The organism is Enterococcus sp. AZ101 (assembly GCF_050499005.1).
Taxonomy (GTDB): Bacteria; Bacillota; Bacilli; order Lactobacillales; family Enterococcaceae; genus Enterococcus_L; species Enterococcus_L ureilyticus.
Genome location: NZ_JBMHEZ010000001.1, coordinates 692,059 through 749,729, shown reverse-complemented (window position 1 = coordinate 749,729; position 57,671 = coordinate 692,059). Strand labels below are relative to the sequence as shown.

55 protein-coding genes, 2 tRNA genes and 2 rRNA genes (2 of these 59 only partly in view) are annotated in these 57,671 nt (G+C 35.4%); 14 read left to right on the top strand and 45 right to left on the bottom strand.

Annotated features, from left to right (window positions below; all coding sequences use genetic code 11):
* The 6 genes from IGJ50_RS03465 to IGJ50_RS03440 form a co-directional block, all read right to left on the bottom strand.
* Positions 1-1,143, bottom strand: a 23S ribosomal RNA gene (locus IGJ50_RS03465); it reaches 1,769 nt to the left of the window's first position.
* Positions 1,144-1,321: 178 nt separating this feature from the next.
* Positions 1,322-1,394: transfer RNA gene (locus IGJ50_RS03460), tRNA-Ala, on the bottom strand.
* Between the two features lie 83 nt (positions 1,395-1,477).
* Positions 1,478-3,038, bottom strand: a 16S ribosomal RNA gene (locus IGJ50_RS03455).
* The 16S and 23S rRNA genes sit together here with 1 tRNA gene alongside, the layout of an rRNA operon.
* Positions 3,039-3,716: 678 nt before the next feature.
* A complete protein-coding gene (locus IGJ50_RS03450; protein WP_069639107.1) occupies positions 3,717-4,223 on the bottom strand; it encodes a GNAT family N-acetyltransferase in 507 nt (168 codons plus the stop codon).
* A 133-nt stretch (positions 4,224-4,356) separates the two neighbouring features.
* Positions 4,357-4,728, bottom strand: a complete 372-nt coding sequence (locus IGJ50_RS03445) for a hypothetical protein (RefSeq protein ID WP_204638612.1) — start codon at positions 4,726-4,728, stop codon at positions 4,357-4,359.
* A gap of 64 nt (positions 4,729-4,792) precedes the next feature.
* Positions 4,793-5,161: a CvfD/Ygs/GSP13 family RNA-binding post-transcriptional regulator gene (locus IGJ50_RS03440; RefSeq protein ID WP_429948917.1), complete on the bottom strand. Its 369-nt coding sequence runs from the start codon at positions 5,159-5,161 to the stop codon at positions 4,793-4,795.
* A gap of 199 nt (positions 5,162-5,360) precedes the next feature.
* On the opposite strand from IGJ50_RS03440, the gene IGJ50_RS03435 reads away from it, so the two are divergent.
* Positions 5,361-6,527 carry a MalY/PatB family protein gene (locus IGJ50_RS03435; protein ID WP_069639104.1) on the top strand — a complete coding sequence of 389 codons (1,167 nt, stop codon included), beginning with the start codon at positions 5,361-5,363 and terminating at the stop codon, positions 6,525-6,527.
* 59 nt (positions 6,528-6,586) lie between these two features.
* On the opposite strand, the gene IGJ50_RS03430 is transcribed toward IGJ50_RS03435, so the two are convergent.
* The gene (locus IGJ50_RS03430; RefSeq protein WP_069639103.1) at positions 6,587-7,174 is read right to left on the bottom strand and encodes a peptidylprolyl isomerase; all 588 of its coding nucleotides are present in this window, start codon (positions 7,172-7,174) and stop codon (positions 6,587-6,589) included.
* Positions 7,175-7,400: 226 nt separating this feature from the next.
* Between IGJ50_RS03430 and IGJ50_RS03425 the strand changes: the two genes are divergently transcribed.
* The gene (locus IGJ50_RS03425; RefSeq protein WP_429948914.1) at positions 7,401-8,414 is read left to right on the top strand and encodes an NAD(P)/FAD-dependent oxidoreductase; all 1,014 of its coding nucleotides are present in this window, start codon (positions 7,401-7,403) and stop codon (positions 8,412-8,414) included.
* A gap of 124 nt (positions 8,415-8,538) precedes the next feature.
* Here IGJ50_RS03425 and IGJ50_RS03420 read toward each other — a convergent pair whose 3' ends face one another.
* Entirely contained in the window at positions 8,539-8,781 is a 243-nt protein-coding gene (locus tag IGJ50_RS03420; RefSeq protein ID WP_069639101.1) for a DUF1450 domain-containing protein, read from the bottom strand.
* Positions 8,782-8,866: 85 nt separating this feature from the next.
* On the opposite strand from IGJ50_RS03420, the gene IGJ50_RS03415 reads away from it, so the two are divergent.
* A complete protein-coding gene (locus IGJ50_RS03415) occupies positions 8,867-9,373 on the top strand; it encodes a phosphatidylglycerophosphatase A family protein (protein WP_069639100.1) in 507 nt (168 codons plus the stop codon).
* 791 nt (positions 9,374-10,164) lie between these two features.
* Here IGJ50_RS03415 and IGJ50_RS03410 read toward each other — a convergent pair.
* The 5 genes from IGJ50_RS03410 to IGJ50_RS03390 all read right to left on the bottom strand — a co-directional run bounded on the left by IGJ50_RS03410 (position 10,165) and on the right by IGJ50_RS03390 (position 14,344).
* Positions 10,165-11,037 carry a hypothetical protein gene (locus IGJ50_RS03410; RefSeq protein WP_429948912.1) on the bottom strand — a complete coding sequence of 291 codons (873 nt, stop codon included), beginning with the start codon at positions 11,035-11,037 and terminating at the stop codon, positions 10,165-10,167.
* A gap of 362 nt (positions 11,038-11,399) precedes the next feature.
* A tRNA-Lys gene (locus tag IGJ50_RS03405) sits at positions 11,400-11,472 on the bottom strand.
* A 111-nt stretch (positions 11,473-11,583) separates the two neighbouring features.
* Positions 11,584-11,715 carry a FeoB-associated Cys-rich membrane protein gene (locus IGJ50_RS03400; protein ID WP_207121169.1) on the bottom strand — a complete coding sequence of 44 codons (132 nt, stop codon included), beginning with the start codon at positions 11,713-11,715 and terminating at the stop codon, positions 11,584-11,586.
* Between the two features lie 4 nt (positions 11,716-11,719).
* Entirely contained in the window at positions 11,720-13,873 is a 2,154-nt protein-coding gene (feoB, locus tag IGJ50_RS03395; protein WP_207121170.1) for a ferrous iron transport protein B, read from the bottom strand.
* 3 nt (positions 13,874-13,876) lie between these two features.
* A complete protein-coding gene (locus tag IGJ50_RS03390; protein WP_069639097.1) occupies positions 13,877-14,344 on the bottom strand; it encodes a FeoA family protein in 468 nt (155 codons plus the stop codon).
* Positions 14,345-14,789: 445 nt separating this feature from the next.
* Between IGJ50_RS03390 and nrdH the strand changes: the two genes are divergently transcribed.
* The 4 genes from nrdH to nrdF all read left to right on the top strand — a co-directional run bounded on the left by nrdH (position 14,790) and on the right by nrdF (position 18,597).
* Positions 14,790-15,014: a glutaredoxin-like protein NrdH gene (gene nrdH, locus IGJ50_RS03385; protein WP_207121171.1), complete on the top strand. Its 225-nt coding sequence runs from the start codon at positions 14,790-14,792 to the stop codon at positions 15,012-15,014.
* A gap of 1 nt (position 15,015) precedes the next feature.
* Positions 15,016-15,393, top strand: a complete 378-nt coding sequence (nrdI, locus tag IGJ50_RS03380; RefSeq protein ID WP_069639095.1) for a class Ib ribonucleoside-diphosphate reductase assembly flavoprotein NrdI — start codon at positions 15,016-15,018, stop codon at positions 15,391-15,393.
* The gene (gene nrdE, locus IGJ50_RS03375; protein WP_429950019.1) at positions 15,374-17,533 is read left to right on the top strand and encodes a class 1b ribonucleoside-diphosphate reductase subunit alpha; all 2,160 of its coding nucleotides are present in this window, start codon (positions 15,374-15,376) and stop codon (positions 17,531-17,533) included. The genes nrdI and nrdE overlap by 20 nt, the downstream gene beginning before the upstream one ends.
* 101 nt (positions 17,534-17,634) lie before the next feature.
* Positions 17,635-18,597, top strand: a complete 963-nt coding sequence (gene nrdF, locus IGJ50_RS03370; RefSeq protein WP_069639094.1) for a class 1b ribonucleoside-diphosphate reductase subunit beta — start codon at positions 17,635-17,637, stop codon at positions 18,595-18,597.
* A gap of 133 nt (positions 18,598-18,730) precedes the next feature.
* Here the strand turns inward: nrdF and IGJ50_RS03365 are convergent, their stop codons facing one another.
* On the bottom strand, positions 18,731-19,849 hold the full coding sequence (locus tag IGJ50_RS03365) for an AI-2E family transporter (RefSeq protein ID WP_429948909.1): 1,119 nt from the start codon (positions 19,847-19,849) through the stop codon (positions 18,731-18,733).
* 172 nt (positions 19,850-20,021) lie between these two features.
* On the opposite strand from IGJ50_RS03365, the gene IGJ50_RS03360 reads away from it, so the two are divergent.
* Positions 20,022-20,846, top strand: a complete 825-nt coding sequence (locus IGJ50_RS03360) for a DUF92 domain-containing protein (protein WP_429948907.1) — start codon at positions 20,022-20,024, stop codon at positions 20,844-20,846.
* A gap of 82 nt (positions 20,847-20,928) precedes the next feature.
* Here IGJ50_RS03360 and IGJ50_RS03355 read toward each other — a convergent pair whose 3' ends face one another.
* The 17 genes from IGJ50_RS03355 to IGJ50_RS03275 all read right to left on the bottom strand — a co-directional run bounded on the left by IGJ50_RS03355 (position 20,929) and on the right by IGJ50_RS03275 (position 37,520).
* A complete protein-coding gene (locus tag IGJ50_RS03355) occupies positions 20,929-21,636 on the bottom strand; it encodes an MgtC/SapB family protein (protein WP_069639091.1) in 708 nt (235 codons plus the stop codon).
* 126 nt (positions 21,637-21,762) lie between these two features.
* Entirely contained in the window at positions 21,763-22,464 is a 702-nt protein-coding gene (gene nagB / locus IGJ50_RS03350; RefSeq protein ID WP_429948906.1) for a glucosamine-6-phosphate deaminase, read from the bottom strand.
* 128 nt (positions 22,465-22,592) lie between these two features.
* A complete protein-coding gene (locus IGJ50_RS03345) occupies positions 22,593-23,714 on the bottom strand; it encodes an LCP family protein (protein WP_429948905.1) in 1,122 nt (373 codons plus the stop codon).
* A 193-nt stretch (positions 23,715-23,907) separates the two neighbouring features.
* Positions 23,908-25,437 (bottom strand): lipopolysaccharide biosynthesis protein, encoded by a 1,530-nt coding sequence (locus IGJ50_RS03340; RefSeq protein WP_429948903.1) that lies wholly within the window; start codon positions 25,435-25,437, stop codon positions 23,908-23,910.
* Positions 25,438-25,451: 14 nt separating this feature from the next.
* On the bottom strand, positions 25,452-26,399 hold the full coding sequence (locus tag IGJ50_RS03335; RefSeq protein WP_429948901.1) for a glycosyltransferase: 948 nt from the start codon (positions 26,397-26,399) through the stop codon (positions 25,452-25,454).
* 4 nt (positions 26,400-26,403) lie between these two features.
* Positions 26,404-27,078, bottom strand: a complete 675-nt coding sequence (locus IGJ50_RS03330) for an acyltransferase (RefSeq protein ID WP_429948899.1) — start codon at positions 27,076-27,078, stop codon at positions 26,404-26,406.
* 47 nt (positions 27,079-27,125) lie between these two features.
* On the bottom strand, positions 27,126-28,277 hold the full coding sequence (locus IGJ50_RS03325; protein ID WP_069639085.1) for a hypothetical protein: 1,152 nt from the start codon (positions 28,275-28,277) through the stop codon (positions 27,126-27,128).
* Positions 28,270-29,391 carry a glycosyltransferase gene (locus IGJ50_RS03320; protein ID WP_429948898.1) on the bottom strand — a complete coding sequence of 374 codons (1,122 nt, stop codon included), beginning with the start codon at positions 29,389-29,391 and terminating at the stop codon, positions 28,270-28,272. The genes IGJ50_RS03325 and IGJ50_RS03320 overlap by 8 nt, the downstream gene beginning before the upstream one ends.
* A gap of 13 nt (positions 29,392-29,404) precedes the next feature.
* The gene (locus IGJ50_RS03315) at positions 29,405-30,328 is read right to left on the bottom strand and encodes a glycosyltransferase (protein ID WP_429948896.1); all 924 of its coding nucleotides are present in this window, start codon (positions 30,326-30,328) and stop codon (positions 29,405-29,407) included.
* Positions 30,329-30,400: 72 nt separating this feature from the next.
* Complete coding sequence (locus IGJ50_RS03310; protein ID WP_207121179.1) at positions 30,401-31,528, bottom strand: glycosyltransferase; 1,128 nt, start codon at positions 31,526-31,528, stop codon at positions 30,401-30,403.
* 37 nt (positions 31,529-31,565) lie between these two features.
* Positions 31,566-32,330, bottom strand: a complete 765-nt coding sequence (locus tag IGJ50_RS03305; RefSeq protein WP_083244291.1) for a sugar transferase — start codon at positions 32,328-32,330, stop codon at positions 31,566-31,568.
* Between the two features lie 66 nt (positions 32,331-32,396).
* Entirely contained in the window at positions 32,397-33,161 is a 765-nt protein-coding gene (locus IGJ50_RS03300) for a tyrosine-protein phosphatase (protein ID WP_207121180.1), read from the bottom strand.
* Positions 33,162-33,185: 24 nt separating this feature from the next.
* On the bottom strand, positions 33,186-33,890 hold the full coding sequence (locus IGJ50_RS03295) for a CpsD/CapB family tyrosine-protein kinase (RefSeq protein WP_069639080.1): 705 nt from the start codon (positions 33,888-33,890) through the stop codon (positions 33,186-33,188).
* Between the two features lie 11 nt (positions 33,891-33,901).
* Positions 33,902-34,741 carry a YveK family protein gene (locus IGJ50_RS03290; protein WP_207121181.1) on the bottom strand — a complete coding sequence of 280 codons (840 nt, stop codon included), beginning with the start codon at positions 34,739-34,741 and terminating at the stop codon, positions 33,902-33,904.
* Positions 34,742-34,882: 141 nt separating this feature from the next.
* On the bottom strand, positions 34,883-35,725 hold the full coding sequence (locus tag IGJ50_RS03285; protein WP_069639078.1) for a hypothetical protein: 843 nt from the start codon (positions 35,723-35,725) through the stop codon (positions 34,883-34,885).
* A gap of 84 nt (positions 35,726-35,809) precedes the next feature.
* Entirely contained in the window at positions 35,810-36,784 is a 975-nt protein-coding gene (gene dapF / locus IGJ50_RS03280) for a diaminopimelate epimerase (protein WP_429948893.1), read from the bottom strand.
* A gap of 127 nt (positions 36,785-36,911) precedes the next feature.
* Positions 36,912-37,520: a superoxide dismutase gene (locus tag IGJ50_RS03275; RefSeq protein ID WP_207121183.1), complete on the bottom strand. Its 609-nt coding sequence runs from the start codon at positions 37,518-37,520 to the stop codon at positions 36,912-36,914.
* Positions 37,521-37,687: 167 nt separating this feature from the next.
* Between IGJ50_RS03275 and IGJ50_RS03270 the strand changes: the two genes are divergently transcribed.
* From IGJ50_RS03270 to IGJ50_RS03260, 3 genes are all read left to right on the top strand, one after another.
* On the top strand, positions 37,688-38,500 hold the full coding sequence (locus IGJ50_RS03270) for a DUF1189 domain-containing protein (protein ID WP_429948891.1): 813 nt from the start codon (positions 37,688-37,690) through the stop codon (positions 38,498-38,500).
* Between the two features lie 140 nt (positions 38,501-38,640).
* Entirely contained in the window at positions 38,641-39,732 is a 1,092-nt protein-coding gene (gene ispG, locus IGJ50_RS03265; RefSeq protein WP_429948889.1) for a flavodoxin-dependent (E)-4-hydroxy-3-methylbut-2-enyl-diphosphate synthase, read from the top strand.
* Positions 39,733-39,831: 99 nt separating this feature from the next.
* Positions 39,832-40,794 (top strand): phosphoglycerate dehydrogenase, encoded by a 963-nt coding sequence (locus tag IGJ50_RS03260; RefSeq protein ID WP_429948887.1) that lies wholly within the window; start codon positions 39,832-39,834, stop codon positions 40,792-40,794.
* 52 nt (positions 40,795-40,846) lie between these two features.
* Here IGJ50_RS03260 and IGJ50_RS03255 read toward each other — a convergent pair whose 3' ends face one another.
* Complete coding sequence (locus IGJ50_RS03255; RefSeq protein ID WP_069639111.1) at positions 40,847-41,785, bottom strand: glycosyltransferase family 2 protein; 939 nt, start codon at positions 41,783-41,785, stop codon at positions 40,847-40,849.
* Positions 41,786-42,178: 393 nt separating this feature from the next.
* On the opposite strand from IGJ50_RS03255, the gene IGJ50_RS03250 reads away from it, so the two are divergent.
* On the top strand, positions 42,179-43,666 hold the full coding sequence (locus IGJ50_RS03250; RefSeq protein WP_429948886.1) for a helix-turn-helix domain-containing protein: 1,488 nt from the start codon (positions 42,179-42,181) through the stop codon (positions 43,664-43,666).
* A 99-nt stretch (positions 43,667-43,765) separates the two neighbouring features.
* Here IGJ50_RS03250 and IGJ50_RS03245 read toward each other — a convergent pair whose 3' ends face one another.
* The 10 genes from IGJ50_RS03245 to IGJ50_RS03200 all read right to left on the bottom strand — a co-directional run bounded on the left by IGJ50_RS03245 (position 43,766) and on the right by IGJ50_RS03200 (position 53,190).
* Positions 43,766-44,077 carry a HesB/YadR/YfhF family protein gene (locus tag IGJ50_RS03245; RefSeq protein WP_069639071.1) on the bottom strand — a complete coding sequence of 104 codons (312 nt, stop codon included), beginning with the start codon at positions 44,075-44,077 and terminating at the stop codon, positions 43,766-43,768.
* Between the two features lie 87 nt (positions 44,078-44,164).
* Positions 44,165-44,830, bottom strand: a complete 666-nt coding sequence (locus IGJ50_RS03240) for a potassium channel family protein (protein ID WP_069639070.1) — start codon at positions 44,828-44,830, stop codon at positions 44,165-44,167.
* A 182-nt stretch (positions 44,831-45,012) separates the two neighbouring features.
* Positions 45,013-45,645, bottom strand: a complete 633-nt coding sequence (locus IGJ50_RS03235) for a response regulator (protein ID WP_069639069.1) — start codon at positions 45,643-45,645, stop codon at positions 45,013-45,015.
* Positions 45,620-46,723 carry a sensor histidine kinase gene (locus IGJ50_RS03230; RefSeq protein WP_069639068.1) on the bottom strand — a complete coding sequence of 368 codons (1,104 nt, stop codon included), beginning with the start codon at positions 46,721-46,723 and terminating at the stop codon, positions 45,620-45,622. Before IGJ50_RS03230 ends, IGJ50_RS03235 begins: the two co-directional genes overlap by 26 nt.
* Positions 46,720-47,451, bottom strand: coding sequence for a cell wall-active antibiotics response protein LiaF (gene liaF, locus IGJ50_RS03225; RefSeq protein ID WP_069639067.1), 732 nt, complete (start codon positions 47,449-47,451; stop codon positions 46,720-46,722). Before liaF ends, IGJ50_RS03230 begins: the two co-directional genes overlap by 4 nt.
* A 197-nt stretch (positions 47,452-47,648) precedes the next feature.
* Positions 47,649-48,122, bottom strand: a complete 474-nt coding sequence (gene greA, locus IGJ50_RS03220; RefSeq protein WP_069639066.1) for a transcription elongation factor GreA — start codon at positions 48,120-48,122, stop codon at positions 47,649-47,651.
* A 261-nt stretch (positions 48,123-48,383) separates the two neighbouring features.
* Entirely contained in the window at positions 48,384-49,826 is a 1,443-nt protein-coding gene (gene mltG, locus IGJ50_RS03215) for an endolytic transglycosylase MltG (protein ID WP_069639065.1), read from the bottom strand.
* Positions 49,827-49,998: 172 nt separating this feature from the next.
* Positions 49,999-51,336 carry a H2O-forming NADH oxidase gene (nox, locus tag IGJ50_RS03210; protein WP_429948882.1) on the bottom strand — a complete coding sequence of 446 codons (1,338 nt, stop codon included), beginning with the start codon at positions 51,334-51,336 and terminating at the stop codon, positions 49,999-50,001.
* 309 nt (positions 51,337-51,645) lie between these two features.
* A complete protein-coding gene (locus tag IGJ50_RS03205) occupies positions 51,646-52,299 on the bottom strand; it encodes an HAD family hydrolase (protein WP_429948881.1) in 654 nt (217 codons plus the stop codon).
* Between the two features lie 21 nt (positions 52,300-52,320).
* A complete protein-coding gene (locus tag IGJ50_RS03200; protein ID WP_069639062.1) occupies positions 52,321-53,190 on the bottom strand; it encodes an SPFH domain-containing protein in 870 nt (289 codons plus the stop codon).
* 167 nt (positions 53,191-53,357) lie between these two features.
* On the opposite strand from IGJ50_RS03200, the gene IGJ50_RS03195 reads away from it, so the two are divergent.
* Both IGJ50_RS03195 and IGJ50_RS03190 read left to right on the top strand, forming a co-directional pair.
* Positions 53,358-54,329: a ring-cleaving dioxygenase gene (locus IGJ50_RS03195; protein ID WP_207121090.1), complete on the top strand. Its 972-nt coding sequence runs from the start codon at positions 53,358-53,360 to the stop codon at positions 54,327-54,329.
* 23 nt (positions 54,330-54,352) lie between these two features.
* Positions 54,353-54,973, top strand: a complete 621-nt coding sequence (locus IGJ50_RS03190) for a flavin reductase family protein (protein ID WP_069639060.1) — start codon at positions 54,353-54,355, stop codon at positions 54,971-54,973.
* Between the two features lie 97 nt (positions 54,974-55,070).
* Here IGJ50_RS03190 and IGJ50_RS03185 read toward each other — a convergent pair whose 3' ends face one another.
* The 3 genes from IGJ50_RS03185 to efrB form a co-directional block, all read right to left on the bottom strand.
* Positions 55,071-55,433 carry an iron-sulfur cluster biosynthesis family protein gene (locus IGJ50_RS03185; protein ID WP_069639059.1) on the bottom strand — a complete coding sequence of 121 codons (363 nt, stop codon included), beginning with the start codon at positions 55,431-55,433 and terminating at the stop codon, positions 55,071-55,073.
* Positions 55,434-55,586: 153 nt separating this feature from the next.
* Entirely contained in the window at positions 55,587-56,078 is a 492-nt protein-coding gene (locus IGJ50_RS03180) for a gamma carbonic anhydrase family protein (RefSeq protein WP_429948878.1), read from the bottom strand.
* Between the two features lie 127 nt (positions 56,079-56,205).
* On the bottom strand, positions 56,206-57,671 hold the 3' portion of the coding sequence (efrB, locus tag IGJ50_RS03175; protein ID WP_429948876.1) for a multidrug efflux ABC transporter subunit EfrB. The gene runs 301 nt beyond the window's last position; only the last 1,466 of its 1,767 coding nucleotides appear in the window; the start codon falls outside the window, past its right edge; it ends in the stop codon at positions 56,206-56,208.

The following is a 57,671-nucleotide window of genomic DNA, read 5'->3' as shown; positions in this document are numbered from 1 at the left end:
GTGAGCTATTACGCACTCTTTAAATGGTGGCTGCTTCTGAGCCAACATCCTAGTTGTCTGTGCAACCCCACATCCTTTTCCACTTAACATATATTTTGGGACCTTAGCTGGTGGTCTGGGCTGTTTCCCTTTCGACTACGGATCTTATCACTCGCAGTCTGACTGCCGAATATGAATGAATGGCATTCGGAGTTTATCTGAATTCGGTAACCCGAGATGGGCCCCTAGTCCAAACAGTGCTCTACCTCCATCATTCTTAACTTCGACGCTAGCCCTAAAGCTATTTCGGAGAGAACCAGCTATCTCCAAGTTCGTTTGGAATTTCTCCGCTACCCACAGCTCATCCCCGCACTTTTCAACGTACGTGGGTTCGGTCCTCCAGTGCGTTTTACCACACCTTCAACCTGGCCATGGGTAGATCACATGGTTTCGGGTCTACGACTACATACTCATTCGCCCTATTCAGACTCGCTTTCGCTGCGGCTCCGGCTCTTCACCTTAACCTCGCATGCAATCGTAACTCGCCGGTTCATTCTACAAAAGGCACGCCATTACCCATTAACGGGCTTTGACTTGTTGTAGGCACACGGTTTCAGGATCTATTTCACTCCCCTTCCGGGGTGCTTTTCACCTTTCCCTCACGGTACTGGTTCACTATCGGTCATTAGGGAGTATTTAGCCTTGCGGGATGGTCCCCGCGGATTCCGACGGAATTTCTCGTGTTCCGCCGTACTCAGGATCCTCCTAGGTGTTGCCAACATTTCGTCTACGGGGCTATTACCCACTTTGGCGAACCTTTCCAGGTTCTTCGACTATCTTGACAGACTACCACAACGGAGTCCTACAACCCCAACAAGCAAGCTTGTTGGTTTGGGCTCTTCCCGTTTCGCTCGCCGCTACTCAGGGAATCGAATTTTCTTTCTCTTCCTGCAGGTACTAAGATGTTTCAGTTCTCTGCGTCTACCTCTAACCAGCTATGTATTCACTGGAAAGTAACATCCTATAAAAGATGTTGGGTTTCCCCATTCGGAAATCTCTGGATCATAGCTCACTTACAGCTCCCCAAAGCATATCGGTGTTAGTCCCGTCCTTCATCGGCTCCTAATGCCAAGGCATCCACCGTGCGCCCTTATTCACTTAACCTTATGACCTTACGGTCAATTGTTTGGTTCGTTTCTCTAGCGATAGAGGCGTCACCAATAAAATAAGCTTCGAACAGTTAATTAACTCTTCAACGCGGTGTTCTCGGTTTGTTTTGATTACTTTTTTACTTCAATATCCAGTTTTCAATGAACAATAATTAGTAACCATTGGTTACTAATGGAGCCTAGCGGGATCGAACCGCTGACCTCCTGCGTGCAAAGCAGGCGCTCTCCCAGCTGAGCTAAGGCCCCGTGGTACTTATTAAAATGAGAGTAAACCTCTCAAAACTGAACAAAGTGTCGACGAATGTGTAAGTTTCCGTAATATTCCTTAGAAAGGAGGTGATCCAGCCGCACCTTCCGATACGGCTACCTTGTTACGACTTCACCCCAATCATCTATCCCACCTTAGGCGGCTGGCTCCACAAGGGTTACCTCACCGACTTCGGGTGTTACAAACTTTCGTGGTGTGACGGGCGGTGTGTACAAGGCCCGGGAACGTATTCACCGCGGCGTGCTGATCCGCGATTACTAGCGATTCCGGCTTCATGTAGGCGAGTTGCAGCCTACAATCCGAACTGAGAGAAGCTTTAAGAGATTTGCATGACCTCGCGGCCTAGCGACTCGTTGTACTTCCCATTGTAGCACGTGTGTAGCCCAGGTCATAAGGGGCATGATGATTTGACGTCATCCCCACCTTCCTCCGGTTTGTCACCGGCAGTCTCGCTAGAGTGCCCAACTGAATGATGGCAACTAACAATAAGGGTTGCGCTCGTTGCGGGACTTAACCCAACATCTCACGACACGAGCTGACGACAACCATGCACCACCTGTCACTTTGTCCCCGAAGGGAAAGCTCGATCTCTCGAGTGGTCAAAGGATGTCAAGACCTGGTAAGGTTCTTCGCGTTGCTTCGAATTAAACCACATGCTCCACCGCTTGTGCGGGCCCCCGTCAATTCCTTTGAGTTTCAACCTTGCGGTCGTACTCCCCAGGCGGAGTGCTTAATGCGTTAGCTGCAGCACTGAAGGGCGGAAACCCTCCAACACTTAGCACTCATCGTTTACGGCGTGGACTACCAGGGTATCTAATCCTGTTTGCTCCCCACGCTTTCGAGCCTCAGCGTCAGTTACAGACCAGAGAGTCGCCTTCGCCACTGGTGTTCCTCCATATATCTACGCATTTCACCGCTACACATGGAATTCCACTCTCCTCTTCTGCACTCAAGTCTCCCAGTTTCCAATGACCCTCCCCGGTTGAGCCGGGGGCTTTCACATCAGACTTAAGAAACCGCCTGCGCTCGCTTTACGCCCAATAAATCCGGACAACGCTTGCCACCTACGTATTACCGCGGCTGCTGGCACGTAGTTAGCCGTGGCTTTCTGGTTAGATACCGTCAAGGTAAGAGCAGTTACTCTCCTACTTGTTCTTCTCTAACAACAGAGTTTTACGATCCGAAAACCTTCTTCACTCACGCGGCGTTGCTCGGTCAGACTTTCGTCCATTGCCGAAGATTCCCTACTGCTGCCTCCCGTAGGAGTCTGGGCCGTGTCTCAGTCCCAGTGTGGCCGATCACCCTCTCAGGTCGGCTATGCATCATGGCCTTGGTGAGCCGTTACCTCACCAACTAGCTAATGCACCGCGGGTCCATCCATCAGTGACACCCGAAAGCGTCTTTCAAATCAACACCATGCGGTGTCGACTATTATGCGGTATTAGCACCTGTTTCCAAGTGTTATCCCCCTCTGATGGGTAGGTTACCCACGTGTTACTCACCCGTCCGCCACTCTTCTTTTCAAATGAGTGCAAGCACTCGGTAGAAAAGAAGCGTTCGACTTGCATGTATTAGGCACGCCGCCAGCGTTCGTCCTGAGCCAGGATCAAACTCTCATAATAAAAGTTGAACACGATCTTGCGATCGATAAGCTCATTTGGTTGCTAGCATATTGCTTGCTTGTTAAAAATTGTTGTTTGTTTTTACCGTTGTAAAAACAACCTACACATTTGGTTCGTCTTACTTTGTTCAGTTTTCAAAGGTCTACTGTGTTACCTCGCAGCAACTTTTATATCATATCAAATCTTTGATTTGATGTCAACACTTTTATTCAAAAGTTTCAAAGTTTTTTTCTGCTTGATGTTATCAAATGTTTCGCCGACAACTTCATTAGTTTATCAGGTTTGTTGTTATTTGTCAACAACTTTTCCTGATTTTCCAAGTTTTTTTAAAACCTGAATTGTTATTTTATTTCTTTTTCATTGCCGCTCGTTTCTGAGACAACTTCATTAGTTTATCAGGTCAGTTATCATTTGTCAACAATAATTTTTCTGATTCCTAAAGTTTTTTTCACCCGTTAGGATGTTATGTTATTTCTATCGTTCGGCGTGTTTCATTAGTGCCTTGCGACAAGATATAATATAACAAGTTTTTCTTTATTGGTCAACCATTATTTTGAAAAAAATCAAAAAGAATTTTTTGTATTTGTATAACTCTTCGATTCATTTTCGCCTTTACACTACAAATATAGTTTCATATTTCAATTTACACTTATTTACTGTTTTTTTTCCAGACTATTTTTATAATTTATATGAAAATAGTTCGAATTCATTTCCATATAAATCACTTGCACTTCCTATATTAACAAATTCATTTCCAAGATAGAACTGAATAAGCTTTTGATTACGTGCTAAACAATCTAAACGTAGTTCTGATACTTCTGTTTTAAATTTTAGTTTCAACTCAGTCAACAATTCTTTTCCATAACCACTACCTCTATAGTTTGGCCGAATGATTACGCGATGGAGATAGTAAGCAAATTGCTTAGGGTCATACTCTTGCCAAAGTAATTTGTCCCATGCAGTTGGATTTTTCCATGCGGCTACCATTCCTGCTAATTGGTTCTTATTATTATAGAAGAAAAAAACTTCTCCTCTTTCGACAGCTTCGGCTAAACCATGCTTATCTTCTCCCTGTAAAATATCAGACCACTGATCACTCCCTATTTCTTGTAACCATTCCGCACTTTCTTTTAATATAGATAGTGCTATTTTCGTTTCTGTCTTAGTGACTTTCTTTAGTTGCATTCTTTACTTCTTCCTATCTATATATACTTTTGTAAAAAAAAAGAACAAAACATGATTGCTTTGTCCTGTTTTTTAAACTCTGAAATAAAAGAGGTCACCACAGTGCCTTTTATTATTATGTAACTATTTAATGTTAAAACATTGGTACTCCTTGAATATCATAAGAAGCTAGTAAATTTTTTAATTCAGATGGTTTTTCCCACACGTAACTATCATTGTTCGTAGAATTCATATGTTCTTCGTTCATTTCAAATACAAATAAAGGCATATTTTCAGCATCTGTATGTGCATTTGTTAACTCGACTAAATTAATTGAAGTAACATCTAGTTGAATTTCTTCTTTAAAAAATTGTAACATACTCGCCAATCCGGTCATATCTTCAGAAACTTTTGTTGTCACAAACGCCATTGACTCACCATCAGGATGAACAAGAAACTTTTTTGAACCATCATTTAGATTCAGCATAATAGTACCAGCGACTTTTTTGTTAGACAAAACATCCACCTCAATTAATTTTTGTTTTCATAAACTACGAAAATTGTACCATATTTTCTGAAAAAAAACAGAATTATTTCTCAAGTAACTCGTTCATCGCTTCATTAGTCCAGATAGGAAGCTCTTTTTCTAATGTCTCAAACCCTATTTTTTTATTTTTATTGGTAAAGTATTTTTTACGGCGAAGATTTGGTTGCTGGATTTGTGTCTCTAAGGTTCTTAAAGATAAGCTGATTTTTTTTGAGTATTCATCAACATCAATAATCTGCACTTTAACCTCTTGTCCAACTGTCAATAAACTGTGAATATTTTTAGTATAGCCAGCTTGTACTTCTGAAACATGTATCAATCCTTGGATTGTATCACTTAATGAAACAAAAGCACCGTAGGGTTGTAACCCTGTGATCGTTCCGTTAAGAATCATCCCTATTTTGTATTCCATTTTCTTATCCTCTTTTCATAAATCCCATCAAAATGTTTTGCTTCTATAAAATGATATCACGTTCCATTAAAAAGTGCATGAATTTATTTCTACTACTTTATTTATTAATTCTTTTTATTCATATTTTATCGAAAGTCTATTATACTATAGTTAGAGTTTATTTAGTGAAAAATGTTTTAGAATAGAAAGGATGGATTGAATGGTCAATTTTGATAGAGTTTATGATCGCCGTAATACAAATTGTTCAAAATGGGATTCCATTAAAGATACTTATGGAGAAGATGGTCTTTTGCCTTTGTGGATAGCTGATATGGATTTCAAAGCAAATCTGCCAGTCCTTGAGGCCTTAAAAGAAACAGCAGAGCAAGGAATTTTAGGTTACTCGCCTGCTCCCGATTCATTATACGAAGCAATTCAAAGTTGGCAAAAGCGGCACCATGATTTTTCCGTTGGTAAAGAAGCTATTCTTTTCAATAGTGGTGTTGTACCAAGTCTTTCATTAGCTATTCAAGCATACACTGAACCTGGTGATGCTGTTTTGATCCACGATCCAGTTTATCCTCCATTTGCCAAAGTCGTTGAACAAAATAATCGTAAACTGATTCGAAGCCAGCTATTAATAGAACAAGAACACTTCGTTATGGACCTGGAAATGATGGCGAAACAAATCGTGGATGAGAATGTACGAGTTGTTATTCTTTGTAATCCTCACAACCCTGGCGGCCGTGTCTGGAGCAAAAGTGAATTGGAAGCTTTTGGCAAATTATGTGCAAAATATGATGTTCTTGTTATCAGTGATGAGATCCATCAGGATTTGATTTTTGCTCCTCACGTGTTTACAACATTCACGAATGTCCACCCGACATTTAAGGATTTTTCAATTACTTTAACCGCTGCTACTAAAACGTTCAATCTAGCAGGGATTAAAAACTCAATGATTTTTATTGAAAATCCTGATTTACGGAAAAAATTTGTCGCTGCACAAGAACAAAATTTTCAAAATGAGATCAACATCTTTGGTTATGTTGGAACGGAAGCTGCATATAAAAATGGTGATACTTGGTTAAAAGAATTATTGGTTTACTTAAAAGAAAACATCGATCTTGTGAGTGAATTCTTACAAACTGAACTACCTAAAGTCAAAATGATGCGCCCAGAAGGGACTTATTTAATTTGGTTAGATTTCTCTGCTTTGGATTTGTCTGATACACAAATCCAAAACCGGCTTGTTCATCAAGGAAAAGTCGTTTTAAATCCGGGAATTTCTTTTGGTCCTAATGGGACACAGCATATGCGCTTAAATATCGCATGTCCAAAAGAAACTCTTGTAGAAGGTTTGCACAGAATCAAACATTCTTTTGAATAGTAAAAAAAGCTCAAAACAAAGTCTATTTTGTTTTGAGCTTTTATTTTAAATAAATGAGCTTATTCGCTGATTTCTACTTTATCGATCACTACGTCAAATGTTGGACGATCTTGTGAGTCTCTTTGTACACCACCAATTTCATCAACAACATCCATACCTTCCACGACATGACCGAAAACGGTATGACGGAAGTCTAACCAAGGAGTACCGCCTTTTTTATACGCTTCGATCACTTCTGTAGGGAATCCTGCCCCTTCTAATTGACCAAACATATTTGCAGGGACATTTTGATTATTTACAATAAAGAATTGACTGCCGTTTGTATTAGGGCCCGCATTTGCCATTGATAAAGCTCCACGCAAGTTAAATACGTCTTTAGAGAACTCATCTTCAAATTTTTCACCATAAATACTTTCGCCGCCCATACCTGTTCCAGTGGGATCGCCACCTTGAATCATGAAATCTGGAATGACACGGTGAAATATCACACCATCATAATAGCCTTTTTTCGCTAATTGAACAAAATTTTCAACTGTTTTTGGTGCATGATCCGGGAAAAGTTGAACAGTAATATCCCCACGGTTGGTTTTAATCACGGCTTTTGGGCCTTTAACATTCGCTAAATCTAATTGTGGAAATTCTGACATAGTTGTTTCCTCCTTATTAATTTTTACTTACTTATACTATCATAAACAACTTCACTTGAAAATTCCATTATCTTTGTTATTCTTTTAAGAGAAGCCTTTTTTCACAAACTCCCACTTGCTTTTTTCTGCTACAAGTGCTATTTTGTGAAAAACGATATACTACTTTTTTTGCTTTCATTTTATATAGATGAAACCTTTTTTATTATAGAAACTGGAGGGAATTTTGATGTCTGATTCAAAAAACATTTATGATCTAACTATCGTCGGCGCAGGCCCCGTCGGTCTTTTCGCCGCTTTTTATGCAGGAATTCGTAAAGCAAAAACAAAAATTATTGATAGCCTACCCCAACTTGGCGGACAACTATCTACGCTTTACCCTGAAAAATATATTTATGACGTTCCTGGTTTTCCTGCAATTAAAGCCAGCGAGCTGATTGACAATTTAGAAAAACAAATTGCCCCTTTTGCTCATGAAACTTGTTTAGAGGAAGAAGTAAGAAACTTAGTGCAAGAAGATGGTTATCTGCGTATCGAAACTTCGAAGGGTGTTCACTATTCTAAAGCCGTTATCTTTGCTATCGGAAATGGCTCCTTCCAACCTAGACGTCTAACCCTTGATGGTGCGACAGAACTTGAAGGAAATCACGTTCATTATTATGTTACTGATATGAACAAATTTTCTGGTAAAAAAGTTGCGATTGCAGGTGGTGGTGACTCTGCCATTGATTGGGCGCTAATGTTAGAACCTATCGCTGAAAAAGTTTCAATTATCCATCGCCGCCCTGAATTTCGTGGACATGAACATAGTGTAGATAATTTGAAAAATTCTGACGTATCTATTTATACCCCTTATATCATTGATCAATTATTAGTAGAAGATAATTCCTTCAAAGGTATCAAATTAAAAGAAACCAAAGCAGATAATTTCGAACAACTTGATTTGGATTCTTTGATTATTAATTATGGCTTCACTTCTTCATTAGGGCATTTGAAAGATTGGGGTTTAGATGTCAGCCGAAATGCGATTGAAGTAAACTCAGACATGTCAACAAACATTCCTGGTGTCTATGCAGTTGGTGATATTTGCAACTATGACGGCAAAGTAAAATTGATTGCCACAGGCTTCGGTGAAGCACCAACAGCTGTCAATAACGCATTGCACTTCATTAAGCCAGATGCTAGAACGCAACCGATGCACAGCACTAGTTTATTTGAAGGAAAAGAAGCGAAAATGCTTTAATCAAAAAGCCCAAAACAAAAGTGCTTAGCTCCGAGAAATAAGATGCACTGCTTTTTTCTCGCCATTTATTCAGATAAAGAGAGCGAAACAAAACTAAAAATCAGTTTTGTTTCGCTCTCTTTTTTTAACCCATTTCTTCTTGCCAAAGGACAAGGGCTTTTTTTATATTAACCACAAGCTCTTCTGGTGTTTCGCCGGTAATTCGTTCTCCTTCAAATAAAACAAAGTATGTTTGGGCGCAAAGAATGCATTCATTCATACAAGAATAAGAGATTACGTCTCCATTTTCTTCGATAAATGGATCACTTAACAATAGCTCTGCGCCTTTAGCCAAATTTTGTTCACAACATTCTATCAGTGGGTTCATCGATCTTCTCCTTGCAATTTTCTCTCTAGATAGTATACCATTGATGTATTCTAAGTCTATAAATGACGCATTGGAGGTTTTTATTTTGGTGATAAAAGGTGAAACGTTAGAAAACAAAGCACGACAGTTATTAAAAGATCGTGGCGTTGAGATGGAAGATTTGGCTGAATTAGTTTTATTCTTACAAAAGCCCTACATTGAGGATCTTGATTTAGCAACCTGTATTGAACATATCGACAGTGTCTTATCTAAACGCGAGGTTCATAATACGATTATTACAGGTATTCAATTAGATATCTTAGCTGAAGAAAAGAAATTGCTTCATCCTTTACAAGAAATTCTAGAGGAAGATGAAGGGCTGTATGGAATCGACGAAATTTTGGCGCTTTCGATCGTCAACGTGTATGGCTCAATCGGCTTTACAAACTACGGTTACATCGATAAAGTAAAACCTGGCATTCTTGCTAAATTAAATTCTCATGAAGGACCGCATGTTCATACATTTTTAGATGATATTGTGGGAGCCATCGCAGCAGCTGCTGCTAGTCGCTTAGCTCATTCTCAACCGGATAAAAGCCGTATCACACAATAATTTTCAATCAAAAAAAGAGTCGAATCTTACTGTATCAATTTTTTGATACTTAAATAATAATTCGACTCTTTTTTATTTTTTAACATCGTTTCAATTGCTACATTAGTAACCTTGCCATTATAATAAGTTTAAAGTATATGACATTTTCTTATACTTAGGTATAAAGCTACCACTATAGGCAACAAGAGTTCTTTCTGATAAATGAGCACATTTTTTCAGCTGTTGATTTTCTTCCCCAATAGATAAATCAAATGCCTATAGTGGTAAACTTTAGCCAACATATCCTTTATTCATTGAACCTTACTTAGCTTCATATCTAAGACTGTTCAACAAGGATACTTAAAACAAGAGATAGAAGCAAAAAATAAAAAAACAGTATTAGAATTCCTTCCAATACCGTTGTATCAATCAATAAGTAAACCCTGTCATGTTCATCATCTCGTATACTTTTAGGGGTAGATATTTTCCTAAAAATTGAGTACAATGAATCATGTCAGTGCTTTTGCATTGACGAGGGCAACTTGATTGGTCAGTGTCTTGACTCATCAGGGCTTCGTAGTTTGGCGGCCACCAGACTATGAAGTGCCTTTTTTATTTTATTATTTTTGCTTCTATCATGTACTCATTGTACAAGATGAGTGAATGTTTCGTCAATGCTGATTGAGCTTTATTTTTCCTTTAAAAATCGATCTTTATATAAATAAAAAATAGACAGACACTTTTTTCAATATTATTTGTTTAATAGCAAATCACTTTTTTGTTTTGTTTCTTTAAGAAGCATGTAACTATAGTTATTGATTTGTTGATACTGTCATTTTTAATGCTTGAAGTGCATCAAAGTGTTGAATTGTATAAACAATCAATCCTTTTTGCCAAACGATTGAATTATTTTGATAGCTATCACTTGTACTAGCTGTTAAAGAAATTTGTCCAATATTTTGAGGAGCTGGAAGCATCGCTGTTTCTAAGTAAGCCACAGCTTCTTTAGCTAACGGTTCAGCAACTTCTCCACCAATATTTGAAGCCCTAACAACCAGACTCCAATTTCCTTCTTGCCACGATAAGTAACTTGATCCCGCTGCCCCTTGTTGATAGCCAGTAATTCCATACCCTAAATCTATTTTACTTCCACCATTATCAATAATTTGATTTACTACACTAGCAGCTGTTTCATTGGAATCATACGATTTTTTTTCAAACGAGGCAATTGGTTGCAAGTCATTAACTACAATATCATTGACCTCGATTGCATGATTTTCAGCATAATATAAAATTCTGAAATTCTCCTGATCAGCCGTGCTTGTCGTTGCTGCGGTTAAATAGTCAGCTGTCTTGCTTGTTAATACCGCTTGGGGTAAACGATCATTGGGAAATGCTGTGCTGAGCTGACTTAACACAGCATCTGCTTGTTTTGCAGGAGCATTCGTCTCTGCTTTGACTGCTGATTGGCTTTCACTTGATTTTGATTCAGACGAAGCTGAGTTCTCTGTAGAGGATTTGATTGAACTTGATTTTGTTGTGCTACTAGTTGAACTAATGCTTTGACTACTATTTTCTGTACTTTTATTCGAAGTTGAACTTTCAACAGTCTTAGTTTTTCCTCCACAGGCAGCTAGTGATATTCCTGCAAGTAGTATGAATGAATAAATGAGTTTCTTTTTCATTTTTGTCCCTCCTAGAACTTTCTTTTCTTTAGTTTATCATCAAATAACCGATTACTCACTTCTTATGATTAGGGATGCGATTTTTGCTTTTGAGTCTTAGACAATTGTTTTGATTTTTAATTTAGCTCGATAAAACAAAAACATTACTTTTAATGAAAATTTTTTAAAAATGGAAAAACCTAGAGGAATTTCCCTCTAGGCTTCATCATTGATTTAATTCTTTGGATTTTCTTCACCAACATTAGTTGACAAAGAGCCTTTTGTTTCGTAAATTTCTGAAACAAAAAAAGAGAACGCATATTCCATCTTCTAAACGTCAGAAGACGCCGACAGAATACCATTCTCGTGGGTTTGGCACCCAATGGGTCGTAAGGGGCTCGAACCCATGACCCGCTGATTAAGAGTCAGCTGCTCTACCAACTGAGCTAACGACCCAAATAATTAGTACTTAAATATTGTAGCACTTGAAAGTCGTTTATTCAAGAGGGAACATCAGACGCAATGAAATAAATTTTAACTCTATTTATCTCATTGCGTCCAAACTGTCTACTCTCCTTGCTCTTTTTTCACTGGACAAGTTGTATGACAGTCATCACAGCTTTTCCCTTTCTTGATTTGAGTATAAACAATAGAGCCTGCTCCTCCGAAAATCAGTATTGCTAAAACAATCGTGGCCATCTTCTTACCCTCTTTCTAAAGTTGCCAATGTCACAACTGGTGCTTCTTTTACTTTTGGCTTTCTAACTAAATAATACCCCATGAGTATAACTAAAAATCCTGCCATAAAAATACCAACACCGATTTGGCCATTTTCAAAAATAACATGCCCAAATTGATAGATGATAAAACTTACAACATAGGCTAAACCACATTGATAGCCGATCGCTCCCCATGTCCATTTCCAATCACCCATTTCTCTGCGAATTGCACCAATCGCTGCAAAGCATGGTGCACATAATAGATTAAAAACTAAAAATGAATATGCAGCAACTGGGGTAAAAGCACCTTGTAAAGCGGACCATACCTCAACGCCATCTTCAGAAACTTCACCTAAATGCCCAAATAAAATACCGAATGTGCCGATCACGTTTTCCTTTGCAACTAAGCCTGTGATCGTAGCAACCGCTCCTTGCCAAGTTCCCCAGCCAAGCGGTGTGAATAATGGTGCAATTATTTTACCTAAATTTGCTAAAATACTTTGATCAGCACCCGCTTCTTGTAAGGTAAATGTATAAGTAGATGTAAACCAAATAATGATACTCATCACAAAAATAATCGTCCCCGCTTTTTTCACAAATGATTTACTGCGATCATAGGCATGACGGAGCACGCCACGTAGTTGGGGCATATGATATGCGGGTAATTCCATGATAAACGGTGCTGGATCTCCAGAAAATGACCGTGTCTTTTTCAAAGCAATACCCGATAACACAATCGCTGCGATCCCGATAAAATAAGCCGATGGTGAAACCCAACTACTTTTTGGAAAAAATGCTCCAGCTATCAGTGCGATGATCGGCAATTTTGCTGAACAAGGCATAAAGGTTGTCACCATGATTGTCATCTTGCGATCCTTTTCATTTTCGATTGTACGACTTGCCATGACACCTGGTACACCACAACCGGTCGCAATCAGCATCGGTATAAAGGATTTTCCCGACAGGCCAAATTTCCGAAACAAACGATCCATCACAAACGCAATTCTTGACATGTAACCACAATCTTCCAAAAAGCCTAAACACAAGAATAAAACAGCTAACTGTGGTAAGAATCCTAAAACTGCTCCAACTCCAGCAATGATTCCATCTAAAATCAAACTTTGCATCCACGGTGCCACTTGCCAATTTGTAAGCCAATTACTAACTGTCGTTGGGACAATATTTCCGAATAATTCATCATTGATCCAGTCCGTTCCCATAGTGCCCACAGTTTGAATTGCTAAGTAATAGACAAACCACATGATCAAAGCAAAAATCGGTAGTGCTAGCCAACGATTTGTCACAATTCGGTCAATTTTATCACTGGTACTATATGTTATTTCATTTTTTTCGATCGCACAAAGAGCAGTTAAACGAGTAATAAATTCATAACGCTCATTAATTATGATTGCCTCACTATCATCCCCAAAAATCTTTTCAGTGATTTTAATGATTTCTTTTATTTCATTTTTTTGAAGACTACTTAATTCTAATTCTGACTCAACTCTGGCATCTCTTTCAAATAATTTGATACTGTACCAACGTGCTTGCTTTTCTAGCACACTGTTTCCCAATACATCCACAATTTCATTTAAGGCTGCTTCTAAACGATTATCATAGGTTGGATAATTGAACTCTAGCGGAAAGACTTCTGTTGCTTTAACCGCTTTTTGAATTAATTCATCAAGCCCGCGATTTTTTAAAGCACTGACACCTAGTACATCTACACCCAAACCATAGGAAAGTTTTTCGATATTAATTTTTCTTCCTGTTTTATCTAAAATATCCATCATATTCAATCCGACTACAACAGGAATCCCAGTTTCCATCAATTGAGTTGTCAAATATAGATTACGCTCTAGATTTGTCGCATCCACAATATTAACAATCACATCTGGACTGCCACTAAGTAAGTAATCCCGAGCAACAACTTCTTCCGGTGTGTATGGGGAAAGGGAATAGATACCTGGTAAATCTTGGATCGTTATTTGTTTGCTTTTTTTCAATTTACCTTCTTTTCGTTCAACGGTAACGCCTGGCCAATTTCCTACATATTGATTGGCTCCTGTCAGTGCATTAAATGCAGTTGTCTTCCCACTATTCGGATTTCCTGTCAGAGCAATATGCTGTTCTTTCATTTTTTATCCCTCTTTCTGTACCAAGACTAGTTCTGCTTCATTCTTCCTTAACGTCAATTCATAGCCACGGAGATTGATTTCGATTGGATCGCCTAAAGGAGCCATTTTTCTAACAAGTAAATCAACGCCTTTTGTAAGCCCCATATCCATCAACCGTCTTTTGACAGCTCCTTGTCCATGGATCCCGATGACTCGTGCTTTTTCACCTACAATTAATTGATCTAAAGACAACCAATTTTCTTCATCAATACTTTTTTCTACTATTATAATTTGTTTTAAGACAGATAGGTTGATCGCAATTCGGCTATTGTGTAAAAGGACAATTCCATTCTCACTGGAATAATTGACCAAGACAACCTTGCCTCCTGGCACAAGACCCAGATTATTCAAATGCTTCCGTGCAAAACCTTCTGCTTGGATCTCTTCAATTGTATAAACCTTATTCAACTTTGCCTGTGCCAATGTTAACATTGGATACCCTCCCTATTTTAACTGTTCTTTTCTTATTCTATTGTGAAAAAGTTTCATTTTGATTCTCAATGATATTGATAATCGTTCTCATTAAGTATACCTGTTTGTGATACTTAAATCAATCTTCTTTCTACCTATAGTAAGAAAATATTCTCCCATTAAAATTGGTCCCATTATCCTAGTGTCTTGTATATTGATTGACCACTATATCTTGTGTTTTTGAAATTAGAAGTTCCGATTCAAAATTTAATAAATTTCTTTTTTAAACACAAAAATGGTAAGAAAAGGCGCTTAAATCTAGAGAATACGTGCTTTCATATTTCTTTCAAAAACACAAAACATGGTATTCAAACAAAAAACGACCACAATATGTAGTGCCTAAGTGTTGACTTTTTTTCTGAGAGATTTATACTAGTGAAGTAAACTAATTGAGGGGGAAATAAAAATGAACGTAAAAATCTTTTCTAAAAATAATTGTATCCAATGTAAAATGGCAAAACGCTTTTTGAGCGAGAATAATATAGCATTTGAAGAAGTAAATATCGATATCCAACCAGACGCAATCGACTGGTTAAAAGAACAAGGATTCCAAAGTGTTCCGGTTATCACTTCTGATGCTGCAACAGTTGTAGGATTCCGTCCTGATCAATTAAAACAATTGGCTAGCTAAAATGAAAATTGTTTATTTCTCAGTCACTGGACAAACTAGACGCTTCATTAAAAAATTGGATTTAGCAGCTTGTGAAATTGAGCCTGCGAATCCTTTTTTTGAGATAAATGAGCCTTTTGTCCTAGTCGTTCCTACTTATGACCAAGAAATCACGGAAGTAGTGAATGATTTTCTTGATTACAAAAATAATCAAGAATACTTGCAAGGCGTTGCTGGAGGCGGAAACCTCAATTTCGCAGATTTGTTTGTATATACAGCCAAAGACATAGCACGTGATTATAACGTTCCAATGCTTTTTGCATTTGAATTTAGCGGTACGAATGAAGACGTGGAATCCTTTAAGAAAGTAGTGAATGAACTTGAGTCTAAAAGAAATTAAAGATGTTAGCTATTTTAAGCTGAATAATGAGATCAATCGTCCTGTTGACGGACAAATTCCTTTACATAAGGATAAAGAAGCATTGGAAGCTTTTTTCAAAGAAAATGTCCTTCCTAACACAAGAACCTTCGACACTATAGAAGCAAAAATCAATTATTTAATCGAGAACGACTATTTGGAAACTGCTTTTGTCCAAAAATATTCTATGTCTTTTATTGAAAAATTATATACGTTTTTAGATGAACAAAACTTTGAATTCAAATCATTTATGGCAGCTTATAAGTTTTATTCACAATATGCACTTAAAAACAATGAAGGTAGTGAATACTTAGAAAGCTATGAAGATCGTGTGGCTTTCAATGCCTTGTATTTTGCTGATGGTAATGAAGAATTGGCTTTAGTTTTAGCTGATGAAATGATCCACCAACGTTATCAACCAGCTACACCTTCATTCTTGAATGCAGGACGTAAACGCCGTGGTGAGCTTGTTTCTTGTTTCTTGATCCAAGTAACAGATGACATGAACAGTATCGGCCGTTCAATCAACTCCGCTTTACAATTATCACGTATTGGTGGCGGTGTGGGTATCACATTAGCCAACTTACGTGAAGCAGGTGCTCCGATCAAAGGATATGAAGGAGCTGCCAGCGGCGTGGTTCCCGTTATGAAATTGTTCGAAGATAGCTTTAGTTATTCTAATCAACTAGGTCAACGTCAAGGTGCTGGAGTTGTTTATCTAAACGTTTTCCATCCAGATATCGAAATGTTCCTTTCAACAAAAAAAGAAAATGCGGATGAAAAGGTTCGTGTGAAAACTTTATCGTTAGGCGTTGTGGTTCCTGATAAATTTTATGAATTAGCACGTAATAATGAAGATATGTATCTATTCAGCCCTTATAGTGTAGAACGTGAATATGGTGTCCCGTTCTCTTATATTGATATTACCAAAGAATACGATAATCTAGTTGCCAATCCTAAGATTCGTAAACGTAAAATCAAAGCGCGTGATCTAGAAAATGAAATTTCTAAATTACAACAAGAATCTGGCTATCCATATATCATCAATATTGATACAGCTAATAGAAGTAATCCAGCTTATGGCAAAATCATCATGAGTAACTTATGTTCAGAAATTTTACAAGTTCAAACACCTTCTGTTTTAAATGGCAAACAAGAATATGAAACACTTGGTACAGATATCAGTTGTAACTTAGGTTCGACAAACATTGTCAACTTGATGGACAGTCCTGACTTTGGTAAATCTGTTCGTGCCATGACTCGTGCTTTAACTTTTGTAACGGATGCATCTGATATTGATGTAGTGCCTTCTATTCAAAACGGAAATAAATTAAGTCATACCATCGGACTTGGTGCGATGGGTCTGCATACGTTCTTTGCTAAAAACCATATGGAGTATGGTTCTAAAGATTCACTAGATTTCACCAATGTTTACTTTACTTTATTGAACTACTGGACTTTAGTAGAAAGTAATAACATTGCAAAACAATATAATGAAACCTTTTATAATTTTGAAAAATCTGATTATGCTAATGGTTCTTATTTTGATAAATATATTGACGGAGACTTCACTCCACAATCAGATAAAGTCAAAGAAATCTTTAAAGATATTTTTGTCCCAACTTCTGAAGACTGGGCAAAATTACGTGATGCAGTGAAGCAAGACGGCTTATATCATCAAAATCGTTTAGCAGTTGCACCGAATGGTTCTATTTCTTATATCAATGATACGAGTGCTAGTATTCACCCAATCACTCGGATGATCGAAGAGCGTCAAGAAAAGAAAATTGGTAAAATTTATTATCCTGCGCCTTATCTCGCAAATGATACGATTCCTTATTATACATCTGCTTATGACATGGATATGCGTAAAGTCATTGATGTTTATGCAACAGCGCAACAACATGTGGATCAAGGTATGAGTTTAACCTTGTTTATGCGTTCTGAAATTCCTGAAGGCTTATATGAATGGAAAGATTCACCAAAACAAACCACTCGTGATTTGAATATTTTACGTCACTATGCTTTCCATAAAGGGGTAAAATCAATCTATTACGTAAGAACATTTACGGATGATGCTGAAGAAATCGGTAGCAACCAATGTGAGAGTTGTGTCATCTAAAAATTAAGACCAGCAAACATATATACAAACAAGGCGTCCTCTGGTCGCCTTGTTCTATGATTTATTGTATTTTAACGTAAAGGTAATGAGGAGGAACATACATGGCAACATATTATGAAGCGATTAACTGGAACGCTATCGAAGATGTGATCGATAAGTCTACTTGGGAAAAACTAACGGAGCAATTTTGGCTAGATACTCGTATTCCTTTGTCTAACGATCTAGATGATTGGAGAACTCTTTCAGATTTAGAAAAAACAACTGTAGGATACGTTTTTGGCGGTTTGACTCTACTAGATACTGTTCAGTCTGAAAGTGGTATGGAACAATTAAGAAACGACGTTCGTACGCCACATGAAGAAGCTGTTTTAAACAATATCCAATTTATGGAATCTGTTCACGCAAAAAGCTATTCATCCATTTTTAGTACATTAAATACTAAAAAAGAAATCGATGAAATCTTCGAATGGACAAATACTAATGTTTATCTACAAACAAAAGCTGAAAAAATCAATGAAATATATAAAAATGGTACGCCACTCGAAAAGAAAGTTGCGAGCGTATTTTTGGAAACCTTTCTTTTCTATTCTGGTTTTTACACTCCTCTTTACTACTTAGGGAATAATAAACTAGCAAACGTTGCCGAAATCATTAAACTAATCATTCGCGATGAGTCTGTTCATGGTACTTATATTGGATACAAATTCCAATTAGGCTTCAATGAATTGAATGAAGCAGAACAAAATGACATGAAAGACTGGATGTATAATCTTCTTTATGAGCTATATGAAAATGAAGAACGTTACACAGAGCAATTATATGATGAGTTAGGCTGGACTGAAGAAGTGAAAACTTTCTTACGTTACAATGCGAATAAAGCCTTGATGAATCTTGGTATGGATCCATTATTTGCTGATACAGCAAATGATGTTAATCCAATCGTTATGAATGGTATCTCTACTGGTACTAGCAACCATGATTTCTTCTCACAAGTCGGTAATGGTTACCTATTAGGAACTGTTGAAGCAATGAAAGATGACGATTACCTGATTGGTATGGACTAATCATCTCTTTTGAACACATAAAAATAAGTCTAGGCTAAAACCATTTGAGTTTTTAGCCTAGACTTATTTTTTAATAATTATTTGCTTGTCGCCTTTTCTCTATCTACTTTATAAAAAGCTGAATCAGCAAGACTTAACTGATTGGTTCATTGGAGGAACGATCCTTACTCTCCTTCTTAATGTTATAAATTTTACTAATATTAAGAACCAATGTTTTAATAACTGCATATACAGGAATACAAATCAGCATCCCGATGATTCCACCGACACTGCCCGCTGCAATCAAAACTAAGATGATCGTTAAAGGATGAACATTTAGAGATTTCCCCATCAACAATGGTTTGATCAAATTGCCATCCAGTTGCTGAATAACTAAAATCGACACTGCCATATATAAAGCTTGCCAGGGTGAAATAAATAGACCCACTAAAATTGCTGGAACTGCCCCAATAAATGGGCCAACATAGGGAATAATATTCGTCAGACCACAAAATACAGCTAACAGTAAGCTATATGGTTGCTTAAATATCGTCATCGCGATAAAACTTAAAATCCCAATAATAAATGCATCTAAAACCGTACTACTAATATATGCTGACAAAGTTTGATTCATCTCTTTTACGGTTTGCTGTAACTCACTACGAATACTCTTTGGAAAAAAATGAGACAATGCGTCTAAAAATTTATGCCCATCTTTAAACATAAAAAACAAGATAAACGGTACAGTAAAAAGCAAAATGAAAAATCGCATCAAAATACTCACAATTTTTGAAAGACTACTTGTTACACCCACAATTGCAAAATTCAAAATATTGCTAATTGTAATATTCGCTTTATCTAACTGTTCTTGAATATTAAATCCTTTAAATGCTTCAAGCTCTCCTAAATCATTCAACCATTGATTCATTTCCTCAGCATAGGTAGGAAGCGACTGGCTTAATTCAACTGACTGATTAACTAATTGAGGAACGACATTCATGACAACTAGTGTAATCAAAACGATTAAGACCGCAAATGAAAGCAAAAAGCCAATAATTCTTGGAAGACCACGTTTTTCTAAAAATAAAACAAGTGGATCGAACATATAATATAAAAAACCTGCAATCAATAATGGCATAAAAACAGCTGATACCATTCCTAAAATTGGGCTAAAAACGTTAGGCATCTTCAATAAAAAGAAAACCCCAATAATCGTAAGTACAATTTCTACTGTCCAAAATAATAATTTTGATTGTTTGAATAACGATCCCATACAAAACCTCCAATAACGAATACTTTTATTCTATCATTCTTTACTAGCATAAAGGGGTTATTGTCTCAATTTTCGTGTTATCTTATAAAAGATTTTATAACTACCTCTCATTCCATGCTATACTTATTTTGTTTATCCGTTTAGACAGAACCAATTATTTAAGAGGTGTATGATGACTATTTTACTTTATAAATTATTAATAGGCATGATTGTAGGCAGTTTTATTGGCATATTTTCTTATATTACACATTTACTTACCAAATCTGGCACATTGGCTATGATTTTTGTTGCTATAATTGTTTGTGGGTTTGGTTCATGGCCCGTTTGGGAGTTGTTAATTCTATTTTTTGCCAGTTATGGCTTTATCCATTTAATAAAGAAAGGGATGAAAAGAGGCTCAGACTCGAGTGTAACTGAAAAAGGACATACTAGAGATGCCTGCCAAGTGCTTGCCAATAGTCTCCCTGCTATTATTTCTTTAATTCTGTTCTACTATACAGACATTGAATTGTTCCTAATTGGGTATGTTAGCGGTATCGCAGGTGCAACTTCAGATACCTGGGCATCTGAAATAGGTATTTTAAGTAAAAAAGCCCCCTATTCTATTCTTTCATTTAAACCGATTACGCCAGGTCTTTCTGGCGGTATTTCACTATTAGGGACTATTTCTTCACTGTTAGGTAGTCTTTTGATTGCTACTGCCTTCTGGCTAAGCTCTGGAAGCTATGAGGATGTTCAGCTTTCACCCCTTCTATTGTTCAGCCTTCCACTATTTTGCGGCTTTCTTGATTCTTTGATTGATAGCCTACTAGGTATCATCTTTCAAGTAAAATATCGCTGCCCCATCTGCGGATCTATTACTGAACAACAACAGCATCATCATCAATCTACCTTAAAAATCAGCGGTATTTCGTGGGTAACAAATGATTGGGTCAACTTTTTTAGTGGAAGTTTGACTGTTTTATTCAGTTGGTTGCTTACTTTTTTTATGGAATAAGAACGCCTTATCAAAAAATAAAGTAAGCTTGAATGATGACACGTTCAAACTCACTTTATTTTCCTTATAATAATAAGATAACTTATATACTAACTAGCCGCAGTTTCGTGATATTTTTGTAAATCGATAAGTCCTCTATCACTTCAGCATAGGTCATGCCTTTAGGTAGATCAATCGTATAAATATTCGTGTAAATCTGCACGTCTTCAACTAAGACTACATTGAAATTGACATCCTCGATTTCAATTTTGTGTTCTTCAAAATACTGGTTGATAAATTCTTTTGTTTCTTGTTTGTGTATATAACGAATTTCTAGTTTCTTTGTTGTCGGAACATGGATTACTTTTCTAACAACTGTTAAAGCAATAAAAACACCAATAAAACTAGTTATCGCAATAGCATAGTAACCCATACCAATCGCAATTCCTAAACCTGCGACAGCCCATAAGGATGCGGCTGTGGTCAAGCCGGTAACGGACTGTTTCGTCACTATGATCGTTCCTGCACCTAAAAAACCGATTCCACTAACAACTTGTGCAATTAGTCTTGCTTGGTCGGAGCGGATCACACCAGTTAACTCTGGATGATTAATCGCATCTTGCAAAGCACTAGCAGCGATTTCAACTTGAATTAATGCAATGATCGTTGCTCCCATGCAAACTAAAATATGTGTCCGCATACCAGCTGGGCGATTTTTGTATTGGCGTTCAAATCCAATGACTCCACCAATCAGCATTGCCAAACATAGTCTTATAATGATTTCCGGAACTGTTAAAATTATATCCACCATACTCAATCCTCCTATTGATCTTCTATCCTATTATAGCACTAATTTGAATTGAGAGAATGATGCTTAGTTTCATCAAAAAAAAGCTGTGATCAAAGGAATTAATCCTGTGATCACAGCTTCATATTTTTATAATTTACTAGCAGCCTCTTCATCAATGATGACAACAACATCTGAATGATTTTGTAACGCACTTGCTGGTAAGTCAACAGAAACAGGTCCATCGATCATTCCTTTGATCGCATCAGCCTTTGCTGATCCATATGCCATTAAAATCATTTTTTTGCCTTTCATGATTGAGCCGATTCCCATTGAAACAGCTCTAGTTGGTACATCTTCAACTTTTTCAAAATTACGTTTGTTCGCATTAATTGTAGACTCAGTTAATTCAACTACATGAGTCAAACTATCTAGTGGTGTCGCTGGCTCGTTAAACCCAATATGCCCATTTTGTCCAATACCTAGAATTTGAATGTCGATTGGATTATCGTCGATAATCCCTTCATAGTGCTTACATTCAGCTGCTAAATCTTCTGCTTTTCCGTTTGGTACGTAGGTGTTTTTAAATGGTTTTTTGTTAAATAGTTGATCATTCATGAAGTAACGATAGCTTTGATCGTCTTCTCCGCCTAAGCCAACATATTCATCTAAATTCACAGAAGTCATCTCAGAAAAATCCAAATCGCTTGCAGTCATTTCTTTATATAATGTTTCTGGCGTGCTGCCTGTCGCAAGTCCTAATACTTTTGCACCATTACTCATGCCTTCTTTGATCAGTTCAAATGCTTTTTTTCCGCCTTCTTCAGCGTTCGCTACTTTGATAATTTCCATTGCAAGTTACTCCCTCGTATTCTTATTTGGTATAGTCCAATTATAACACCCTATAAAAAAGAATTCTAGTCTAAAGTGAGTGAAAATAAAAAAACTTCTATTCTCTTTCGAAAATAGAAGTTATATAATTAATAACCATTATCTGGATAAACAGCTTCCTCTTGATTTGTATAAGTAGAATCCACTACACCAGTATTCGGATCAACATACGTATTTGGATCATAACCATAATTAGTAGTATCCGTTGAAGTGCCACCATATGCAGCAGTATTCCCACCAGCGTAATTATTGTAATTGCTAGTATCTCTAGCTTGCATCTCTTCATTTTTTGCCATACCCAATTGCGCACGTAGCTCAGTTTGAGTTTCATATAATTTAGTTGGATCTAATAATTGATAATAAATACTATCAATTTCTGTACCTTCTCCATCTAATTGCAATGAATCGATATTTTTAAAAGCAGGCATATATTTCTTTTGAATATCTACCATATTGTCCCAAGTTAAATCAGTTTTCACATTATCTTTTACCGCATCCAAAATTTTTCTATACTTTGTTAAACCGTCTAAACTGATAATTTTGTTGACAATTTTTTCAACAACTTCTCTTTGACGACGTTGACGCCCTATATCTCCATCAGGATCTTCTTTACGCATACGCGCATATGCCAACCCAGTCTCACCATCTAGCGTGATTTTACCTGCTGGGACAACAATACCATCCAAGGTGAACTCACCTAATGTATTATCAACTTCAATTCCTCCTACAGCATCAATCAAATCTTTTAGTCCCTTCATATTGATCGATACATAATTATCGATTGGAATATCCAGTAACTCTGATACTGTATCAATCGCCATTTTAGCTCCACCAAATGCGTAGGCATGATTTAGTTTATCTTCTGTCCCATTACCAACAATCTCAGTCAATATATCTCGATCTAAACTGATCATCGTCGATTTCTTTTCTTTAGGATTAATAGTAACTACCATCGTAGTATCTGAGCGGCCTTGCTCTGTACGGCCTAAATCTCCAGTATCGATTCCCATTAATAAAACAGAGAAAGGTTCTTGTGCATCGATATTTACGGCCGCTTCTCTTCTTTTAGAAGTCCGGTCAATCGATTCATAAACCCCTTTTACAGTATAGGTTGCATCAGAATACATTTTAATCCCGTATGCACAAAATCCCGCAACTGATATAAGAACCAATCCTAAAACGGTCAATATTACTTTTTTCCATAATTTCATAAGACACTTCCTCATTTTTTGCAAGAATAATTCATGATGTCTATTTTCTCACAATTTTAAGCACCTAGCAACATTTTTGAAGAATTGGCATGATATCTTAATGTATTTGTAAAATAACGACCAATGATCCGATTATTGTTTTTTCTTTGGATTCCACTAATCAGTGGACTTACATTGTTTTAAAAAAGTGGAACTATCGCTTCAGCAATTTTTTTATTATTAACATAATTGATAAAAACTCATCATCATTTTTAAATACTATTAGATAAATCAACAGCGCGATAACTAAACCTACGCTTAATCTGATTAATAACCCCACAATTCCCAAAATCTCAATTTGATTATTTACACTATAGGTTAGTAGTAATGTAAACAATAATATCAAAAGATATCTACTTGTGATTCTTAGATAAGTTCCAAACGGTTTGTTTATTCCATATTTGAAGACTACATATGGTTCGTACCAAGAAACAGTCATCAAAGAAGAAAGGATTGTCCCTAACATCACCCCAACAATTCCTAAATCAAAAACTATAAGAAAAAGCAAAGAAAAAGTTAGATTTGCAATGGATTCAACTATTGCTTTCCATCTTTGTATCCAAGCTAAGCCATATGCATCAATAAATACAAGTGGAGTTTGCCTAAAAAGTTTTACAATGAAATTTACAACTATAGCAAGCATTGTTGCTTTTGATAAGAGGTATGAACTACCTAACCATAAATGTATAAATGGATCTAAGGCAATCATTAAACTAGTCGATGAAAAGTATAATAAAGAAAAGCTCACAAAATAATGTTTTTTATACACCGCGAAACCATGTTCCTCGTCCCCGGCAACAGCCACATTACCAATACTTGCAGTTATTGAGTTGGTAATTTGAACACATAATTGTTGTACGCTTGAGACTATCAAAAAATAATTTGAGTATATTCCTACTGATGCCAAACTTACAAATATTGAGATCAATAAACTGTCAGTTCCATTAACAATAATTTGTCCTATTTTTGACGATAGATTACCAATGGTATTTTTTTTTAAAGTGGCTACAGTTTCTTTTGGCAGCTTCATTATCGGAACATCTTTCAAATAATGAAACTCTTTATTCACTCTAATAGAAATCGTAATATTACTTAGTAAAGTCCCAACAATTTGAACAATCAAAAAAAATGCATAACCTTTTCCTAAAAAAAGAACGAAAGCTTGAACAATAATCACCAATAATTGAAATATGAAATCATTGATTGCTGATATGTAACTTCTTTGATCTGCATTCAATAAAGAACGATTATATGTAAAAAAATAGCTTATAACAGAATTTAATAAAAACAATATATAATAGTAGTATAATCCATTTATTTCTGAAGCACTTTCTATAAAAATATGTAAGAATGGAACTAACATTAACCCTAGAATACCAACAATTATACCTATGGTTGTATAGATTTTTTTATATAGGGACATCAGTGCCTTAATTTGATGATCATCTTTCTCATTTAAAGGTTTGTAAAGAGAATATATAATCGATGTACCTATGCCGAGCTCTGTCAAAGAAAGCATATTCAAAATACTCGTAAATAGGCCATTTAACCCCAAAAGTTCTTTACCCAAAAAATAAATAAAAAGACTTCTGGAAATAAATTGAGCAAGCATTTTCAGAACATAAATTCCCCCTGATATTGAGGAATTCAGTACGGAATAGTGAATTCTAGATTTATGAGACATTTTTACTCCCCATTCTAAACTTTTCTAACTATTTTTTTTATTCTTGATTTCAACTCATAAATAACATCAAAACCAATATTATAGTTTTTACATAAAGTTCTTATATGTACTTTATCCAGTATAGAAAAATTTCGAATCTCTCTTACTGTAAACATTTGTTGCTTCGAATAATAATTGATTAACCACTTGTCAGCTACATTCATTTTAACAAATAAATCTAATTCTTTTAATACAGTTAGATAAGATGAAACTTTATATTCATCCTTATCATCTCGCATTGTTATAGATTGAGGATTTATTCTATGATAGACAAAAACATCTGATAAAAAACCTACAGTATTCATATAGTAATACGCAATAGGGGTAAATAACGCATCTTCAAAATATATATCTGGATAAAAACAAAGTGAATTCCTTTTTATTATTTCAGTTCTATATAAATATAACCATACAGCAGAAAATCTTTCATTTTTCATTTTAAAAATATATTCCTGTTTAGAATAGACAGCTTCACTTTTAAGCTGTTTAGGTCTAAATACATACTTACTTTGATAGCTATGCTCATTTTCAATAAAAGCTTCAGCACAGAACATAAGTAAATCAATATTCTTTTTTTCCATAAACTCAACACTTTTTTTTATAGCTTTAGCATTTAAAATATCATCGGAGTCAAAAAAGTAAGTGTACTTTCCATCTACTCTTTTAATCGCTGTATTTCTCGCTTCGGAAAGGCCTGCATTTTCTTGCTCTATATAAATCAAATTAGTTAATTTAGTAGACTTAATAAATCGTTTGATGATGTTACCACTACTATCTGTACTACCATCATTTACAATAATCAACTGTATGTTGGCATAAGTTTGTTTTTCAACACTTTTTAGAGAATCCTCTAAGTATCTTCCAACATTATAAACTGGCATAATGATTGAAACTAACGGACATTGTCCCAAACTATCTTTCACTTTTCTACTCTCTCCAAACTATATTTGTCTTAATGACCTTTGCAGGATGTCCTGCAATAACTGACCTACTTGGTGTACCTTGCTTCATAAGAGATGACGTCACCAGACTTCGGGCTGCCACGACATTTCCTGATCCTAAACTTACATTCTTTAAAATATAACTATTTGCTGCTATCCAACAATCGTTGGATATATGAATCTCACCTACATTTTGATTACTGTCAATTGTATGACCATCGTTATCAATTAAAGTAACATTCCAACCTAATAAAACTTGTTCACCAATTATTACCTTTTTAAAAACACTTATATAACAATTTTTATTTGCATTAAAATTAGCCCCAATTTCCAAGACCCCTTCTTCAACACGAATGGAAGAACCTGCAGCAAATGTACTTTTACCCTTTATTTTCAATGTTCCGCTATTTCTAACTATAAAGAAGGACTCTTTATTTCTAGCAACACCAAGTGAACCGCCAAAGCCAAAAGAAAAATTGAATAATTTAGCATCTTTTAATAAAATCATAGTTCCCTTATTCACATACATCCTAGTTTTAAAGTGAAATAACAATGGTAAACGTAGCGCTTGTTTAAAAGGAAGTAGTCTAAAATTCCAAAAAATTGATTTAGGGATAGAGAGTAGTTTACTGAAAACTATTTCTATTTTTTCTTTCTCCACTTTACTCACCTCTAATATTTTTATATTTTGGAGTAACATAGTTCAGCTTAGTTGAACTGTTCATTTTTGGGATTATATTGTTTTTGAAATATAAAAACGCCAGCAAAGAAGATAAAATTAAGCTCCAAGTTTATAATTATAGGCGATATTAATGAGTATACTAGAAAAACAAATACTATGATTAACAAAGTTGTCTCTTCTCTTAAGTAAAGTAATTTCAACAACTTCAATACAAATCCCACAAATAAACCAGTCATGACTAAACCAAATTTAATAACTAAATTCAAATAAAAATTATCTAGAATCAATACGCTCTGACCTGTCAGACTACCTTCTAAAGTTGAAATAAATTTCAATGGTTGACCAAATAAACTCGGACCATAGTTATTCCAAAAGTAATTAGATAGATACAGTCTATTAGATAAGATTGAATTTAGCTTCGCTTCCAAAATATTATAAGGATTAAATTTTGCTGCTAAATAGACAGAACAAAGTAAAGCTAAAAATAGAAAGATGTAATTTGTTACATACATTATTGTCTTTAAATCTAAAATTTTGCGAAACGACTTTCTAATGACAAATAAAAATAGAAATAAAAACAAACAATACATATTTGTCCTTCCATCAGTCGTTCTATCGATTATTTCTGCTAAAATCACTACAATGATTATATGGTAGTATTTAATCTTATTTTCATAGAGATAAAATAGTTCCATAACAATCATTAAATAAAATGTCGATAGAAAAGCTGGGTGACCAAAACCATAACTCCTTCTCACAATACCCAACCTTGTAGAAATTCTTTCATCAATAAGTCCTAAGTTAAATAACATAAGTATTAGACTTACACCAGTGATTTGGGAAAAGCAGATTGTTTTCACTATTTTCTTATAGTCTATATTTTTCAATGCTAAAACAAACAAGTAAAACACTACTATAGCCAAATCTTTTGTTATAAAACTAGAAACTACGATCATGATTCCAATAAAGGTTATAGCAGCATATTGTTTAATTTTATATTGACAAAAAAATATTATGAAAAATACTAGTAAAAAAACAATACCAAAAGTCAATGTATGATTTAGTTTTGAATACATATGGTATTGATTGATTGTTGAATAGTTGACAATAATTTGTTTTAAAGAAAAAAATAACAATAATAAAATAGGGATTATATTTTTTAATTTGTCTTTATTCATAACTGTGTTTTCCTTCATTTTCCTTTAAATAATCAATTACCGGTTTTACGGATGCCTTAAAACTAAAGTTTTCTTCCCCAAATTTTTTGATAGAGTATGCATTTTTATTATCGTGTATTTTTTCAAAAAAAAGTATAATATCCTTGAAATTTATCGGCGAATCATCTGCTGAAACTCTCATGTAATAGGGAAAATTATATTTTGGATTATCCAATTCAGTCTCAACACCGGAAATTATAGGCAAGCCTCTGCCTAAATATTCTTTGCCTTTTAGTGAACTATTATAATACACTTTGCTTCTATGTCTTCCTAACGAATCAACACCAATATCAGCTGATGAGAACAACTCATCTAATTCTTTCCCTGTTTTTTTATCTGTCAAAATAATTCTATCAGTTAAATCATTATCAAAAATCATCTTTTTATAAAGTTGAATGATCTTCTTATTACCTCCACCAACTATAAATATTTTAAAATCAGGATCATCATCCTTTTTATTTAAATAATATTCTGAAAGTCCTATTATTAATCTATCGTAACCATGCCAATTTTCTATATTAGCCACTGCTATTAGCGTTATCTCCATTTTACTGCTATAATTTACTTTCTTTGATAAGTTAGTACTTTTAAAATCAAATGCATTAAATGTTTGAATTGTTTTAATACCAAAGATTTCTTCGTCATCAGAAAAAGTCACTATTCGAGAAACATATCGTTTTAACATTTTTCTTGACAATTTATCTTTTAATACCGTAGGAAACATTAAAATTTTATGTTTAAATTCACTATCATATGGATAAGTTGGTATTTCTAAAATAATTTGAGTTCCACTTTTTTTTACTGTTGACAACTTTCGTATAAAATCAAAATCAAAATAGTAAGGTTTTCTGATATACACAAAATCGTAATTATTTAGTTTTTTTGGAAAAAAACGATCAAATTGCTTACTAAAAATAGGCATAGCAGTTTGTAATTTTTTTAACTTCCCACTCCTATTATCCATGATTAAACAAATGTCCGCTCCAGTTTCCTTAAAGGCTTCTACTTGATTCAGAACTTTTTGATTTATCCCAGGATTATGCGAAACATTTGGCGATAAATATACACCTCTCATTTACTTCACTTCCTTAATATACCCCAAAGAAAACTTCTAAAATTGAAATAGTATCAAAAACAAAATTACCACTTCTAAAGTCTTTGTTCTTTAATAGATTAATTTTACTGCCTAAATTTGTTTTATAATTTATCACTTGTTCTATAATTTTTTTATTTTCGTTACTTATATAGTCTTCATAATGTTTATACAGACAAAGAAAATAACTTTGTTTCAGATTCTTCTTTTCTTGATATAAATAATGAGACAGAACTTCTCTCCTCATTCTTTTGATAAGTCCTTGTCTATGACCTGTAACATTATCACTATGTTGCCTGTACTTTATATAACTAGATTTATCACGAATTACTTCACCTTCAACAGATAAACATAAAATATATAGCCACACATCATGTTCAAATTTCTTTTTAAATGAAGTAAAATCCACATATTTAGCAAATTCAAATAATGATTTGTTAAATACATATGTACACCCAGCAACTCGGTGTCGAATCATCTCACTTCCCAAAGAAATTCTCATATTGTCAAACTTCTTTAGCCCGATACTCTTCAAATCACTTGAAACAAATTCCATATTTGAGAAGTATAGTTTTGGATGAGCATTACTGCCTAATAGATCTAATGCCTTAAAAAGCTTAACAGGTTCCCAATAATCATCTTGATCAGAGAAAGCAAAATAATCAAACTTCTCAGCTTCACCATATTTTAGCATCAATTCCCAAAAACTTTTTCCGTAGTTAATATTTTCTCCAACATAGAATTCTAATTTTTTATTTTCTTTGAATTCTTTCAAGATATCGACCGTTGTGTCAGATGAACCATCATCTCGAACATACAAAAATACTTTTACATGTTTTTGGGCAAGTATTGATTCAATTTGTTCTCTTAAATATTTTTCCCCATTATAAGTAGACATAAATACTGCTACTTTAACCATAATAAGTCCTCCATTAATTTCTATTCATCTTGCATATCCATGCATATCATATTAACATTTAGAAAAAATAAATTACCTATCATTTTCCTCAAAAAGATGCCTATAGTAATTCATCAATTTGGGCGTAGCGTTATTAATATTATATCCCTTTTTTTCAGCATCATTTATGTAACTTTCTCTATTATCTACTTTTACTGATTTTAAACACTCTAACCATGCTTTTTTTCCAGCACTTAAATTAATTTGCCAATAATTATTCGATATTTTTGCATCTACAGGAACTTTTTCAGAAGCTATCACTGGCAATCCAGCAACTTGAGCCTCCACTGCAACCATCCCTAATCCTTCATAATTTGAAGGAAACAAAAAAATATCCATAATTTGATAGTATACATTGACATTTTTAGTATTTGAAACAAACGTTACCTCATCCGCTATCCCTAATTCAGAAATTTTTTTTTCTAATACTTCCTTTAAAGGTCCCTCACCAACTAAAAGAAGCCTTGCTTCTTTTCTTTGCTTTAATAATTCGTTGAACAATTCGATAATAAATAATTGGTTTTTTTGCCAAACAAAACGACCGATATTTCCGACGACAAACTCATTTTCAGAATATCCAAATTGTTCTCTGAATTTATTTCTGGTTTCAACATCATAAGCGAAATGTTGAAGGTCAATCGCATTATTTATTATTTCCAATTGATTATTCGCAATTTTTTTTCCAAATAGCCATTGTCCAGCGTACAAAGTGGGTGCTGCATAATGTGTAGGATACACAGTGGAGAATAACCTTAATGTATATTTCAAAATATTTTTCTTTATTTCACCTGGAGCCGCGGTACTATGATTATGCGCAATTCGTATAGGAATACCACATTTTTTAGCAATTCTTAATGGAAACACACTTAATGAATTTATGTGTGAATGAACAATCGTATATTTTTCTTTTCTAAATAACTTTTCTAAATCTTTACTATAGTTTAGTATTGATTGATAGGGTGAGATTTCAATAATACGACCACCAAATTGTTGAATTTCTTTTCTTGGAACAATCGTTGAATCATTATCTATAATAAAATCGAATTGAATTTTAGAATGATCAAGATGACGATAATAATTCATTACAACAGCTTCAATTCCCCCCCCAATCATCTTTCCCATAATCATAGCAACTCTAATTACTTTTTTTTCATTATTCATCAGTGTTGAACTCCTATTTTTTCTTAACATAAATTGTTCAATATGCACCATTACTATTTGAATTAATTGATAGCATAGTTTTGGCTGTTGCAAAAATAATTTTAATATCACTCATTAAAGAAGGATTCGCGATGTACTCTAAATCAAGTTCCACCATGTCGTCAAAATGAATGTCATTTCTGCCGCATATTTGCCACAATCCTGTACAACCAGGTTTAACAGTCAGTCTTAGCATGTCATGTTGACTGTACTCTTTAACTTCTCTTTCTAGTGGAGGTCTTGGTCCTACTAATGTCATGTCACCTTTCAAAACATTCCAAAGCTGAGGTAACTCATCTATGCTTGTTTGACGTAACTTTTTCCCGATCTTGGTCACCCTAGGGTCTTTTTTTATTTTAAACATTGCACCTTCAATTTCGTTATATTCCAATAGCTCATCTAATTTCTTCTCTGCATCAGTACACATAGAACGAAATTTATACATAATAAACGGCTTTCCATTTTTACCGACTCGTTGTTGCGCAAATAACACGTGACCTTTTGAATCTTCTTTTTTTATTAAAAAAGCTACTATGAGAAATAAAGGACTAAAGCATATAAGTCCTATTAAACTTCCTAAAATATCTAATCCTCTTTTTGATATACGAAAAGATAAAGATCGTTGTGCAAAATCTCTTTCTAAATGCGAATTGTTAGATTCATTACTTCTTTTTATATATGCTTGTTTTTTCTCTTTGTCTTTACCAACATTTACAAACTTCCCCTCCAAATTAAGCACCCCTTTTAGCCCTGATTTGATCATACCAACAACTATGTATTAAAAACATACCGACAACAATATATAAAATCATTTAATTATTTGTTATCTCTAAAATAAACCAAATTTTTTCTTTTTAATCTCTCTAAAAATAGGTCTTTGGATACCATCCCCATTCAAGACATCTTTAGCCATTTGCTGCATAACCGCCACATGTTCCACGCCCATATCTTTCTCAATAGCATCATAAGCTTTTTTCATAAAAAAACCGCGTTTTTTTATGTTGTGGGCATCAGAAGCCATCATATAAATCATATTGTGTGAAACCATTTGTTTGGCTATACGCTCAATCTGTTTTCCAAAAACACCAACGTAACTTGGAGCTGTTAATTGAGTGAGTATCCCCATCTCTAAGAACGGCAATAATCGATTAGGATCTTCAATAAATTTACTGTTTCTTTCTGGATGAACGATCACCGGAATGTGCCCCGCTTTTAGTAGCTCAAAAAATAATCGTTCCGTATAGGCAGGGATATCGTTAGTCGGAAACTCAATTAGAATATATCGATTTTCAAGATCTGTAAATAAAATATCATTTGTCTGAATTTGTTCCAGTAGATCTCCACTGATCCGTACTTCTTGTCCTTCATATAAAGTAAGTGGGATACTCCGCTGATCTAATTCTTTTTGTAAAGTTGCCACGTGGGTAATGACCTGCTCAGCTGGGTTATCGTATTTACCATTATTATGATGCGGCGTACAAAGGATATGTGTGATTCCCTGTTTAACAGCCATCCGTGCCATATCAAGGGAATCATCGATTGTTTTGGCGCCATCATCAATACCTGGCAATATATGGCAATGTAAATCGATCATCGGCTTTCCCCTCTCTATTCTTTTTTATGATCCATAATAATATCCTTGATCTTCTATACTTTTCGACCCATTGTAAACAACCCCTAGGATATTTGCATCCACCAACTCTAGTAGGCTTTTCGCTTTCAGCAAAGAGTCTCTCTTTGAAACATTTTCACGGACCACTAGAATCGTACCGTCTGATTTTGATGAAACGATTTGTGCATCTGTCACCGCAACAACAGGTGGCATATCAAAAATAACCAAATCATATTGATGCTTTAACTCCTGAAGCAATTCTTGCATTCTTCTAGAATCTAATAATTCTGAAGGATTAGGTGGTTTCGGGCCACTTGCCATCAAAAATAAATTATCAACTCCGGAAGGTTGCACCACTTGATGTAACATCGTTTCACGGCTACCTAATAACGTACTCAATCCACGTGCATTATCTAAAGTAAATGTTTTGGCTACTGTAGGCTTGCGCATGTCCGCATCCACTAGTAAGACACGTTTACCAGAATTTGCAAATACAATCGCTAAATTTGCAGATGTAGTGGATTTTCCTTCACTTGGGCCAGAAGAAGTAATAACCAAGGTCTTTAAGTCTCTATCTACCATAGCGTACTGAATATTGGTTCGAATCGTTCGATATTGTTCTGAAATAGGGGAAGATTTATCAGCTAAAGTAATTAAACTTACAGCTTTTGTTTTCTGTTTTTTTTGCGCTCTTATTATATTTTTTGTCATTCTATACTCCTTTAAACTCGTGGACGACTTCTACGTATTGGTGGGGTAGAATTATCAGGCTTACTATTTTCTTTTGTTGTGGTAGGTTTAGGTACGTCTCTAGCCGGCCCTCTAGGATCATTCACAAATGAATCAGACACCGATGGATTACGTACTACTTTTGCATTTAGTTCCTTGGCTGTCATATTAGGTACGACACCTAATATCGTAAAGCCAAGCTCATCTTCTACAAAACTATCATCTTTGATTGTTTTATCAAATAATTCTAAAATGAAAGCTACAACTATTCCGAACATAATTCCTAAAGCCAAACCAATCATTAGATTTATTTTGTCGTTTGGTGAGACTTGATTCACATTTGCAGTTGCCGCAGATATAATCGTGATCTTGTCTACATTCAGCATATCTTTTGCTTGTTCTTGGAAAACCAAAGCAGTCTGATTGGCAATATTTTGTGCTACAAGTGGATCCGTTACTTTGGAAACGATTGAAAACATTTGAGAATTTTGTGATTGATTTACTGAGATACTTTCACCCAAAGCTTCAACAGTTAAATCATTATCATGCTCCGTTTTCATTCTTTGCTGTACTTCAGTCATTACCGTATCACTTTTGATCAAATCCTTATAGGTGTTGATCATCTGTAAATTTCCATTGATATCATTAACGTTGGTTGTTTCATTTTGCGGTAACCGCACGATCAATTGCGCCTGAGAACTGTATTTAGGAGTGATTACAAAATATGTTAATATTCCAGCGGCACCTAACCCTAAAAACATACTGACGATGATTAGACCGATACGTTTTTTTAATACTCCGATTAATTCTTGTAAACTGATTGTCTCTTCCATTTTTTCCTCCAATTAACTACTTACAAATAATTATAGATTTTAGCTGAAGCAACTACAAGGTTATTTGTACAGAATAGCTATCAATTATTTCAATATTTATTGAAATAATTGATAGAGTTCATTCTAACAAGCCAAAAAGCTTTATCCTAGAGGTTCTTCACTAGGCAGGATTTCTTCTTGATTTACTATTACTTCACCCATCGCTTGCTTTTCTAGAAGGTTGTCAATTACATCCATTTTATCAACTAACTCTTTTTTCAATGTTTCATTTTTGATCTGATCTAACTGATTAAAAATAAGAATAAAATTATCCATAGTTACACTATCGGACAATACTCCATCTTTGCTCATAGCAGTAATTTCTTGTTTTAAATCAGAATAGTATTTGACTTGAGTATCCATTTCAGTTAAAAATGCAATGATGGCGTTATTCCACTCATTTTCAGAATCAGCGATTTTACTACGAAGTTTAGAAATAGCTGTAACTGACGCCAGCTCGTTGATGATGATATCTATAGTCTGAGCTGTCCAGTCGTTTGGCGCATGAACAAGTAATGCGGTTATTTGCTCTTGTATTTCTTTTTTATTCTTAAGATTCTTTATTTTAGTGGTCATTTCTTTTTTTCCTTGTGTTACTTCGACAGTATCTACAGAAAAATCATTACTTTTTAAATCGAAGTCTTTTGCTTCTGTTTTTAGAGAAAGGATTTCACGTTCCATTTCCTTTAATTTCTCCATATCAACAGGCTCTACTAAAAATTCTTCCTGATCATTTTGATAGAATTGAAGAATTTGTTTATTAAGTCTTTGTATTTTTACAGTTTCATTTTTTATCGTTGTTTTTGCATATTCGACTTTTCGTTGACGTTCTTTATTAGCATTTGATTGTAATCCTAAAAAACAAATACCAATTGAACTGATGATTACAATCAAATAGATGACCTTCATTACTGACTTACTACCAAACCTTCCACTTTTTATCACTACTACACTCCTTTAGGGATACCTTACTTTTAAATAACCAACTTTTGTATTTTGGACATACCAATCCTCATACTTATTGTGCCTCTATTTTATAGATGCTAAAAATGCCAAATAATCTGCTTGTTCAACAGTTTCCTTAACACTTATTTTATTGAAGTGACCTTCTAAAAAATCAGTCTGTAAACCAGATACCAAATGTGTAATTGTCGCGTTCCCTATCAATTCCATCCAATAGCCATCTGAATCATCTTCATGAACTACAGTTTTTACCATGCCACCAGTATTTTTAACAGTAATCGGTTCACTGAATTCTCCTTCGTTCAACAGGACATACATTAGACTGCTTGCACACATCGCAGTACCACATGCGCTAGTGAATCCAACCCCACGTTCAAACGTGCGCACAAAGATTTCATTTGTTCCTAATATCTCAACAAAGCTCACATTGACTCCATCTGGAAATAGTGGGTTGACACCATTTACATATGCCGCGATTCGTTCAAATTCTTCTCCCATAAGAGTTTGACGGTCTACAAATGTGATTAAATGTGGATTAGGAACAGCTACTACTGAAAATCTCAAATCGTTAGACAATTCTGGGATCACTTCATCCATTATGGTATTATTTTCAGTCTGCATCGGAATCGCAGCTGCTTCAAAACGAACAGGTGAAATTTCTACTTGATAGGTAACTACTTGTTCCGCTAGATTAGGCGCCTTGCGTACTTTAAGGTCAGCAAACATAGTCTCCACAGTAAAGGAGCTTTTTTTATACTTTTCGGCTAAATACCTAGCTACAGTACGTAAACCGTTCCCGCACATACTGGCTTCACTACCATCGCGATTGATCACCCGCATCTTAGCGAGTGATTCACCATTTAGTACTTCTTCCACTAGCAATAAGCCATCAGCACCACCTAAAAGACCTGTCTCTCTATCACATAGACGAGTGCGTAAAGTGTCGATTTCCTTTTCCGTAAGGGGCTCATCCAACTGCGTTTCATCTATTAAAAAGAAATCATTTTCTGATCCATGAACTTTTTGCATAGTTATCTTCATTATAGTTCTCCCTTACTCTCCCTAATTTTATATTCCTAACTAATAGTATGCCACAAACAAAAAGAGGAAAACAGCATAATTTACTGTTTTCCTCAAAAAGTTTCTAAAAACTTTGTTTTGTTCTTAATTATTTAGCTGCTGCAAAGCGTTTATTCACTTCATCCCAGTTTACTACGTTCCAAAATGCATCAATGTACTCTGGACGTACATTTTTGTAATTTAAATAGTAAGCATGTTCCCAAACGTCTAAACCTAAAACTGGTGTTTTACCATCCATTAAAGGTGAGTCTTGGTTTGCAGTTGAAGTAATTTCTAGCTTACCGTTATTCAAAACTAACCATGCCCAACCTGAACCAAAGCGTCCAGTTGCAGCTGTTTTAAATTCTTCTTTTAATTTATCAAAACTACCAAATGCGGCGTCAATAGCCTCCTTGATGTCGCCTGTTGGCGCACCACCAGCATTTGGTGCCATGATTTCCCAGAAGAATGAGTGATTGGCATGTCCGCCACCATTATTACGTACTGCTGTACGAATATCCTCAGGAATGCTATCCATATCAGCAATCAATTCTTCTACTGATTTAGTCCCTAATTCAGGATGCTTTTCGATTGCAGCATTTAAATTCGTCACATAAGTGTTATGGTGTTTGTCATGGTGTAAATGCATTGTTTCCACATCGATGTGAGGTTCTAATGCATCATAAGCATAAGGTAAATCTGGTAAAGTGTAAGTCATAAAAAATCCCTCCATTAATTAAGTATAAAGTTTCATACATTTATAGCATAACAGATTTTATGGCAACCTTCAAAGTAATTGCTTACAAAGTTTGATATAAACTTGTTTTTCCTTGATATCTCCTTTAAAATGACGTGTATAATCAATTTCAAGTCAGGAGAGAAATCATGAATTCATTTACGCTTTTTAAACACTCGTTATTTAGATTAACTGATCTCAATCAGGCAAAAAAAATGCCTTTTTGGAAAGTTATTTTATATGTTTTTTTTCTAAGTATCATTCTTGCCTTGCCAATAACAAAGCAAATATTTTCTATTATGAACGACATTAAGAGTGATGGACAAGAAATCGCTACAAAACTACCTGATTTCAACATTACAGATGGAAAATTTCAAACTTCTCAAGAAGCTGAAGGTTTCATCTATCAGACAAACTCAATCATTTTTACATTTGATCCAGATGGAAAACGCACTCTTAATGATGTGGCAGCTGATTCCGTAGGAAGCGCTGTTAGTCTAGGTTTTTTGAAAGATGAATTTGTTGTAGCTTTGCCTAATTCAGGTGCTGCCGATGCGTTGTTAGGCGCTAATCAATTTGAAGTCCCCTATTCTAAAGGAACTTTAGACGGCTTGAATAGTAAAGAGTTGAAACTAGCTTTAGATGAGGCAAATGTCCCTTTTTGGATAAAGTTAATTGTCTTTATTGTTACGTTGTATCCCACTTTCATCAACTTGGTCATCAACTTACTTATGATAACTATCGGTGCCAATCTTTATAGTAAGATCCGTTTGTATAAATTACGTTTTTTAGATTGTTTAAAAATCGCAACTTATTGTGCGACACTGCCTGTGATCATCAGTAGTATTCTTCATTTTCTCACTCGCTCATTTGATGACAGTTTCCTAATCGTCTTCACTTCATTACTGATCTTCTTTTTTGCTATTCGTAATGAGGAACGGCGAGAAACACCTTTAGTTTAACTTATAAAAACAAATGAATTGAATCTTAAACATTTCTTACATAATTTGGCTTATAATTATGTAAGAAACTGGAACATAAATGATACTTATTTAGAAATGTCTTATAAAATAAATGCATAGTAATAGGGAGAGAATTAATTATGGGAGAATTGACCCATCGTAAAAATACTCGTCAGGTTAAGATTGGCGATTTAACGATTGGTGGAAGTGATGAGTTGTTTATGCAAAGTATGTGTACCACAAAAACACATGATATCGATGGCACTGTAGCTCAAATCAAACGCTTAGAAGAAGCTGGTTGTCAAATAGTCCGTGTGGCAGTCCCTGATGAGGCAGCAGCAGAAGCTTTAGGTGCTATCAAACGTCAGATTTCGATTCCTTTAGTTGCTGACATCCATTTTGATTATCGTTTAGCACTAAAAGCTATCGAACAAGGCGTAGACAAAATCCGAATCAATCCAGGAAATATCGGTCGTAAAGATCGTGTAGAAAAAGTCGTCACAGCCTGTAAGGCCAAAGGAATTCCAATCCGAATCGGTGTCAATGCTGGTTCATTAGAAAAAAAATTCTTGCAAAAATACGGGTATCCAACTGCAGAAGCCATGGTAGCCAGTGCTGTTGAACATATCGAGATACTTGAAGAGTTAGATTTTTACGATATTATTGTTTCATTGAAGGCAAGTGATGTTAACTTAGCAGTCGAAGCTTATACTCTAGCAGCACAAACGTTCGATTATCCGCTACATTTAGGCATTACAGAAGCTGGAACAAAATTTTCTGGCGGTATAAAATCAGCTGCTGGTCTTGGGGCATTGTTATCACGAGGTATTGGAAATACTTGTCGAGTGTCATTATCAGCCGATCCTGTCGAAGAAATCAAAGTCGCCAAAGAAGTTTTAAAAGCTTTTGGTTTGGCAAGTAATGCTGCGACATTAATTTCTTGTCCAACTTGTGGACGGATCGAAATCGATTTAATCCCAATCGCTAATGAAATTGAAGAATATATCGAAACCATCAAAGCACCCATCAAAGTAGCGGTTTTAGGTTGTGCTGTTAATGGACCTGGTGAAGCGCGGGAAGCTGATATCGGGATTGCTGGTGGAAACGGTAAGGGAATGCTTTTCAAAAAGGGGAAAATCATCCGAACTGTTCCAGAAGAAATCATGGTCGATGAATTGAAGAAAGAAGTCGATATTCTTGCTGCGGCTTATGCTCGCGGAGAAAAAATATAATCCAAAACCAAAAAAGAGTGGAATGATGTGATTATCAGTTCACTCTTTTTTGGTTTTGGATACTTTTTTGTTACAATAAAGTAGCGAGGAGGAATCAACATGGGACAACCAATAATTTATCTGTATGAACAATTGAAAGAAGAGCAAGTTGAAACAATCAAGCGAGCTGCTCCTGCGTATACTATTATCGATGCTCAAAAAGAAACAACTCAAATGATAGAGGACGATATCCAGATTATGCTTGGCTGGGACAAAGAATTAGGTCAACGTTTGTTAGCTTCTGAATCAAGTCGACTACAATGGGTCCAAGCTATTTCAGCTGGTGTAGACTCTTACGATTTGAAGCGTTTCGCTGATAAAAAAATCTTGCTTTCTAATGCTAGCGGCATTCACAGCGTATCTATATCAGAACATGTTTTAGGGACATTATTGACTGAATTCCGTGGGATTCGAGCCAGTATCAATAACCAATCGAAAAATGAGTGGACAAGAGAAAATATCACTTATCAGCAACTTTCTGAGCAAAAAATGTTGATCGTTGGAACGGGACATATCGGACAACAGCTTGCTGTTTTCTCACAAGGACTAGGAATCCAAACTTATGGCGTAAATACATCTGGTCATGCAACAAATGGTTTTATTGAATGTTACTCACATAAAAATATCAGTCGTATTGTCAATGAAATGGATATTGTTGTAAATATTCTCCCTTTGACCGATGATACTTATCAGATTTATAACGAAAGATTGTTTCTTGCAATGAAGCCTGGAACCGCTTTTGTCAATGTTGGGCGAGGACCTTCTGTCAATACAAATGATTTGATTGATGCATTGAATACGGGTCATCTACGTTTTGCGGCTTTGGATGTTTTTGAAGAGGAACCGTTACCTAGTGACAGCCCATTATGGCACATGGATAATGTCTTGATCACTCCTCATATTTCTGGGTTAACCCCTAAATTTAAAACAAAACTATCACTAATATTTATGCAAAACCTCAAACAATTTCTAAAAGATCATACACTAGTAAAAAATGAAATATCCTTGCATCAAGGCTATTGATCAAAAAAACACTGATTCAACGCTCACTCTAATGCGCTGAATCAGTGTTTTTTTATAATTTCCGATCCTTTTCTGTTTCTTTTACCAGATAAATCGGCCGTTTTTTTGTCTCTAAGAAAATTTTCCCAATATATTTCCCAATGATCCCCAGACAAAGTAACTGCAATCCCCCAACAAATAAAAAAATACAAACCATCGACGGCCAACCACTTGTCGGATCTCCTTTAATGATTGTTCTGAAGAAAATCACAAACATTGTTATCACTGAACCCACACATGAAAAAGCCCCAATATAAGAAGCAAGATTTAATGGTGCTTCTGAGAAATTAACGATTCCATCGATCGAATAACTTAGTAAACTCCAAAAAGACCAAGACGTAGCTCCAGCTACTCGTTCGCGGTTCTCATAGGAAAGATATTCTGTATTAAAGCCAACCCAACTAAAAATGCCTTTTGAAAAACGATTGTACTCAGTTAATTCTAAAATCGCATCTACCATTTGGCGTGTCATCAAACGAAAATCACGTGCGCCATCAACCATCTCAGTTTCTCCAATTTTATTGACTAAACGATAAAACATTTTCGCAAAAAAACTACGAATAGGCGGTTCACCGGCACGATCTCCCCGTCTGGTACCCACACAATCCAGTTCTTGATTCGTTTCCAGCATTTGGATCATCTGAGGTAATAGCTCTGGCGGATCCTGTAAATCTACATCCATGACAGTTACCAAGCTTCCATTTGCTTCCTTAAGCCCTGCATACAACCCAGCTTCTTTCCCAAAGTTTCTGGAAAAAGAAAGATAACGTACTTTTTCAGGATGCTCTTTATATAATTTTCTAAGTGCACTTAAGGTATGGTCAGTCGATCCATCATTAATAAATATGTATTCTATATCCTGTTGTATTTCCGAACTCACTTTTTCCACTTCATCAAAAAACAATGGAATTGACTCCTCTTCATTGTAACAAGGAACAATAATCGATAGCATAAAATTTCCTCCAAAAAAGTATTCTTTTTGATTATAGCATACATTCTTAACTGAATAATAATAAAATTATGTATAAACGTATTCACCATAATATAAGGGGGAAACCTCCTATACAATATAGAAAAAAACAAATTCCAACTATATAAATAACACATATTTTTTAATTATATATAAATTAAAATATATAAATTACGATAGATGCAACAATATAAACTACAAATAAAATATTAATGTAACTTTAAATAATTATTAGATTTCTAATTTATAATTGAAATCCCTAGATTAAATGGTTATTATAAAGAGAATTAATTTTTATGCTCTATTTATCTTTGTAAAACTAATCATCAGAAATTGCAATAACTTTTAAACAAAATCACTAAAAGGAGACTAAATATGCTAGAAGACATTTTATTAGATGATGTTGCCCAACGCAAGATCAGTGTTTTTAATCAACTATTAGCTACAGCAGATGGTACATATAGCATTCATTATTTTGAACAGTTCACAGATTTTTCTTATGCTCGTTTAATTTCTTTGTTTGCTGAGATACATGAGGATCTCATGGAGAAACAAAATCTTGAATTATTGAACGATCAAGGAAAGGTACATATTGATTTATCCAAGCTGCGAGATATTCCATACGCTCAATTTTTATTTCGTAAAAGCTTACCTTATAAGTTTTTACTTGCGACAATTTTGGAAAATAATTATACGATTGAACACTTTTGCAGAGATCATTTTATTAGTCGGGCTTCGATTATTCGAAGACTGCAACCATTGATTAATTATTTAAAAGATTTCGATATTCAGTTGAATTGTTCCAAACTCCAACTTACAGGGAAAGAAAACTTGATTCGCATTGTTTATCTAAACTTTTTTTGGATCGCATCATGCGGGGAAGATCTTTTTTTAGCGTTAGATGAAACAAAAAGAGGGGTTGAGCTGTTTGATTCACATGACCATCAATGGATGACTTATGCTGAACCAAGAGAATGGTATCTACTAACAACAATTTCTCAATTACGAATCAAAAAGAAACACTTCATTATCGAGCCTCCCTTCAAACAATTAACTTTTCCAAAAGTAAATATGTCTTTTATTAAAAAGCTGGAACAATCGAAGATCCCTCAGCAATTCATAGAAAGAGAAGCTACTTTTCTTTCCTTTATGATGTTCTATTGGAGCATTTATTTTTACGCAGACGATCCTAGGCTAAGCTATGTAAAAGAGTATATGAGAAGTGACCAGCAGCCTTTAGGAAATTTGATTGAACGCTTTGAAAACTTTTATCAGTCTTTATTTTCTGAGAAAAAATTATCTAATGACATAAAAGAATTACTAAATGCCAATCTCTTTACTACTTGTCTCAATCACTTTGTATTGAAAGATTCACTCCCACTGGCCATTAACTTTATGGAGAAATGTATCAAAGAGCAAAATCCGTTGTATCAACCACTTTCAGTAAAAGTCCGATCATTCTTGGCTGAGATCATTTTACTCCCAGAATTCGCTTGGATAAAGAATTGTTTGGAAGATTTAGTTTATATTTGTTCTTATTTACTCCTTCCTTTTTATGAAAGAAATAATCCTAAATATCAGTTGAATGTAGGAATTATTTTGTCGCCGAATGCTATATTCTTGAAACCTCTTTTTGATTTTTTAGAGCATCTTTCATTTGTCACCGTTTCTTTTGTCTCCTCAACATCTGACGATGATTATGATTTCTACATAGCAGCATCAAAACTATTGCTGCCAGAAAAAATCAAGCAAACTGATAATTTCCAAGTCATTCCATTATCACATGCCCTTGATTATCAAGCGAATCTTATCGATACGTTACATAAAAAATATACAGAAAAATCGACTTCATTATCTAGTTAAAAAACGAGCCTTGGACAAAACTAGTTGCTAGTTATGTCTAAGGCTCTTTACTATAAAAGAAACTATTGAAAATTTACTTCATCCAGCTAAGCTGATTTTTTATTGTTTCAAATCTTCTTTATTTTCAGCAAAGTTGTATTTCGGTTCATCTTTGTCTTCATCATAATCCACTAATAAATCATACCCTTTAAAAAACCAATCATCCGTTTCTTCAATAAAATAAGTAATGCCTTCAATCTCTTCTTTGACTAGTGGTTGATCTGGCGCTTCTACTGACATGGCTATAGAAAACCCTTCATGGACATCTGTCTTACCGTAAATTTTACCGTAAAAACGAATACCACTATCCGAGGTAACACCGACTTCCTCTTTGAACCATTGTTGCGCACGCGGCGTAATTGTTAATTTCATCTGCAATTTCCTCCTAACATGAAAGCTAGTTATCACTCTTGTTATTTTAGCACAGAGTTTGTCTTTCAGAGAATAAAGTGCTTGGCCTTACTCATTCATCTTTTCATCCAGCAAATCAACATCGTCTGTTTCGCCAACTACCAATAGGTTATCATTTTCTCGTACCATCTCTTCAGCTGCTGGCGAGGCAATTACTTCTGATTTTGAGCGGCGGATGGCCACTACGGTCAAGCCAAAGCGTTGACGAAAATTCAAGTCCCCCAGTGTTTTGCCATAAAATTTAGGGTTTGATACGCGAACCTCTGCTAATGATACTTCATTTGATAGTTCGATATAGTCTAAAATATTTCGAGAAACTAATTTATGTGCTACTCTGATGCCCATGTCTCTTTCAGGATGAACAACCAAGTCAGCCCCAATCTTTTCTAATACTCTGGCATGGTACTCATTCACGGCTTTAGCTAAAACGTTTGGAACACCCATTTCCTTTACCATCAAAGTGACTAAAATACTCGCTTGGATATCTTCACCGATTGCAACAACGACATGATCGAAGTTACGAATTCCTAAAGAACGCAATGTTGCTTCGTCTTGCGCATTTGCTACAACTGCATGGGTTGCTATATTCATGTATTCATTTACTCGGTCTTCATTACTATCAATCGCCAAAACTTCTTGACCTGACTCGATCAACGTTTGACAAATGCTGCCGCCAAATCTTCCTAGACCAATAATTGCAAAATTTTGCTTCATGTTTATTTCTCCTAGCATTAGATTTAGTTTAAGTATAACAAACAGATAGCTAATTGAACAGAAACAGTAAATCATTCCGTGTTGTACGTACTATTTCTACTTTATTTGTTACTGCTGAGTACTTATTTTACTACTAAAAAAAGTGAACAAGATTGCCTTATTCACCCGTAGTTGTCTATTTTTTATTTTGCTAAACCGTGCTGAAATGCATAGATTGCCGCTTGTGTACGATCTTCAACATCTAGTTTTGCTAAGATATTCGAGACATGTGTTTTAACTGTTTTTAGCGTAATAAATAACTCATCTGCAATTTCCTGATTACTACGACCTTTGGCAATCAACATTAAAATTTCATGCTCACGATTCGTCAAATCCTCATGTAAAACTGGCTCTTGCTTTTTCGTTAAGCGTTCCATCATTTTAGTCGTTACTTCTGGTTCCAACACACGTTCACCTCTAGCAATAGCACGTATGGCATTGGCAATTTCATGTGCCGTAGAGGTCTTCAATAGGTAGCCCGCAGCACCAGCTTCAATGGCTGGATAGACTTTTTCATCATCAATAAAACTAGTCACAATAATGATACGGGCTTGGGGCCAATCTTTTAAAATTGCTTTTGTTGATTCGATCCCATCCATCACATCCATGACTAAATCCATTAAAATCACATCTGGTCGTAATTCGAGGGCTTTTTCATAACCGATCTGACCATTTTCCGCTTCTCCAACGACTTCAATATCTTCTTGAATCGACAAATATGAGGATACTCCTAATCGCACCATTTCATGGTCATCCACTAACATTACTTTGATCACTTATCATTTCCTCCTTTATTACAGGCACTTTGATCTCAACACTTGTCCCTTGTCCTTTAAAACTGATGATCTTCACGATACCGCCCATACCTGCTACACGTTCGCGAATATTTTTCAAGCCATAACTTCCAGCCTTATTATCATTTTCACTCATATCAAAACCGACACCATCATCGACTAAACGCAACAGAACATTTTTGTCTACTTGATGAAGATATACCTCAAGTTCTTTTGCTTTTGCATGACGAAGCGTGTTGGATAATAGTTCTTGTACGATTCGGAATAAATGATCCTCGATACTATTATTTAAATGAACATCCTCAACATCCCAAGTCAATTCGATTTTGATTTTCGTTTGTAATTCTTTTAATAATTGTTCAATTCCCTTACGTAAACTCTTACCTTCTAAGCTCACAGGACGTAAATGAAGCAGCAAAGCACGCATCTCAGATTGAGAGGCGTTGATAATATCGGTTACAGTTACCAATTGTTTACGGAACATCTCTAGCGTATCACTACGCTGGGCTTGTTCATTCAAAGCAGATAACATCATCATCGCAGCAAATAACTGCTGACTGACAGAATCATGAAGTTCTCTAGCTAGACGATGACGTTCCGCTTCTAAGATTTCCTCTTTTGTCTCTCCATCCATGATTTGTGGACGACTATTCAATAATTGCAATTCTTTTGACATTTCCAATAATTTCGTTCGAATTTTGAAAATATCATGATCGACTTCGCCGATGTATTGATCATTGCTCGCATGTGGTACGCTTTTAGTAATGACAGGATTTTCGTAACTGCCTCGAGCTAACAAACGAAGTTTTTCTTCAATTCTACCATATTGTGCTTTTTGTACAATAGATACGAGTAGAAATGTTGATAATCCCACTAACAGTGAGATCAAGAGCATATGGAAAATCAAAGGAATATAAAATACTTTCCTTTGAAGTAATTCCAACATCCAATTTTTTTGTTTGATTGAATGAAAATAAGAGAACAGAGTGAGTAGAACGACAATAAATGTACTACATGCGGCATATAGTGAAAGCATCTGTCTGGATATCTTCCCCATCATACGCGGATCACCTCTAAATCTCCGACTAATGTATTGGTGATGATCTTTAGGCGGCGATTATTTGTGTCATAATCATGGCTATAGAGTTTTAATGATTCATTTTTTAAATGATATTTTTCTTCTTCAAAATTAACATTTCCATAAAATGTCGAATGTTCTAGCATAACTGCAACCCCAAGAGGAACTAAAATTCTAGTTCGGCCAAAGCCTTTGCGGATGATGATGATGCTATCATCTTTAGGTAATAAGGTATTGCCTAAGTCAACGATCGTATCCCCAGAAAGCACGTCTATATTGATATCATCCCATTCATAAACATTACTCCCGATACGTTCATTGGCAAACCAAGGACGCTTAAAGCGGCGACCGCTTTTAGGTTCGACATTCGTTGTTTCTACCATGATCATTTGTTTCTTTCGCCACGGAGCTCGTTGAGTAATATCAACTCCTGCAATTTCAACACCTTTTAGACCAATAAATAAAACACCAAAAACCAACATCAACCAAAATGCCGGGCTATTCATTACTCCTATCAAAATCAAAATGATCCCCAATACTAACTGGAAATTATTGAAATTACTGCGATGTACTTTTTTAAGTGCATAAACTGCACTCAAGATACCTAATACTAATACCACTACTAAACCTGGGTTATGTATAATTTGCCATAAGGCTAATATAAAAAGTAATGCTTCTACTACGATAAAAAAACGCCATGGGTTATTCATTATAATCCCCCTTCCTATGAAATTAGTATACCTTGATTCCCATACTAATGTTAGTTGCTAAAGCCTCATTTTGCTATAGGACTTTAGCCCTAATTTTAAATACAGACAAGAGTCCCTCTATAATTTATTCAGGTTTAAAGGGCAAGTCAAAACTAATGATAGCTTTGGCTCGCCCTTTGTTCTTATTGATTGTTTTATTAACCGACTTTTGTAATTCTGACTTGCATATCTCCACCTGGAGTTGCAATAGCGACTTGATCGTTTAATCGTTTACCAATTAATGCTTGTGCAATTGGTGAATCATTTGAAATTTTACCTGAAAAAGGATCTGCTTCTGCGCTACCTACGATAGTATATTCTTCTTCATCGCCATCAGGTAATTCAATAAATGTTACAGTTTTCCCAATCGAAACTTCATCAGAATCGACGCCATTATTATCAATGATTTGTGCAAAACGAATCATATTTTCTAATGTAGTGATTTTTCCTTCCACAAATGCTTGTTCATCTTTAGCAGACTCGTACTCAGAGTTTTCTGATAAATCACCGAAACTTCTTGCAATTTTTATACGTTCAACGATTTCTTTTCGCTTAACTGTTTTTAGTTCTTCTAATTCTTGTTCTAATTTTTCTTTTCCTTCAAGTGTCATCGGAAATACTTTTTCTACCATGTTAATTTCTCCTTCTTAACTTACTACAATGTTTTATTTTTATCTTCATTGAAAAATTCCGCTTTCAATCCACAAAAGAGTACCACGCTTTAAGCAAATTGTAAATAATATTCACTTAATTTTTATAAATCTGCTAAACTTTTTTTAACAGATGATTCTTAAAGTATTCCTTTTGGATCATAATCTACCTATTCTATAGTAAAGCGAAACGAGCCGCCTAAATAATAGGTTGGCTCGTAATATAATACGCAAATTTATAAGCTATTCACTTTTTTCAGTATCAGTATTGTTCACATATTTATCTACAAACTCTTGATGTTCTTCATACGTTTCAGCAAAATAAACATTTCCAGTTGAGATATCAGCAACAAAATAGAGATAATTATTTGGTGCTGGATTTAAGACAGCGTTGATTGCTTGTTCACTAGGGCTATTGAAAGGTCCTGGACCATACCCTGTATTTTTATAAAGATTGTAGGGTGAATCGACTTCTAAATCCTTATATGTGACTAATTCTTTGTGTTCACCTAGAGCATATAAAATCGAAATATCAGATTGTAACGGCATATTCGCTGCTACGCGATTAAAGAAAACTTGGGCAATTTTCTTGCGGTCTTCTTCTTTCACCCCTTCTTTTTCTACTAATGATGCTAATGTCAAGACTTGTTGGACTGTCATCCCTTTTGCATGGACCATTGGAATAAAGGGCTCCATCACACTATTAGACTTAGCGATCATTTGTTCAACAAACTCTTCTAACTTGGACTCTTTATAGTAGTCATAGGTTGCTGGGAATAAGTAGCCTTCCAAACGATAACGGACATCTTTTGCTTCAGCTGCGCTTGCCAATAATTCCGGATATTTTTCCTTCATCGAATCAAAAAATGCTTGGTCTTTCATCAATTCAATAAATTGATTTTTCTTAAAATCGGTATTTTTTTCGATTGCCTCTCCGATTTTCTCAATATCAAAGCCTTCTGGAATTGTGACTTTGCCATCGGCAAGCTGGGTTGGTTCAGCTGTTCCGCCTTCTCTTAAAAGTGCACCGATATCATCTAATGTCATATCTGGCGACATTTGATAGTATCCAGCCTGAAAATCAGTTAGATTTTTAAACTTTGCATAATAGTTAAAAACTAAGCCACTTTTAATCACTTTGCTTTCTTCTAAAATATTCGCGATTTTCTTATTGGATGAATCTTCTGGAATATGCACTTGAACTAATTTTGAATTCTTCTTGTCTAGCGGCTGTAGACCTGCATCAACATACTTATAGAACGTGAATCCAAAAATTGCGATCACCAATATCAACACAGAGGCAACAATCAATACAATTCGGCTGACGATTCGATCTTCTTTCTTTCTAGTACGTTTATTCGATTCTTCATTTTTAGGACCTTGATGCTTTTCCAGTTCTGGTTTTGCAGCAAAATCTGGTTGTTCATTTTGTTTTGCATGATGTTCTGCACTACGAGAACCTACTGAATATATTTCTTCTGATGGTATTGATTCTTCCTGTTTATGAGACTGAACATGGTCTACTTGATTATATTCTGCTTCGTTATTGTGCGATAAGTTCTGAGCATTGTGTTCAGAAGAAGCTGAATCATCATTGCCTATTTCTTCTCCCCGCAAAGAACGCAAGACCTGATCTTTGAATGAAGACTTGGAATGATCTTGATTATTTTGGTTATCTTCTGCCAAAACAAATCCTCCTTACTTTCTTATGTATCTTCGTTAACTTTAACTATTATACATGAAAGCTTTTTAAATTTAAACTTTTTTAGAAAAAAGTCACCAACTTGTAAGATTTGCTTTTTCTCTCAAACGTTTAAAATAAGGCTAAGGACTTATGTCCCCAGCCTCTAAAACATGATTATTCAGCGCTAAGTGCCGCCATTGTAATATAGTTATAGGGTTGATTAAAGTGCGGCAAGAAGAAAATATCTAGTAATTTCAATTTATCGATCGTGACTTTTTCTTCGATTGCTAAGGAGAACATGTGAATTCCCATTGAGATATCTTCATAAGAAGCCATCTGAGCACCCACGATTCGACGAGACTCTTCTTCATATACGATTCTAATTTTTACGTTGTTGTTTTCTTTCATGAAGCCAGGTTTTTGTAAATCTTCAAATTCAGTATATTTTATTTTCAAGCCTAATTTTTCAGATTCTTGAACCGTTAATCCTGTAGAAACCATATGATAACCAAAAATTGAAATGCCGTTTGAGCCTTGAACACCGATGGATTCTAGTGGTGTCCCGCCAACATTATGTGCGGCAACGATTCCTGAACGAACAGCATTTGTCGCTAAAGCAATATACGTTGTTTGTTGTACAGCATTTGAGAAGATCGTTGAACAATCTCCTACTGCATAAACATCGGGATCATTTGTTTGTTGGTGTAGATCCACTAAGTAAGCACCATTAGCGAACAATTCCAAGTGGTCTTTCCCTAATCCGTTATTTGGCCTAAAACCAATTGCATTGATAACTAGATCGACAGCATATTCTCCTTTGTCTGTGACGATAGATTCAACTTTTTCAGTTCCTTTGTATTCTTTAGCTAATTCATTGTAATGAAGCTCGATGCCATTATCAGCTAGAACTTTATCCATATCATCTGTGAACCATTTGTCATAGTAGTTTGGTAGACATCTGTCCGCTGCATCGAATAGTAAAACTTTCTTACCTCGCCGTTTCGCCGCTTCAGCAATCTCAACACCAATGTAGCCTGCGCCAATCACAGCAACTGTTTGAACTTCTTCTTTAGCCATAGCTGCATCCACAGTTTGACCGTCTTGGAAAAGTTTTAGAAATTCGACATTTTTCAGCTCTCTTCCAGGGATGTTAGGATTGATAGGTGCTGAACCTGTTGCTAAAATCAGTTTGTCATAGGTTTCTGTAAATTCTTCACCATTATGCTTTTTACAAAAAACGGTTTTTTGTTCAAAATCAATACGCTCTACTGTTGTTTCCATGTAAATTTTAGCACCTTTGGCTTCAAATGCTTCTTTGTTTGTATAAAATAAATTCTCGTAAGATTCAATTTGACGTCCTACCCATAGCGCTGTCCCACAACCTAAATAACTAAGGTTTGTATTACGGTCGATCATTACGACTTCTTGATCTGGATACGTATCCAACAATGTGTTTGCAGCAGCAATTCCTGCATGATTGGCACCGACAATAACTGTTTTTGTTTTACTCATAAGACTCTCCTTCATGTGATTTAATGAACTTAATTATAACTGAAGAAAGGGTTTTCTTTTATCAATTTATAAGCATTTCATTAAAATATTTGAGAATACCTCATCATTTTCACCAAATAATAAAAAAAGGCTTATTGTTTTATAATAGTTGAATATGTTTCTTTCATGGATTGATTAGACTTTACCCAGATTATCAAAAGAGGAATGAACAATTTTAAAAAAGAGCGTTTTGAGAATCAAACAGTAGCATGTTACAGAAAAATTGCTTCTGTCATACTGTTCATTTAGTCTCATAACGCTCTTTTGTCATTAATTGTTTATAATTATTTTCTCAATCTCTTTAGGGGTTTCAACAATATAATCAGCACCTGCAAGTTCCAACTCAGCTTGGTCACCGAAGCCATACAAAACACCAATACTAGTTAGTCTATTCTCTTTAGCCCCAATTATATCGTGACTGCGATCACCAACCATCAGTGTCTCTTCAAAGTTAGTAATTGCAGACTTCTTTAGTGCATACTGAATAACATCTCCTTTTCTTGACCGTCCACCATACAAACTTGCGCCATAAATTCCATCGAAATAACTGCTTAAATCAAAATGAGTCAAAATTTGTTTAGCATAAATCTCTGGTTTAGATGTTGCAATATAAAGAGTGCAGCCAGCAGCTTTCAAGTTAATCAATAATTCAGAAATTCCTGCATATACGTGATTTTCATAGATTCCCTGTTTTTGATAATAGTCACGATAATACTCCACTGCCAAGCTCGCTTTTAGGTCATCGAAATGATAGAGTCGTTTAAATGAATCAGTTAATGGCGGACCAATAAATGAATATAATTCTTTTTGATCAGGTATCTTTACCTTCATTTTTTTTAAGGCATAAACGACAGAGTGCATAATTCCTTCACCAGAGTCCGTGATCGTGCCATCCAAATCAAATAAAATCGTTTTATAGCTCATGCCAGGCTCACTTTCTTTTGTTTATCGTTCATGAACATCTCCAGTGTTGATTATCGGCTGCGTTCCTTTATCTGTAATGATTGATACTAGCAGATTATTAATCAATTGAACTTTGCGATCGTCTGTGAAATTGATTTCCTGTCCATCTTCAATTTGTTCTAACGCCATTTGAGTCATAGATACCGCACCTTCAACAATGATTTGCCGCGCAGATAGAATGGCTTTGGCTTGTTGTCTTTGCAGCATCGCACTTGCAATTTCAGTCGCATATGCAAGGTGGTTCAAACGGGTTTCGATCACTTCAACGCCAGCTGCTGCTAAGCGTTCTTGAAGTTCTTTTGCCATTTCTTCTGAAACTTCATTGGTATTGCCACGTAAAGTGAGGTCGTCTTCATTAAACGTATCATATGGATATTGTGTCGCAATGTGACGAATCGCAGTTTCACTTTGAATTTCTACAAAATCTTGATAACGATCAACGTCAAACAACGCTTTAGCTGTATCAACTACTTTAAATACCACCACAGCAGAAATTTCAACTGGGTTACCATCAGAATCATTTACTTTTAACAATGAACTATTGAAGTTGCGTACCTTTAACGAAACATTGATTTTTTGTGTTAATGGCGTCGTGACGAATAAACCATTATCCTTGATCGTGCCGAGATATTGTCCAAAAAATAAAATGGCTTTGGCTTGATTGGGACTAACGATCGTTAGCGAGCTTAAAAATAGCGCAGAAATCACCCATAACACCATACCGATCGTGATCATACTAAAGCGTTCATCTATTACCCCGATATACAGACAATAGCTACCAATCACAAGTAAAATAACCAATACTACCAATGCAATGTAGCCATTGACATGAAATGTTTTTTTCTCTTCCATCATTCTCCCTACCTTCTTTAACAGCTTCGTAATCTTATAGTACTCCTCTTTAATCTTTCTATCAATAGTTAGGAAAAGTAAAAAAGGTTGCTTATTTATTAGTTTAGATGTAAACTTACTTTTAGTAAGTTAAATAAAAATAATTATCAATTCGGAGGTTTTATATTATGAATACACAAATTCGCGGAATTCACCATGTTACAGCCATGACATCAAGTGCAGAAAAGATTTATCGTTTTTTCACTGATCTGCTAGGTTTACGACTGATCAAAAAAACTGTTAACCAAGACGATATTGAAACGTATCATTTATTTTTTGCAGATGACCTTGGTTCTGCCGGCACAGACATGACATTTTTTGATTTCCCTGGGATTCCCAAAGGAACTAAAGGAACCAACTCAATTTCTCGCACATCGTTCCGAGTAAAAAATGATGCTTCTTTAGATTACTGGGTCACCCGCTTTAACGAACATCAAATCGATCATGGCGAAATTCAAGAACGTTTCGGCAAGAAATATCTAGAATTTGAAGATTTTGATAATCAAAGATATCAATTGGTTTCAGATGAAAACAATCAAGGTGTTGCTAGTGGCACGGCATGGAAAAAAACAGATGTTCCTGCTGAGCATGCCTTAACTGGATTGGGACCTGTTTTTATAACCGTAGCAGATTTTGACCATATGCAACGTGTTTTAGTAGGCGTTTTAGGATTTAAGCTGATTGATGCCGAAGGTCGTTTCCATTTATTTGAAGTAGGAGAAGGTGGCAATGGCGCTAGTATTATCGTTGAACATCGTGATGATTTGCCTGATGCGCAAGAAGGCTTTGGTAATGTCCATCACTTAGCTCTTCGTGTTGCAGATCAAGAAGCTTTGCGCTTTTGGATCGATAAAATCAATCAGCTTCAATTCCCTAATTCCGGATTTGTTGAACGTTTCTACTTCAAATCTGATTATTTCAGAGCTGCTCCGCATATTTTATTTGAACTAGCAACTGATGGTCCTGGTTTCTTAGAAGATGAAACCTACGAGGCTGCAGGTGAAAAATTAGCTTTACCACCATTTTTAGAAGGAAAACGCAAAGAAATCGAAGAATTTGTACGTCCTTTTGATACTTCTGATGCAAATAAAGCACGTTAAAAACGATGGATCGGAGAAGAAAAATGCTGCATTACCCGACAAACAATTTATCAGCAAAACAAGCCTATAAATTTCTTTCTGGCAGTATCATTCCACGCCCAATCGCATGGGTCACAACATTGAATGATAAAACTCAAACGATCAACGCTGCTCCTTTCAGTTTTTTTAATGCTGCAGCTTCTGATATCCCATTAGTAACATTATCCATTATTAGAAGAAACGGCGAAATAAAAGACACCGCCCAAAATATTCTGGCGACTAAAGAACTTGTGATTCATTTAGTCAATGATCAAGTTGTCGCGTCGATGAATCAAACAGCTGCCTCTTTGAAGGCTGATCAGAGTGAAATCATTATCAACAAGATAGCAACGATACCAAGTAAATCAGTTGCTGTTCCTGGCATCAAAGCAGCACCGATTCGAATGGAAGCACGTCTCTACCAGTATGTTCCTATCAAAAATCACGAAGATCAAATTATTACTGATTTGTTTATTGTAGAAATAACAGATTTCTATTTTGATGAAGCGATTTTTGATAAAGAAACTGAATATATTTTACCTAAAGCCTTTAATCCAATTGCCCGTTTAGCTGGTAATACCTATGCTCATATCGACGGATTATTTGACTTGAAAAGACCAGATTAATAGAGGTTTGGACAGACGTTGAATCGATCCGAGATTCGTTCGAAATTTAAAGAACTGAGGGAAAACTCATAGAGTTATGCCTCAGTTCTTTTTTTATTTATTTACTTTTTTCTGGTCGCAAATCTACAATTGGAACATTACCGTCTAGGACTCCACTTGGACTTTTTAGCTTAAAGACTTGCAAACGTGGATCGATTTCCAGCGTCATTTTTTCATCTAGATAGCGTTTAGAGTAATCCTTGATATAGATTGCACCAATATCTGAATCTAAAGTCAAACCAAAATCTGATTTATCTTGTAGTTGATCCAGTAGCAATAGACGAAAACTAGTATCGAGTGAACAAACACCCATTTTAGAATATTTGCCAACACCATCATCTAAATCCAATACAATGATTGCCTTATCTTCAAGATAAGGCATCAATTTTACCTGTGCTTCCTCACTGACGTTTAAAAACATCTACTCTTCACTTCTTTCTTTTATTATAATACTAAGCCTAACACCTAACTATATTTTTTTCGAAAGATACGTGCTGAGCAATTGTTCAACACACTAAATGTGAATCCGCCGTTGATCGTCTTGATAACTAATCCATTATTAGGTGTTTTACTATTAAGTTAGCCTTGGATACTGATCTGCTGCAAATTCTTTTGATCGTTCAACATAATGTTGCGCATTTTCTTTATTTTTCCGAAGCTCTTCTCTTGTTAAAGGGCGAATGACTTTGGCAGGTCGGCCAAACGCTAAAACATTCGCTGGAATTTCAGTACCTTCTGTGACTAAAGATCCTGCTCCGATTAAACTATTTTTCCCGATAGTTGCGCGATTTAAAATAGTTGAGCTCATGCCAATTAATGCGCCATCTTCTATTTTGCACCCATGGAGCATACAATGATGACCAATTGTGACATTCTCTCCAATAACGACTGGGGCATCCTGATCAACATGGATGACAGTGCTATCTTGAACATTACTTCCTGCATTAATCGTAATTGAATTATTGTCACCTCTTAGCACCGATTGAAACCAAATACTAGTATCTTTTGCTAGCCTCACGTCGCCATAAACGTCGGCGCTTGGCGCAATAAAATAATCATTTGTCATACATTTCACCTCTTCTTATTGACTATAAGTATAACAGATTTCTAACGTTTATTAGATCAGTTCGCTTTTTTGAATAGTCATTTAATGAAAAAAAGACACCCAAACTAGGTGTCTTCCTTGCTCATCTTTAATCATAATCGCCGTCTTCAGCAAATTGACTATTGTATAATTTTTCATAAAAGCCGCCTTGCTCTAATAGCTCATTATGCGTTCCTTTTTCGATGATCGCTCCTTGATTCATTACAAGAATCAAATCAGCTTCACGAATCGTTGACAAGCGATGAGCAATCACAAAACTTGTACGACCTTCCATCACACGTTCCATGGCTTTTTGAATCAGCGCTTCTAAACGCGTGTCAACAGAACTTGTTGCCTCATCTAAAATCAAGATTCTTGGATCAGAAATCACGGCTCTTGCAATGGTCAACAATTGTTTTTGTCCTAAAGAAACGTTATCTCCTTCAGAATTGATTTCCATCTCGTAGCCATCTGGCATTGTACGGATAAAATGGTCCACATTCGCCGTTTTGGCTGCATCCACCACTTCATAATCAGTCGCATCTAATTTACCAAAACGAATATTATCAGCGATCGTCCCTTCATATAACCAAGCATCTTGTAAAACCATGCCAAAGACTGAGCGAACGTCACTACGATCCATTTTCTTCGTATCGATTCCGTCAATTTTGATTGCTCCATCACTGACATCGTAAAACCGCATCAATAGATTGATCAATGTTGTTTTCCCTGCGCCAGTTGGTCCAACAATTGCCACAGTTTGACCAGCTTTGACTTCAAAATTTAAGTTTCTGATCAACGGTTTTTTAGGATCATAACTAAAGCTAACATTATCAAACTGAACTGAACCATGAACTTTTTCTGGTAAAGGAATATCGTGCTCATTTAACTCTTCTTCTGGTTCATCTAAGATTTCAAAGACACGTGTCGTCGCAGCAGAAGCACTTTGAAGTGCAGCGGACAGCTGTGTAATATTCCCCATCGGTTGACTGATCTGCCAAATATATTGAATAAATGCTTGTAGCTGTCCAACGACAATAACTCCTGTGATCACATAATAACTCCCCAAGACAGCCATACCAATATAGGTACCATAAGCGGTCATTTGTACAAGAGGCAACATCAATCCAGAAATAAAAGTTGCTTTAAAGCCAAAGCTATTTAAGTTATGATTGACCTTTTTAAAACCATCTAACGTTTCTTTCTCACGTCCATAAAGCTTTAAGACACTAAACCCTGTCATATTCTCTTGCACATATCCATTTAGATTCCCAAGTGCATTTTGCATGCCTTGGAAATATTTCTGTGAAAACCCAACAATCGTTTTTGAAATAAACAACGACAATGGAATCATCACGATCGAAATCAATGCCATCAGCCAGTTGATATAAAACATCATTGCAATCGCCATTACGATCCCTAAAACAGCTGAAACAATATTAATAAAACTTTGCTGCATAGCATTACTTACTGCATCAACGTCATTAGTCACCCGAGACAAAATATTTCCTTGTTGATTTTTATCAAAATAAGAAACCGGCAAACGATTGATTTTTTCATCGATATCTCGTCGTA

Bases quoted from the DNA above. Each gene is read 5' to 3' on its own strand.
- IGJ50_RS03450 (WP_069639107.1), bottom strand. From the start codon at position 4,223: ATGCAACTAAAGAAAGTCACTAAGACAGAAACGAAAATAGCACTATCT.
- IGJ50_RS03440 (WP_429948917.1), bottom strand. From the start codon at position 5,161: ATGGAATACAAAATAGGGATGATTCTTAACGGAACGATCACAGGGTTA.
- IGJ50_RS03435 (WP_069639104.1), top strand. From the start codon at position 5,361: ATGGTCAATTTTGATAGAGTTTATGATCGCCGTAATACAAATTGTTCA.
- IGJ50_RS03430 (WP_069639103.1), bottom strand. From the start codon at position 7,174: ATGTCAGAATTTCCACAATTAGATTTAGCGAATGTTAAAGGCCCAAAA.
- IGJ50_RS03425 (WP_429948914.1), top strand. From the start codon at position 7,401: ATGTCTGATTCAAAAAACATTTATGATCTAACTATCGTCGGCGCAGGC.
- IGJ50_RS03420 (WP_069639101.1), bottom strand. From the start codon at position 8,781: ATGAACCCACTGATAGAATGTTGTGAACAAAATTTGGCTAAAGGCGCA.
- IGJ50_RS03410 (WP_429948912.1), bottom strand. From the start codon at position 11,037: ATGAAAAAGAAACTCATTTATTCATTCATACTACTTGCAGGAATATCA.
- IGJ50_RS03400 (WP_207121169.1), bottom strand. From the start codon at position 11,715: ATGGCCACGATTGTTTTAGCAATACTGATTTTCGGAGGAGCAGGCTCT.
- feoB (WP_207121170.1), bottom strand. From the start codon at position 13,873: ATGAAAGAACAGCATATTGCTCTGACAGGAAATCCGAATAGTGGGAAG.
- IGJ50_RS03390 (WP_069639097.1), bottom strand. From the start codon at position 14,344: ATGTTAACATTGGCACAGGCAAAGTTGAATAAGGTTTATACAATTGAA.
- nrdH (WP_207121171.1), top strand. From the start codon at position 14,790: ATGAACGTAAAAATCTTTTCTAAAAATAATTGTATCCAATGTAAAATG.
- nrdI (WP_069639095.1), top strand. From the start codon at position 15,016: ATGAAAATTGTTTATTTCTCAGTCACTGGACAAACTAGACGCTTCATT.
- nrdF (WP_069639094.1), top strand. From the start codon at position 17,635: ATGGCAACATATTATGAAGCGATTAACTGGAACGCTATCGAAGATGTG.
- IGJ50_RS03365 (WP_429948909.1), bottom strand. From the start codon at position 19,849: ATGGGATCGTTATTCAAACAATCAAAATTATTATTTTGGACAGTAGAA.
- IGJ50_RS03360 (WP_429948907.1), top strand. From the start codon at position 20,022: ATGACTATTTTACTTTATAAATTATTAATAGGCATGATTGTAGGCAGT.
- IGJ50_RS03355 (WP_069639091.1), bottom strand. From the start codon at position 21,636: ATGGTGGATATAATTTTAACAGTTCCGGAAATCATTATAAGACTATGT.
- nagB (WP_429948906.1), bottom strand. From the start codon at position 22,464: ATGGAAATTATCAAAGTAGCGAACGCTGAAGAAGGCGGAAAAAAAGCA.
- IGJ50_RS03345 (WP_429948905.1), bottom strand. From the start codon at position 23,714: ATGAAATTATGGAAAAAAGTAATATTGACCGTTTTAGGATTGGTTCTT.
- IGJ50_RS03340 (WP_429948903.1), bottom strand. From the start codon at position 25,437: ATGTCTCATAAATCTAGAATTCACTATTCCGTACTGAATTCCTCAATA.
- IGJ50_RS03325 (WP_069639085.1), bottom strand. From the start codon at position 28,277: ATGAATAAAGACAAATTAAAAAATATAATCCCTATTTTATTATTGTTA.
- IGJ50_RS03320 (WP_429948898.1), bottom strand. From the start codon at position 29,391: ATGAGAGGTGTATATTTATCGCCAAATGTTTCGCATAATCCTGGGATA.
- IGJ50_RS03315 (WP_429948896.1), bottom strand. From the start codon at position 30,328: ATGGTTAAAGTAGCAGTATTTATGTCTACTTATAATGGGGAAAAATAT.
- IGJ50_RS03310 (WP_207121179.1), bottom strand. From the start codon at position 31,528: ATGAATAATGAAAAAAAAGTAATTAGAGTTGCTATGATTATGGGAAAG.
- IGJ50_RS03305 (WP_083244291.1), bottom strand. From the start codon at position 32,330: ATGATCAAATCAGGGCTAAAAGGGGTGCTTAATTTGGAGGGGAAGTTT.
- IGJ50_RS03300 (WP_207121180.1), bottom strand. From the start codon at position 33,161: ATGATCGATTTACATTGCCATATATTGCCAGGTATTGATGATGGCGCC.
- IGJ50_RS03295 (WP_069639080.1), bottom strand. From the start codon at position 33,890: ATGACAAAAAATATAATAAGAGCGCAAAAAAAACAGAAAACAAAAGCT.
- IGJ50_RS03290 (WP_207121181.1), bottom strand. From the start codon at position 34,741: ATGGAAGAGACAATCAGTTTACAAGAATTAATCGGAGTATTAAAAAAA.
- dapF (WP_429948893.1), bottom strand. From the start codon at position 36,784: ATGAAGATAACTATGCAAAAAGTTCATGGATCAGAAAATGATTTCTTT.
- IGJ50_RS03275 (WP_207121183.1), bottom strand. From the start codon at position 37,520: ATGACTTACACTTTACCAGATTTACCTTATGCTTATGATGCATTAGAA.
- IGJ50_RS03270 (WP_429948891.1), top strand. From the start codon at position 37,688: ATGAATTCATTTACGCTTTTTAAACACTCGTTATTTAGATTAACTGAT.
- ispG (WP_429948889.1), top strand. From the start codon at position 38,641: ATGGGAGAATTGACCCATCGTAAAAATACTCGTCAGGTTAAGATTGGC.
- IGJ50_RS03260 (WP_429948887.1), top strand. From the start codon at position 39,832: ATGGGACAACCAATAATTTATCTGTATGAACAATTGAAAGAAGAGCAA.
- IGJ50_RS03255 (WP_069639111.1), bottom strand. From the start codon at position 41,785: ATGCTATCGATTATTGTTCCTTGTTACAATGAAGAGGAGTCAATTCCA.
- IGJ50_RS03250 (WP_429948886.1), top strand. From the start codon at position 42,179: ATGCTAGAAGACATTTTATTAGATGATGTTGCCCAACGCAAGATCAGT.
- IGJ50_RS03245 (WP_069639071.1), bottom strand. From the start codon at position 44,077: ATGAAATTAACAATTACGCCGCGTGCGCAACAATGGTTCAAAGAGGAA.
- IGJ50_RS03240 (WP_069639070.1), bottom strand. From the start codon at position 44,830: ATGAAGCAAAATTTTGCAATTATTGGTCTAGGAAGATTTGGCGGCAGC.
- IGJ50_RS03230 (WP_069639068.1), bottom strand. From the start codon at position 46,723: ATGATGGGGAAGATATCCAGACAGATGCTTTCACTATATGCCGCATGT.
- liaF (WP_069639067.1), bottom strand. From the start codon at position 47,451: ATGAATAACCCATGGCGTTTTTTTATCGTAGTAGAAGCATTACTTTTT.
- greA (WP_069639066.1), bottom strand. From the start codon at position 48,122: ATGGTAGAAAAAGTATTTCCGATGACACTTGAAGGAAAAGAAAAATTA.
- nox (WP_429948882.1), bottom strand. From the start codon at position 51,336: ATGAGTAAAACAAAAACAGTTATTGTCGGTGCCAATCATGCAGGAATT.
- IGJ50_RS03205 (WP_429948881.1), bottom strand. From the start codon at position 52,299: ATGAGCTATAAAACGATTTTATTTGATTTGGATGGCACGATCACGGAC.
- IGJ50_RS03200 (WP_069639062.1), bottom strand. From the start codon at position 53,190: ATGGAAGAGAAAAAAACATTTCATGTCAATGGCTACATTGCATTGGTA.
- IGJ50_RS03195 (WP_207121090.1), top strand. From the start codon at position 53,358: ATGAATACACAAATTCGCGGAATTCACCATGTTACAGCCATGACATCA.
- IGJ50_RS03190 (WP_069639060.1), top strand. From the start codon at position 54,353: ATGCTGCATTACCCGACAAACAATTTATCAGCAAAACAAGCCTATAAA.
- IGJ50_RS03185 (WP_069639059.1), bottom strand. From the start codon at position 55,433: ATGTTTTTAAACGTCAGTGAGGAAGCACAGGTAAAATTGATGCCTTAT.
- IGJ50_RS03180 (WP_429948878.1), bottom strand. From the start codon at position 56,078: ATGACAAATGATTATTTTATTGCGCCAAGCGCCGACGTTTATGGCGAC.